General features: G+C 69.3%; 47 protein-coding genes and 1 pseudogene (1 of these 48 running past the window's edge). 30 read left to right on the top strand and 18 right to left on the bottom strand.

The annotated features are described in order from the left end of the window. The 3 genes from ACYVDG_RS17325 to ACYVDG_RS17315 all read right to left on the bottom strand — a co-directional run. Positions 1–160, bottom strand: the start of a protein-coding gene (locus ACYVDG_RS17325; protein ID WP_460753356.1) for a TetR/AcrR family transcriptional regulator. It extends 509 nt beyond the left edge of the window; 160 of the gene's 669 nt are visible here — the first part of the coding sequence; the start codon lies at positions 158–160; its stop codon lies off the left edge, out of view. Positions 161–163: 3 nt separating this feature from the next. Further along, complete coding sequence (locus tag ACYVDG_RS17320; protein WP_460753351.1) at positions 164–1,537, bottom strand: amidohydrolase family protein; 1,374 nt, start codon at positions 1,535–1,537, stop codon at positions 164–166. 106 nt (positions 1,538–1,643) lie between these two features. Continuing rightward, a complete protein-coding gene (locus tag ACYVDG_RS17315) occupies positions 1,644–2,498 on the bottom strand; it encodes an alpha/beta hydrolase (protein WP_460753348.1) in 855 nt (284 codons plus the stop codon). A 145-nt stretch (positions 2,499–2,643) separates the two neighbouring features. Between ACYVDG_RS17315 and ACYVDG_RS17310 the strand changes: the two genes are divergently transcribed. Together ACYVDG_RS17310 and ACYVDG_RS17305 are read left to right on the top strand one after the other, a co-directional pair. Next, positions 2,644–3,273: a hypothetical protein gene (locus tag ACYVDG_RS17310; RefSeq protein ID WP_460753345.1), complete on the top strand. Its 630-nt coding sequence runs from the start codon at positions 2,644–2,646 to the stop codon at positions 3,271–3,273. A gap of 2 nt (positions 3,274–3,275) precedes the next feature. Next, entirely contained in the window at positions 3,276–3,608 is a 333-nt protein-coding gene (locus tag ACYVDG_RS17305) for a transcriptional regulator (protein ID WP_460753342.1), read from the top strand. Between the two features lie 27 nt (positions 3,609–3,635). Here ACYVDG_RS17305 and ACYVDG_RS17300 read toward each other — a convergent pair whose 3' ends face one another. From ACYVDG_RS17300 to ACYVDG_RS17290, 3 genes are read right to left on the bottom strand one after another with little or no spacing between them, the layout of a single operon-like run. Then, entirely contained in the window at positions 3,636–5,234 is a 1,599-nt protein-coding gene (locus ACYVDG_RS17300; RefSeq protein WP_460753338.1) for an ABC transporter permease, read from the bottom strand. Next, positions 5,231–6,151: an ABC transporter ATP-binding protein gene (locus ACYVDG_RS17295; RefSeq protein WP_460753333.1), complete on the bottom strand. Its 921-nt coding sequence runs from the start codon at positions 6,149–6,151 to the stop codon at positions 5,231–5,233. The genes ACYVDG_RS17300 and ACYVDG_RS17295 overlap by 4 nt, the downstream gene beginning before the upstream one ends. A 31-nt stretch (positions 6,152–6,182) precedes the next feature. Further along, positions 6,183–6,872, bottom strand: coding sequence for a TetR family transcriptional regulator (locus ACYVDG_RS17290; protein WP_460753330.1), 690 nt, complete (start codon positions 6,870–6,872; stop codon positions 6,183–6,185). Between the two features lie 135 nt (positions 6,873–7,007). On the opposite strand from ACYVDG_RS17290, the gene ACYVDG_RS17285 reads away from it, so the two are divergent. Beyond that, the gene (locus tag ACYVDG_RS17285) at positions 7,008–7,820 is read left to right on the top strand and encodes a carbon-nitrogen hydrolase family protein (protein ID WP_460753326.1); all 813 of its coding nucleotides are present in this window, start codon (positions 7,008–7,010) and stop codon (positions 7,818–7,820) included. A 240-nt stretch (positions 7,821–8,060) separates the two neighbouring features. Beyond that, entirely contained in the window at positions 8,061–8,303 is a 243-nt protein-coding gene (locus ACYVDG_RS17280; RefSeq protein WP_460753321.1) for a hypothetical protein, read from the top strand. 459 nt (positions 8,304–8,762) lie between these two features. On the opposite strand, the gene ACYVDG_RS17275 is transcribed toward ACYVDG_RS17280, so the two are convergent. Both ACYVDG_RS17275 and ACYVDG_RS17270 read right to left on the bottom strand, forming a co-directional pair. Continuing rightward, on the bottom strand, positions 8,763–10,271 hold the full coding sequence (locus ACYVDG_RS17275; protein ID WP_460753316.1) for a CoA-acylating methylmalonate-semialdehyde dehydrogenase: 1,509 nt from the start codon (positions 10,269–10,271) through the stop codon (positions 8,763–8,765). Between the two features lie 36 nt (positions 10,272–10,307). After that, positions 10,308–11,594: an aspartate aminotransferase family protein gene (locus ACYVDG_RS17270; protein WP_460753311.1), complete on the bottom strand. Its 1,287-nt coding sequence runs from the start codon at positions 11,592–11,594 to the stop codon at positions 10,308–10,310. A 184-nt stretch (positions 11,595–11,778) separates the two neighbouring features. On the opposite strand from ACYVDG_RS17270, the gene ACYVDG_RS17265 reads away from it, so the two are divergent. Together ACYVDG_RS17265 and ACYVDG_RS17260 are read left to right on the top strand one after the other, a co-directional pair. Further along, complete coding sequence (locus tag ACYVDG_RS17265; RefSeq protein WP_460753306.1) at positions 11,779–13,383, top strand: PucR family transcriptional regulator; 1,605 nt, start codon at positions 11,779–11,781, stop codon at positions 13,381–13,383. Positions 13,384–13,488: 105 nt separating this feature from the next. Further along, the gene (locus tag ACYVDG_RS17260; protein WP_460753301.1) at positions 13,489–13,977 is read left to right on the top strand and encodes an Lrp/AsnC family transcriptional regulator; all 489 of its coding nucleotides are present in this window, start codon (positions 13,489–13,491) and stop codon (positions 13,975–13,977) included. 28 nt (positions 13,978–14,005) lie between these two features. Here ACYVDG_RS17260 and gabT read toward each other — a convergent pair whose 3' ends face one another. Beyond that, complete coding sequence (gene gabT, locus ACYVDG_RS17255; protein ID WP_460753296.1) at positions 14,006–15,343, bottom strand: 4-aminobutyrate--2-oxoglutarate transaminase; 1,338 nt, start codon at positions 15,341–15,343, stop codon at positions 14,006–14,008. A gap of 149 nt (positions 15,344–15,492) precedes the next feature. Between gabT and ACYVDG_RS17250 the strand changes: the two genes are divergently transcribed. The 15 genes from ACYVDG_RS17250 to ACYVDG_RS17180 all read left to right on the top strand — a co-directional run bounded on the left by ACYVDG_RS17250 (position 15,493) and on the right by ACYVDG_RS17180 (position 37,812). After that, entirely contained in the window at positions 15,493–16,947 is a 1,455-nt protein-coding gene (locus ACYVDG_RS17250) for a PucR family transcriptional regulator (RefSeq protein ID WP_460753290.1), read from the top strand. A 176-nt stretch (positions 16,948–17,123) separates the two neighbouring features. Further along, positions 17,124–18,089: a phosphate/phosphite/phosphonate ABC transporter substrate-binding protein gene (locus tag ACYVDG_RS17245; protein WP_460753285.1), complete on the top strand. Its 966-nt coding sequence runs from the start codon at positions 17,124–17,126 to the stop codon at positions 18,087–18,089. A gap of 207 nt (positions 18,090–18,296) precedes the next feature. Further along, positions 18,297–19,085 (top strand): phosphonate ABC transporter ATP-binding protein, encoded by a 789-nt coding sequence (phnC, locus tag ACYVDG_RS17240; RefSeq protein WP_460753282.1) that lies wholly within the window; start codon positions 18,297–18,299, stop codon positions 19,083–19,085. A gap of 12 nt (positions 19,086–19,097) precedes the next feature. Continuing rightward, positions 19,098–20,873, top strand: a complete 1,776-nt coding sequence (gene phnE, locus ACYVDG_RS17235; protein ID WP_460753279.1) for a phosphonate ABC transporter, permease protein PhnE — start codon at positions 19,098–19,100, stop codon at positions 20,871–20,873. Between the two features lie 140 nt (positions 20,874–21,013). Further along, complete coding sequence (locus ACYVDG_RS17230; RefSeq protein ID WP_460753276.1) at positions 21,014–24,115, top strand: DNA helicase; 3,102 nt, start codon at positions 21,014–21,016, stop codon at positions 24,113–24,115. 63 nt (positions 24,116–24,178) lie between these two features. Further along, entirely contained in the window at positions 24,179–25,063 is an 885-nt protein-coding gene (locus ACYVDG_RS17225) for an Fpg/Nei family DNA glycosylase (RefSeq protein ID WP_460753273.1), read from the top strand. Between the two features lie 749 nt (positions 25,064–25,812). Next, positions 25,813–27,246: an HNH endonuclease signature motif containing protein gene (locus ACYVDG_RS17220; RefSeq protein ID WP_460753269.1), complete on the top strand. Its 1,434-nt coding sequence runs from the start codon at positions 25,813–25,815 to the stop codon at positions 27,244–27,246. Between the two features lie 698 nt (positions 27,247–27,944). Beyond that, positions 27,945–28,988: a LacI family DNA-binding transcriptional regulator gene (locus ACYVDG_RS17215; protein ID WP_460753265.1), complete on the top strand. Its 1,044-nt coding sequence runs from the start codon at positions 27,945–27,947 to the stop codon at positions 28,986–28,988. A 171-nt stretch (positions 28,989–29,159) separates the two neighbouring features. Continuing rightward, on the top strand, positions 29,160–30,863 hold the full coding sequence (locus ACYVDG_RS17210; protein ID WP_460753261.1) for an ABC transporter substrate-binding protein: 1,704 nt from the start codon (positions 29,160–29,162) through the stop codon (positions 30,861–30,863). A gap of 118 nt (positions 30,864–30,981) precedes the next feature. Then, complete coding sequence (locus tag ACYVDG_RS17205; RefSeq protein WP_460753255.1) at positions 30,982–31,977, top strand: ABC transporter permease; 996 nt, start codon at positions 30,982–30,984, stop codon at positions 31,975–31,977. Further along, entirely contained in the window at positions 31,974–32,885 is a 912-nt protein-coding gene (locus tag ACYVDG_RS17200) for an ABC transporter permease (protein WP_460753252.1), read from the top strand. Before ACYVDG_RS17205 ends, ACYVDG_RS17200 begins: the two co-directional genes overlap by 4 nt. Next, positions 32,885–33,835 (top strand): ABC transporter ATP-binding protein, encoded by a 951-nt coding sequence (locus ACYVDG_RS17195; protein ID WP_460753247.1) that lies wholly within the window; start codon positions 32,885–32,887, stop codon positions 33,833–33,835. The genes ACYVDG_RS17200 and ACYVDG_RS17195 overlap by 1 nt, the downstream gene beginning before the upstream one ends. 4 nt (positions 33,836–33,839) lie before the next feature. Beyond that, positions 33,840–34,751 (top strand): ABC transporter ATP-binding protein, encoded by a 912-nt coding sequence (locus ACYVDG_RS17190; RefSeq protein ID WP_460753244.1) that lies wholly within the window; start codon positions 33,840–33,842, stop codon positions 34,749–34,751. A 68-nt stretch (positions 34,752–34,819) separates the two neighbouring features. After that, the gene (locus ACYVDG_RS17185; RefSeq protein ID WP_460753525.1) at positions 34,820–37,330 is read left to right on the top strand and encodes a glycoside hydrolase family 2 protein; all 2,511 of its coding nucleotides are present in this window, start codon (positions 34,820–34,822) and stop codon (positions 37,328–37,330) included. 278 nt (positions 37,331–37,608) lie between these two features. After that, positions 37,609–37,812 carry a cold-shock protein gene (locus ACYVDG_RS17180; RefSeq protein ID WP_460753241.1) on the top strand — a complete coding sequence of 68 codons (204 nt, stop codon included), beginning with the start codon at positions 37,609–37,611 and terminating at the stop codon, positions 37,810–37,812. A gap of 116 nt (positions 37,813–37,928) precedes the next feature. Here ACYVDG_RS17180 and ACYVDG_RS17175 read toward each other — a convergent pair whose 3' ends face one another. The 7 genes from ACYVDG_RS17175 to ACYVDG_RS17145 all read right to left on the bottom strand — a co-directional run bounded on the left by ACYVDG_RS17175 (position 37,929) and on the right by ACYVDG_RS17145 (position 45,563). Then, entirely contained in the window at positions 37,929–39,497 is a 1,569-nt protein-coding gene (locus tag ACYVDG_RS17175) for a glycerol-3-phosphate dehydrogenase/oxidase (RefSeq protein WP_460753238.1), read from the bottom strand. Positions 39,498–39,807: 310 nt separating this feature from the next. Beyond that, positions 39,808–40,557 carry an MIP/aquaporin family protein gene (locus tag ACYVDG_RS17170; protein WP_460753235.1) on the bottom strand — a complete coding sequence of 250 codons (750 nt, stop codon included), beginning with the start codon at positions 40,555–40,557 and terminating at the stop codon, positions 39,808–39,810. Between the two features lie 164 nt (positions 40,558–40,721). Next, positions 40,722–42,233 carry a glycerol kinase GlpK gene (gene glpK, locus ACYVDG_RS17165; protein ID WP_460753232.1) on the bottom strand — a complete coding sequence of 504 codons (1,512 nt, stop codon included), beginning with the start codon at positions 42,231–42,233 and terminating at the stop codon, positions 40,722–40,724. 252 nt (positions 42,234–42,485) lie between these two features. Continuing rightward, complete coding sequence (locus ACYVDG_RS17160; protein WP_460753229.1) at positions 42,486–43,274, bottom strand: IclR family transcriptional regulator; 789 nt, start codon at positions 43,272–43,274, stop codon at positions 42,486–42,488. 145 nt (positions 43,275–43,419) lie between these two features. Continuing rightward, entirely contained in the window at positions 43,420–44,424 is a 1,005-nt protein-coding gene (locus ACYVDG_RS17155) for a threonine aldolase family protein (RefSeq protein ID WP_460753226.1), read from the bottom strand. Next, the gene (locus ACYVDG_RS17150; protein ID WP_460753223.1) at positions 44,421–44,927 is read right to left on the bottom strand and encodes a MarR family winged helix-turn-helix transcriptional regulator; all 507 of its coding nucleotides are present in this window, start codon (positions 44,925–44,927) and stop codon (positions 44,421–44,423) included. The genes ACYVDG_RS17155 and ACYVDG_RS17150 overlap by 4 nt, the downstream gene beginning before the upstream one ends. Before the next feature lie 3 nt (positions 44,928–44,930). Then, positions 44,931–45,563: a DJ-1/PfpI family protein gene (locus ACYVDG_RS17145; protein ID WP_460753220.1), complete on the bottom strand. Its 633-nt coding sequence runs from the start codon at positions 45,561–45,563 to the stop codon at positions 44,931–44,933. 217 nt (positions 45,564–45,780) lie between these two features. Here ACYVDG_RS17145 and ACYVDG_RS17140 point away from each other — a divergent pair, with 217 nt between their 5' ends. Then, positions 45,781–47,157: a GntP family permease gene (locus tag ACYVDG_RS17140; protein WP_460753217.1), complete on the top strand. Its 1,377-nt coding sequence runs from the start codon at positions 45,781–45,783 to the stop codon at positions 47,155–47,157. A gap of 13 nt (positions 47,158–47,170) precedes the next feature. On the opposite strand, the gene ACYVDG_RS17135 is transcribed toward ACYVDG_RS17140, so the two are convergent. Then, the gene (locus ACYVDG_RS17135) at positions 47,171–47,884 is read right to left on the bottom strand and encodes a FadR/GntR family transcriptional regulator (RefSeq protein ID WP_460753214.1); all 714 of its coding nucleotides are present in this window, start codon (positions 47,882–47,884) and stop codon (positions 47,171–47,173) included. Positions 47,885–48,022: 138 nt separating this feature from the next. Between ACYVDG_RS17135 and ACYVDG_RS17130 the strand changes: the two genes are divergently transcribed. After that, positions 48,023–48,538 (top strand): gluconokinase, encoded by a 516-nt coding sequence (locus tag ACYVDG_RS17130; protein ID WP_460753210.1) that lies wholly within the window; start codon positions 48,023–48,025, stop codon positions 48,536–48,538. Positions 48,539–48,639: 101 nt separating this feature from the next. Then, complete coding sequence (locus tag ACYVDG_RS17125; RefSeq protein ID WP_460753205.1) at positions 48,640–49,134, top strand: hypothetical protein; 495 nt, start codon at positions 48,640–48,642, stop codon at positions 49,132–49,134. Between the two features lie 18 nt (positions 49,135–49,152). Here ACYVDG_RS17125 and ACYVDG_RS17120 read toward each other — a convergent pair whose 3' ends face one another. Beyond that, a complete protein-coding gene (locus ACYVDG_RS17120) occupies positions 49,153–49,560 on the bottom strand; it encodes a hypothetical protein (RefSeq protein WP_460753202.1) in 408 nt (135 codons plus the stop codon). Between the two features lie 334 nt (positions 49,561–49,894). On the opposite strand from ACYVDG_RS17120, the gene ACYVDG_RS17115 reads away from it, so the two are divergent. From ACYVDG_RS17115 to ACYVDG_RS17090, 6 genes and pseudogenes are all read left to right on the top strand, one after another. Next, on the top strand, positions 49,895–51,559 hold the full coding sequence (locus ACYVDG_RS17115; protein WP_460753198.1) for an ABC transporter substrate-binding protein: 1,665 nt from the start codon (positions 49,895–49,897) through the stop codon (positions 51,557–51,559). A gap of 328 nt (positions 51,560–51,887) precedes the next feature. Further along, on the top strand, positions 51,888–52,892 hold the full coding sequence (locus ACYVDG_RS17110) for an ABC transporter permease (RefSeq protein ID WP_460753192.1): 1,005 nt from the start codon (positions 51,888–51,890) through the stop codon (positions 52,890–52,892). Beyond that, positions 52,892–53,893, top strand: a complete 1,002-nt coding sequence (locus tag ACYVDG_RS17105) for an ABC transporter permease (protein WP_460753189.1) — start codon at positions 52,892–52,894, stop codon at positions 53,891–53,893. Before ACYVDG_RS17110 ends, ACYVDG_RS17105 begins: the two co-directional genes overlap by 1 nt. A gap of 2 nt (positions 53,894–53,895) precedes the next feature. Further along, on the top strand, positions 53,896–54,981 hold the full coding sequence (locus ACYVDG_RS17100) for an ABC transporter ATP-binding protein (protein WP_460753186.1): 1,086 nt from the start codon (positions 53,896–53,898) through the stop codon (positions 54,979–54,981). Then, complete coding sequence (locus ACYVDG_RS17095; protein ID WP_460753181.1) at positions 54,978–56,087, top strand: ABC transporter ATP-binding protein; 1,110 nt, start codon at positions 54,978–54,980, stop codon at positions 56,085–56,087. Before ACYVDG_RS17100 ends, ACYVDG_RS17095 begins: the two co-directional genes overlap by 4 nt. A 794-nt stretch (positions 56,088–56,881) precedes the next feature. Next, positions 56,882–57,671: pseudogene (locus ACYVDG_RS17090) on the top strand (HNH endonuclease signature motif containing protein); the annotation flags it as partial.

The following is a 57,671-nucleotide window of genomic DNA, read 5'->3' as shown; positions in this document are numbered from 1 at the left end:
TCGGGAAGTAGTGGAACAGGGCGCCCGAACTGACCCCGGCGGCTCTGCGGATCTCGGCGGTCGAGGTCCCGTCGAGGCCCCGGGACGCGAACAACGGTGCCGCCGCGTCCATGATGCCGCGGCGTTTGGCCTGGTACTGGATGGGATCGACCTTGCGCACGACTCACCTTTGTACCACCGGGCGGCCGTCGCGGAAGACCGCTACGACTTCCCGGATGGCGGTGATATCGGCCAGCGGGTCTCCGGCGACGGCGATCAGGTCAGCTGCCCGCCCCTCGGCGATCGCACCGATCCGGTCGGTGCCCAGGACCTGGGCGGCCTCCGCGGTCGCGGCCCGCAGTGCCGCGTGCGGCCCCATGCCGCTGTCGGCCAGGAGCTCCAGTTCCCGGTGCAGGCCGGCGCCGAACGAGACACCGGGCACTGCCGCGTCGCTTCCGGCGACGATCCGGCCGCCGGTGTCGTGCAACTCGGCCAGGCGCTCCCGGAGCTTCCGGTGCTCGTCCGGGTCGGTGGCCACCTCGGTGACGGCCAGGGTCGGCGTGATCGGGATGCCGCGCCCGACCAGCTCGTCCAGGAGATTCTCGGGCCACCCGTCCAGGACGCCCCGGACCTCCATGTGCTCGACCCCGTCCACTCCGGCGGCCAGGGCCTCGGCGAGGTCCGGTTCGGAGCCCCAGTGCGCGGTGACGGAGAGGCCGTGTTCGTGCGCCTCGGACACGATGGCCTCGAGGACCTCCGCGGGAAGGGGGTCCAGCTCCAGGTTCGCGGGATCCCCCCGTTCCTGTACCACCTTGACGAGGTCCACCGGGTCGTCACCGGCGGCGAGTGCGCGCACGTCGCTCCGGGCCTCCTCGGCGGTGGCCGGCAGGCGGACCGTGTCGGAGTCGGCCTCCACACCGAAGGTGACGACGGGGTGCCCTCCGGGGGTGGTGAACAGGGGACCCGACGTGTACAGGCGCGGTCCCTCCAGCTCGCCCTCGCGGAGCATCCGGCGCATCTCCATGATCCAAGAGTGGTCGTCACCCAGACCGCGCACCGTCGTCACCCCGTGCTCGAGCAGAGCGCGGCGGGCCGAAGGCGCGTAGCGCATCATCTCGTAGAACACGCCCGGGATGTCGGTCGGCCCGAGCTCCTCATCGGGTTCCTGCTGCGGGAAGCCCAGGTGCACGTGGAGGTCGATCAGGCCCGGCAGGAGCGTATGACCGCTCAGGTCCACGATCTCGGTGTCCTCCGTCAGTACCACGTCGTCGTCGGCGGCGACCTCAGCGATAACACCGTCCTCGACGACCACCGTCGTGCCCTCGCGGGGTTCCAGGTCCTCCCCGGTGAGTACTGTGGCGCCGGTCAGGGCGAACCGGCCCCGCTGCGGGTCCTCCCGCGGTCGGTACATCGTGGCGAGGAAGTGGCCCACACCCCCGGCGCCGACGAGGACCCCCAGGCCGCCCAGCACCAGCAGCCCGCGCAGGAACCGCCGCCGCGTACTCCTCTTCCCCCGGCCGCCCTGGCCCTGCTCCGTCGTGCCGTCCGTTCGGCTCATGGACCTTCCCCGAACCCGTTCATTAATAGACCGATTGATCTGTTTATATCAGCAGCCACAACCTCCCAGGGATGTGCGGGTGGACGGTTCGGGGTTCCTGCCGGAGTCAGATCGCTTCGTCGGCCAGGCGGTCCACGGCAGCGACGACCTCGGAGCCGTGGATGGTGTCGGGGTCGTTGTGGCCCCCGCCGGGCAGGTCGATCGTCTCGAACAGGTTCGCGCTGGCCTCGGCCACCGCCTGGCTCTGGTCAGGGGGAACAACGGTGTCGGCGTCGCCGACGACCACGCTGGTGGGCCGGTCGATCTCGGCGACCCGATCGGCCACCGGGTACTCGTCCCGGAGGATCAGGCGCACGGGGACGATCGGGTAGTGGTAGCTGCCCATGTCCGCCAGGGAGCTGAACGGGGAGCGCAGGAACAGCGCGCCGGGCGGCCGTTCCGCCGCGAGGTTGGCGGCCACGCCCGCGCCCAGGCTCTCGCCGAAGTACACGGTGTCCTCCGCCTCGAACCCCCGCTCGGCCAGGGCGTCCGAAGCGGCGCGCGCGTCGGCTGTCAGGCCTTCTTCGGAGGGGCTTCCTGGGTTTCCGCCGTAGCTCCGGTAGTCGAAGACCAGCACCGAGAAACCCTCCGCGGCCAAGGCGCGCGCCAAGGGGGCGCGGCTCTCCCGGTTGCCCGCGTTGCCGTTGGTCACCAGGACGGCGGTCTCCCGGTCCTCGCCTTCGGCGGGGACGAACCAGGCGCCGAGATCCAGGCCGTCGTCGGTGTGCAGGCGCACGTCCTCGGCGCCTTGGATGACTTCTTCGGCGGGCGGCGGCTCGCCGCCCATGGGCAGGTAGATGACCGACCTCTGCAAGGCCCACAAGAGTCCCATCAGCACCACGAGTACGAGGGCGACGACGGCGGCCACGGTCAGGACGCGCCGGGTCCGGCGCGGCCGGGTGCGGCCCTCCGCCACGGACATGGGTTCCCCTTTCGTGTCGACTGGAGATCGGGTTCCCGTGCGGGCTACCCGATCCCGGGTAGAACATCCTTCTGGTTTGCATTGCAAACCGAAACCTCGGCGCCTACGGTGGAGAAAAGGTTTGCACTACAAACCGGAGGTTCGGATGACCACCCCCCAGGACTTGGAGCGGCTCGAACGGATCCGCCACGTCACCGCCAACTACCGCGACTACCAGGGGCTCCAACAGATCCCGGCGGCGCTCTTCGTGCTGGGCCTGCTGCTCGTCCGCGACGGGGAGGCGGGATGGCTGTTGATCAGTCTGCCCGCCTTCATGGTCCTGAGCGCCCTGGTCCGCGGGTACTACCGCCGACGGTTCGGCCGCGTCCAAGCGCTCTTCAGCCCCGGCCGGACCGCCGTGTACATGTTCGTGCCCGTAGGTTTCATCGTGTTCATCCTGGTCGCGGCCAACCTGAGCGCCGCCTACGGCTGGAGCTACGGACCACTGGGGGTTGCTGGCCTCGTGTTCGCGATCTCCTTCGTCGCGCTCGCCTACACCCACTGGCGGATGCGGGCGCACTACCTGGTCGCGGGGGCCGTCATCGGCCTGGCGAGCCTGCTGCCCCTGGGGATGCTCATGCCCTCGGGTGTCCACCCGCTCAGCTTCGCCGCCACCGAGTCGCTCCTGGTCACTTTCGCTGCCGTACTCTGCATCGGGGGACTGCTCGACCACCGCACACTGGTGCGCACCCTCCCGCCGGTGACGGAGACGGCGCAACAGAACGGAACGGACTGAGCATGGGCACGCCCTTCGAGGACATGGCGGAGATCGACCGCCTGGTCCACGATCCCTCGCGGCTGGCGATCTCCAGCGCCCTCCTCTCCTGTGAGAGCGCGGACTTCCTCTTCCTCCAGCGTCTCACCGGGCTGTCCAAGGGCAACCTGTCCAGCCACCTGTCCAAACTGGAGCGGGGCGGGGTCGTCCGGGTCGAGAAGACCTCGGGCGGTCGGCCCAGGACCGTTGTCAGCCTCACCGACGCGGGCCGCAACACGGTGTCCGAGCACTGGGACCGGCTCGTGCGGCTGCGCAACGCCGCCGAACAGTGGACCAACCCCGAGCCCCCTGGGTAGGGGCCTGGGGCGGTCCGCCCGCTGCGCTCAGGCCGTGGTGAGGTCGCGTCGGCGGAACCCGATGAGGGCCACCGCCGCCGCCACCAGGACCGCACCCGCGTAGACCAGGAACGGGACGGCCTCGAAATCGTCCATCGGCGGTGCCGCCAGGATCTCGAACGCGCTCGCGTCCATCGCCTGGTCGGGCAGCCCGACCAGGGCACCCAGTACCGTCGCCAGGATGCTGTACCCCAGCCACGCCCAGACCAGCGGGACCGCCCTGGGAACGGCCCCCGACAGGAGCGCGGCCAGCGCGCCGAAAGCCAGGGCGGCCGGGATCTGGGTCAGAGAGGCCTCGACCATGGTGCCCGCCCAGGACGCGTCGTCCAGGGACGCCGCGGCGGCCAGGCCCAAGCCCGCACCGCCGACCACCACGATCAAGGTCGTGGCCAAGGCGGCGACCAGAAGGGCCGAACCGAACCAGCGGGTCCGGCCCACGGCGGTGGCCAGGACCGCCTCCGCACGCCCGGAGGTCTCCTCGGTACGGGCCCGCAGCACCGACAGCGCACCGTAGGCCGCCCCCACCATGGTGACGTAGACGCCCATGGTGCCCAGGAACCCGCCTACGAGGTCGTCCGCGTCGTCGCCGATGACGGCCGCGAGCTCCGGGTTGGTGTCGATCATCGCCTCGACTTCGGTGGCCAGGCTGCCGAAGGACAGGGCGAAGAGGAACACGGCCGCCGTCCAGGCGAGCACGGCCCCGCGCTGCTGGTGCAGGTGCAGGGCGAACGTTCCCGAGAGCAGACGGCCCGCGTCGGCCGGTCCGGGCCGGGTGGCCACGAGTCCGGCGCCCAGGTCGCGGCGGGCCGCCAGAGCGAAGGCCACCGTGAACAGCACCGCGACCACCGCCGGGTAGAGGGCCAGCGGCGCCCACGAGAGTTGGTCGAAGGGCCGGGCCTGCTGGACCCAGGCGAACGGCGAAAGCCAGGAGAGCGCATTGCCGCCCGGCTCGGAGATGTCGCCCACCACCCGGCACATGAAGAGCACTCCCACCGCGAGGAAGGCCAAGCCGGCGGCGGAGCGTCCGTGCTCGGACACCTGGGCACCTACTGCGGCCAGCGCCCCGAAGGTGATCCCGGCCAGCGCCAGCCCCAAGCCGTAGGCGAGGGAGTCGGCCGCGGGCAGATCGAAGGCGGTCATCGACAGCGCGATGAGGGCGCCGATCGCCAGGTTGGCCAGGGCGACCGTGACCAGTGCCGCGGCCATCTGGGCACCGGACCCCAGGACGCTGGCGCGCAGGAGCTCCGAGCGGCCGCTCTCCTCCTCGGCCCGGGTGTGCCGGACCACGTGCAGGACGCTCATCACCGCCAAAGCGATGAGTAAGGTCATGGTCAGCTCGTTGACCAGCATCGGGCCGAGCGTGTAGTCGTCGAGCCCGTATCCGGGGCCCCCGAAGACGATGCCGGTCGGGGAGTCCATGAGGGCGGCTCTGCCCTGGCGCTCGGCTTCCGTGGCGAACATGTCGTCCAGGGCCGGGACGCTCGCCGCGGTGAGCCCGGCCAGGGCGAGGACCCACAGTGACAGCCGCAGGCGGTCTCGGAGCAGGACGAAGCGGATAAGCGCCCTGGTGCCGGTGAACACGCTCATGACGACCCGCCTCCTTCGGAAGCGACCAGCTCCTCGCCGTAGTGGCGCATGAACAGCTCCTCCAACGACGGCGGGTTGCTGATCAGGGAGCGCACACCAAGCGCGGTGACCTCACTCATCACCGGGCCCAACCGGGCGTTGTCCACGGAGAAAGCCACTCGGCCGCCGTCGACCTCGAGGTCGTGCACGCCCGCCAAACGAGCCAAGGTCTGGGGATCACCGTCGACCGTGGCGTGCACCGCCGAACGCGTGAGGTGGCGTAGGTCGGCCAGAGTGCCGGACTCCACGGTGCGGCCCTGGCGGATGATGGTGACGGTGTCGCACAGCTTCTCGACCTCGGACAGGATGTGGCTGGACAGCAGTACCGTCCGGCCCGCGTCCTTGGCCTCTTGGACGCACTCGGTGAAGACCGCCTCCATGAGAGGGTCCAGCCCAGAGGTGGGTTCGTCGAGGATGAGCAGTTCGGCGGTGGAGGCCAGCGCCGCCACCAAGGCCACCTTCTGCCGGTTGCCCTTCGAGTAGGTGCGCGCCCTCTTGGTGGGATCGAGCTCGAAGCGCTCCAGGAACTCCCGCTTCCGCGCGGTGTCGATCCCGCCGCGCAGCCGCCCGAGCAGGTCGATGGCCTGGCCGCCGGTCAGGTTGGGCCACAGGGTGACGTCCCCGGGCACGTAGGCCAGGCGCCGGTGCAGGGCGACCGCGTCCTTCCACGGGTCGCCGCCGAGCAGCTGAGCCATGCCTCGGTCGGCGCGCAGGAGGCCGAGCAGGACCCGGATGGTCGTCGACTTGCCCGACCCGTTGGGGCCGAGGAATCCCGCCACCTGCCCGGTCTTCACGGTCAGTTCGAGGCGGTCGAGGGCCTTGAAGCGGCCGAAGGACTTGTCGAGGCCTCGGACCTCGATTGCTGGTGACGGGGACATCGGAATCTCCTCGCGGTGTTCGGAACGGGACTCAGGTGTCTGTCGAGGTGTCCGGGGCTGGAGGGGCGCCAGGGGCGGACGGGTCTGTGCTGGGGGTTTCCAGGTGTTCGAGGTAGCCCTCGAAGATCGAGCGGTCGGCGAGGAGGGGCTCGCTGTACATCTCCAGGGCCGGGAGCATGTAGGCCGCCGTCCACTCCCGGAACACCGCGCCGAAGTCGATGTCGGGCCCCCGGTGGTGGAGGTTGACGTGCAGCAGGAGTGAGCCGAGCGCGGTCGAGGTGGCGAAGCGGGCCCGCGCGGCGGGGTCCCGGCTGGGGTTCATGGTGCCCGCCTCCACCCCGAGGGCGAGGTAGCGCTCCGCGTCCTCTGCCAGGTCGTCGAAGAAGGCGGAGGCCAGAGGGCCGCCCGCTCGGAGGGCGTTCAGCAGGTAACCGAGCAGGGGGGCGTACCGGTCGATCTCGGCGAGCTGGCGCAGGAAGAGCTGGGAGTCCGCGTTCAGCGCCGACTCACTCTTGATCTCCGTGATCACCTGCCGGACGTGCTCGTCGCAGACCTCGCGCAGCCGCTCCTTGGACCCGAAGTGGTGGATCACCAGACCGGGGGAGACCCCGGCGTACTCGGCGATGACGCGTACGGAGACATCGAATCCGCGCTGTCCGAAGCATGTGACGGCGGCGTCCCGGATGCGGGCACGTGCGGTCAGATCCGAAGCTGAACTCATGTTCAATAGATTAAACACATGTTTAGTCCTTGGCAAGGGGCTTGCGGGCCCGGGCATACACTCGGGGCACGTTTTGGGACGCCGGGACGGGGTGCCGGAAGCGGCGCCGATCCGATGTCAAGAGGGGGAAGTTCGATGGTGCAGGTCGCGGTAGCCCAGTTCGCGCCGGGCCAGGACAAGGCCGAGAACCAGCGCTCGGTGGCGGAGCTGACCGCCCGGGCAGCAGCCGAGGGGGCGCGGGTCGTCCTGCTGCCCGAGTACACGATGTTCACGGCGCCGCGCACGGACCACCGCTATGTCGAGGCCGCCGAGCCGTTGGACGGCCCCTTCCTGGCCGACGCCGCGGACACCGCCCGCCGTGAGGGTGTGTACCTCGTGCTCGGGGTGAACGAGTCCGAGGGCGAGGGCGCCACCCACTTCACGAACACCCTGGTCGCGCTCTCCCCGGAGGGCAAGCGGGTCGCGCTCTACCGCAAGATCCACCTCTACGACGCCTTCGGGGTGAAGGAGTCGGACGTGGTCGCCCCAGGGCCGATCGAAGTGCCGGAGACCTTCACCGTCGACGACGTCGTGTTCGGCCTGCAGACCTGTTATGACCTGCGCTTCCCCGAGGTGACCCGGCGTATCGCCGATGCGGGCGCGCACGTGCTGCTCCTCGCCGCGCAGTGGGTCCCCGGCCCGCTGAAGGAGGACCACTGGCGCACCCTCGCCCGGGCGCGCGCCATCGAGAACACGGTCTACGTGGCTGCCGCCGGGCAGTCGGCGCCCACGGGGGCGGGCAACAGCATGGTGGTCGACCCGATGGGAACGGCGCTCGCGTCGCTGGGGGAGCAGACCTTCGAGGTCGCCTCGGCCCGGGTTTCGGCCGAGCGGGTCGACGCGGTCCGGGTCACCAATCCCGCACTGTCACTGCGCCGTTTCGGGGTCTCCGCGCCAGCCGAGGACTGAGTCCCGGCCGCGCTCTGGCTCGTATATATCCGGCGCTTCGCATGAAAATCCGGCCAGGGGCCGGGGTCTTCCCAGGGTTGGTCACTTAGGGTTATGATTTCCCTGCACGGAGTGATTTAGATCGGTCCGGGCCCTTCCAGGCGCCGAGAGCTTCTGATTCAATTAAGAGCCGGTAACTATCGGCCCGCCAGACTGTCCTAAACCACGGGGGGAGCAGGGACATTGCGCGGAACGAGCACGATGTGCAAACCAGACACGACGCCTGACGCGACATCCGAGATCTACGTCTACGAACCGACCTGGCTGAGCGGGGCGCAGCGCATGGGGGATGCCTGCGTCGTCTGCCACGCCAAGTGGCCCCGGCCCCGCCGGACCCTGGGGGAACTGCCGGACGGAAGTCACGTGTACGGATGTGACGAGTGCGCGGGGATCATCGGCCAGGCTCCGGTTTCCGACGGTGAGCCGCTGATCGCGGCGCGCTAGGGCGTGTTCGGTGGATGCTGCCCGTCGCGAGCGGTGCATCCAGTGGTGCTGGCACAAGGCCGAAGAAGGAGTCAGCCCGGGTTTGGCTGTCGACTGATGAGAACGCAGTGACAGTGCCGCTGGGGCGACGCGCAGCAGGGTATGTGTCCGCCGAGCATGCCCTAGGCGCTAGATGGTGGATGGGGGTTCTTTTGGAGCCCCATCCACCATGTGGCCGCTGTCGGTCGAACGGTCGCGCTCCGGGTCCGGGGGGAGTCATCGGACCCGGAGCGCTTCCGCTGACGCGCCCGCTTCCATGGGGAGGAGGGGAAATGAGCGCGTCTTTCCAGGATGGTCTCTCACGACATACGTGGCCTGCGGCCACACCCGGTAAGGGGTGTCGATGAACAACGATACTCCGTGTTGCCCGCTGTAGACCGTCAGTGAGAGACATTCGTCCGTTATTTCGGTGAACTCCCGTTAGCCGTTGGTCGGGAAACCCAGGTTGACGCCGCCCTCGGGGCGCCTGCTCGGGTCGGTCCAACGGGCGGTGACCGCCTTCGTCCGGGTGTAGAAGTGAACACCCTCCGTGCCGTGGGCGTGCGAGTCACCGAACAGGGACTGCTTCCACCCACCGAACGAGTAGTAGGCCATAGGTACCGGAATGGGCACGTTGATGCCCACCATGCCCACCTCGATCTCGTTCTGGAAGCGCCGTGCCGCGCCGCCGTCGTTGGTGAAGATCGCGGTCCCGTTGCCGTACGGGTTGTCGTTGACGAGCTTCACGGCCTCGTCGTAGTCGCCGACGCGGACCACGCTCAGCACCGGGCCGAAGATCTCCTCGCGGTAGCAGGACATGTCCGGGCCGACGTGGTCCAGCACGGAGGGGCCCAACCAGAAACCGTCCGAGGTGCCGCCCAGAACCGGGTGGACCCGACCGTCGATCGCCAGGGTGGCCCCCTCGCGTACCCCGGACTCCAAGTACGAGGCGACCTTGTCCCGGTGCTCGCGGGTGACGAGCGGACCCATCTCGCTGCGGTCGTCGTCACCGGGGCCGACCTTCAGCCGCGCCACGCGCTCGCCGATGCGCTCCATGAGGTCGTCGGCGACCGAGTCCACGACCGCGACCGCCGAGATGGCCATGCACCGCTCGCCCGCGGACCCGAACCCCGCGGAGACCGCGGAGTCCGCGGCCAGGTCCAGGTCGGCGTCGGGCAGGACCACCATGTGGTTCTTGGCTCCGCCCAGCGCCTGCACGCGCTTACCGTGCTCGGCCGCGGTCCGGTAGATGTACCGCGCGATCGGTGTGGAGCCCACGAAACTGACCCCGGACACGTCCGGGTGCTCCAGGATGGCGTCCACCGCGGCCTTGTCACCGTGCACCACGTTGAAGACGCCGTCGGGCAGCCCGGCCTCGGCCCACAGCTCGGCCAAGAGCACCGCCGCGGAGGGGTCCTTCTCGCTGGGCTTCAGCACGAACGTGTTGCCGCAGGCGATCGCCACCGGGAACATCCACATCGGGACCATCGCCGGAAAATTGAACGGTGTGATGCCGCTGACCACGCCCAACGGCTGCAGGATCGAGTAGGAGTCCACCCCTGTGGACACGTTCTCGGAGAAGCCGCCCTTGAGCAGGTGGGGGATGCCGCAGGCGAAGTCCACGACCTCCAGGCCCCGGGCCACCTCGCCCTGGGCGTCGGAGAAGACCTTGCCGTGCTCGGCGCTGACCAGCGCAGCCAGACGGTCGCTGTTGGCGCGCAGGAGCTCACGGAACCGGAACAGCGTCTGCACGCGCTTGGACAGCGGGGTGTCCCGCCAGCCCGGGAAAGCCTCTCTGGCGGCGGCCACCGCGGCGTCGACCTCCTCCGCCCCCGCGAGGTCCACCGTGCCGGAGACCTGGCCTGACGCCGGGTTGAAGATGTCCCCGCTCCGTTTGGCGGGGCCTTCGTGGGCGCCGCCGCCGATCCAGTGTTTGACGTGCTTGCTCATAACTTCCTCTTCCTCGTCTAGACCGTCACAGAGTGCTCAGGCCTCAGCGGCGATCGCGCGCACCGCGTCCAGCAGCACATCGCGGCCCTCAGCGGCCTCGTCGGTGGACAGCGTCAAGGGAGGGGCCATCCGAAGCACGTTGCCGTGCACGCCGCCCTTGCCCACCAGCAGGCCGCGCTCACGGGTCGCCTCCAGGACCTTTCCGGCCAGCGGCGAAGAGGGCGCGCCGGTCTCCGGGTCGACCATCTCGATCGCGAACATCAGGCCCTTGCCGCGGACGTCGTTCACGCACGGCAGCTCGCGCAGCGCACGCAGCCCCTCGATGATCGTGCCGCCCTGGCGCAGCGCGTTGCCCTGGAGGTCGTGCTCCAACACGTAGTCGAGGGTCGCCCCGGCCGCGGCCATAGACACGGGGTTGCCGCCGAACGTGGCCACCCCCAGGGCCTTCAGCCCGTCCATCAGGTCACCGCGGGCCACCACACCGCCCACCGCGAAGCCGTTGCCGAGGCCCTTCGCGAAGGTCAGTGCGTCGGGGGTCACCCCGTGGTTGCCGATCCCGAAGAAGCTCGTCCCGGTGCGGCCCCACCCGGTCTGTACCTCGTCCGTGATGAACAGGATCCCGTGCTCGTCGAGAACGTCCTTGTACGCCGCGTAAAGGCCGTCCGGCGGCATGGCGAACCCCCCCACGCCCTGGACCGGCTCGGCGATCAGGCATGCCACGTTGGGCGCGGTGGTGTCGAGCACGTCGCGCAGATCGGCCACGCAGGCGTCGATGTACTCCTGCTCGCTCATGCTCCGGAAGGCAGGGGCCGCATGGTCGGTCCCGTGGAGGTAGTGCACGTTGAGCGGCGACAGCGAGGAGTTCTTCCACGACCTGTTGCCGGTCACGGCCACGGTGCCGAAGGAGCGGCCGTGATAGCTGCCGCGCACCGCCAGGACCTCGTCGCTGCCGCGCGCGTGCGTGGCGAGCAGCAGCGCGGTCTCGTTGGCCTCGGTCCCGGAGTTGGTGAAGAACACCTTGGCGTCGGGGATGCCGGACAGGCGGGCGATCTTCTCGGCCAGCTCCACTTGGGAACGGATGAGGTACAGCGTGGAGGTGTGCACGACGCCCTTGGCGATCTGGCGCTCCACCGCCTCACGGACCTCGGCGACGTCGTAGCCGAGCATGTTGGTCACGATGCCGGTGAAGAAGTCCAGATAGGTGCGGCCTTCGGCGTCCGTGACCCGGGCGCCCTTCCCGCTGACGATCTCCATCGGTGACTCGTAGTACAGGGGCAACCAGGAGGGCATGACCGCGCGATGGCGCGAGAGAAGTTCCGACATGACCCCAGTCTCCCCAGGGGCGGGAAGCTTGGCCAGGACCACCATGTTGACAACATGCTGGCTCGCTTTACGAAATGTAAAGCACGTGACGGAGGTGCGGACCGAGTGCTCAGCGGACGGAGCCGTCCTGCACTCTGTAAAGCGGAACGCCCGCCTTCCTGACAGAACGTCCTAGACTGTCGGTGTGCTTCCCACCCTTGCCGAGGTCCTCCAACTCCCCGCCCTCCAGAAGGCCAGGCCCCGCGTGGTAGCGGGAGCCCAGTACCTGGACGTGGCCGTCCGCTGGGTCCACATCGCCGAGGTCACCGACCTCGCCCACCTCCTGCGCGGGGGCGAACTGGTGCTCAGCACCGGTATCGCCATGCCCGACGACCCCGAAGCCCTCCGCCGCTACATCGAGGACATCGCCGACGCCGGGGTCAGCGGCATCGCGGTCGAGCTCGGCCGCAAGTACCACGCCGAACTCCCCAAGGCCTTCCTCGACGCGGCCACCGACGCCCGGATCCCGGTCATCCTGCTGGATCGCGAGGCCCGTTTCGTCGAGATCACCGAGGCGGTCCACATCCGGGTGGTCAACGAGCAGCTGGAGGAGCTGCGCGAGTCCGAGAAACTCCACTCGGTCTTCACCCAGCTGTCCGTCGAGGGCGCCGACGCCGAACAGATCCTGCGGGAGGTCGCCCAGCTCTCCGGATGCCCGGTCGTCCTGGAGAACCTCACCCACCAAGTCCTCGGCTGCGACCTCAACGGTGAGGACCCCGGGACCCTGTTGACCTCCTGGGAGAGCCGATCGCGCGCGATCCGCACCGGCACCCGGACCGTCCACGCGCCCGCCACCGGCTGGCTGGTCACCACGGTCGGAGCCCGCGGTCAGGACTGGGGGCGCCTCATCCTCATCGTGGGCGCCACGCCCAGCGCGCGCCAGACCATGCTCATCGAGCGGGCGGCCACCACGCTCGCCCTTGGGCGCCTGCTGGAACGCCACCAGGAGAGCTTGGAGCGCCAGACCCACCGGACCATCATCGCGGGCATCATCGACCGGGCCTACTCCGATCCCGAGGAAGCCCTGGTGCGGGCCCGCGCCGTCGGGGTGCCGCTCAACGGGAGGGAACTGGTCGGGATCGTCCTGCGCCTGCGCGAGAGCGGCACCGGCCTGGCGGCCCAAGCCCGCCTCTCCGACACCGCGGAGGGGGCCGCCCGGGCCTGCCGCGAACTCCGCCTGCCCGCCCTGGTGGGTTCCCTGGACGACCTGCGGGTGGGCATCCTCCTGGCCCTGCCGAACCGGCAGCGCCTCGACGCCACTCTGCACCTGCTTGCGGACCGAGTGCGGAACACCGTCGGCGACGCGGCCGTGCTCGCGGTCGGTTCCTCCGGGGACGGCGTGCGCGAGGTGCGCCGCTCCTTCCTCGAGGCCCGCCAAGTAGGCGACGTGGCCATCAAACAGAGCGACCGGCGGCCCTTCTACCGGCTTCCCGACCTGCACCTGCGCGGGCTCCTGCACCTCTTCCGCGACGACGAGCGCCTGCAGACCTACGTGGAGCGCGAACTCGGCCCGCTCCTGGACCACGACGCCCGGCACGGCGGCGACCTCACGGACATGCTGCGCCACTACCTCGGGGCGGGGCGCAACAAGGCGCTGGCCGCGAGCCTGGCCCACCTGTCCCGGCCCGCCTTCTACGAGCGGCTCCGCAAGATCGCCAACGTGCTGGACGCCGACCTGGAGTCGGTGGAGACGTGCCTCTCCCTCCACGTGGCACTGCTGTCACTGGACTCGGTCCGCGAAAAACGCTGAGGGCCGGACGGTGATACCCGGGCGCCGAACCCGTGCAGTACTTTGGAATCCGTTGTGCGCGCCAATGGCAACAATGGATTCCTGCTTCGACTCGCGGAGGGCCCTGTGACCGAACAGCTCGAGCCCGGACCCGTGCGCCGGGTCAACGGTGTGGCGTTGGACGAGACCGCCAAGCGCATCATCGAGGTCCTCCAGGAGGACGGACGCCGGTCCTATGCGGCCATCGGCAAGACCGTGGGCCTGTCCGAGGCCGCCGTACGCCAACGAGTCCAGCGCCTGCTGGAGGCCGGGGTGGTCCAGGTCGTGGGGGTCACCGACCCCATGACCCTGGGATTCAACCGCCAGGCGATGATCGGCGTGCGCACCAACGGAGACCTCAACGCCGCCGCCGACGCGATCGCCGACCTCCCCGGCGTCGAGTACTTGGTGATCACGGCGGGCTCCTTCGACCTCCTGGTCGAGGTCGTCGCCGAAGACGACACCCGCCTCCTGGAGGTCCTTGCCGACATCCGGACCGTGGAGACCGTCGAGAGCACCGAGACCTTCCTCTACCTCAAGCTCCGCAAGCAGACCTACGCCTGGGGAACCCGGTAACGGACGGCCCCGGTGCCGTCCCGACCGCTTACAGGCCGGCGAGGGCCTCCTCGAGGATGTCCAGGCCCTCGGTGAGCAGGTCGTCGCCGATGACCAGCGGCGGCAGCATACGGATCACGTTGCCGTACGTGCCGGCGCTCAGCAGGACCAGGCCCCTGGCGTGGCAGTGGGCCAGGACCTGGGCGACGGCCTCCGGGTTCGGCTCCTTGCCGCCCTCGTGGACCAGTTCGATCGCGATCATCGCGCCCCGGCCGCGCACGTCGCCCACCACACCGAACTTGTCGGCGAAGGCGCGCAGGCGGCGGAGCATCAGCTCGCCGATCTCGCGGGCACGGCCCGCCAGGTCCTCTGCCTCGATCTTCTCGAGCGTGGCCAGCGCGGCCGCGCACGCGGCGGGGTTGCCGCCGTAGGTACCGCCCAGACCGCCCCCGTGCACGGCGTCCATGAGCTCGGCACGGCCGGTTGCCGCGGCCAGGGGCAGGCCGCCCGCGATTCCCTTGGCGGTGGCGATCAGGTCCGGAACGACACCCTCGTGCTCACTGGCGAACATCTGCCCGGTCCGTGCGAAGCCCGTCTGCACCTCGTCGGCGACGAACACGATCCCGTTGGCGCGGCAGAACTCCGCCAGCGCTGGCAGGAAGCCGGGAGCGGGCTCGATGAACCCGCCCTCGCCCTGGATCGGCTCGATCACCAGGGCGGCCACGTTCTCGGCGCCGACCTGCTTGGAGATCTGCTCGATCGCCGCGTCCGCAGCCTCCGGGCCGCAGTTCTGCGGGCCCGTGGGCCAGCGGAAGGGGTAGGCCATCGGCAGCCGGTGGATCTCACCGGCGAACGGGCCGAAGCCGTGCTTGTACGGCATGTTCTTCGAGGTCAGGCCCATGGTGAGGTTGGTGCGGCCGTGGTATGCGTGGTCGAACACCACGACGGCCTGCCGCCCGGTGGCACTGCGGGCGACCTTGACCGCGTTCTCCACGGCTTCGGCGCCCGAGTTCAGCAGGATGGACCGCTTCTCGTGGTCGCCCGGGGTGACGCGGTTGAGCGCCTCGCAGACCTCCACATAGGCCTCGTACGGGTTGACCATGAAGCAGGTGTGCGTGAAGCGCTCGAGCTGCTCGGTGGCGCGCTCCACCACGCGCGGGTCCGCGTTGCCGACGTTGGTCACCGCGATACCCGAGCCGAAGTCGATCAGGGAGTTGCCGTCGACGTCCTCGACGATGCCGCCACCCGCGCGCTCCACGTAGACGGGCAGCACACTGCCCACGCCTTGGGCGACGGCGGAGGATCGGCGCTCCTGGATCGCACGGGACTTCGGGCCGGGGATCTCGGTGACGATCCGGCGGGACTGTACGACCTCGGTCGCGGTCATGCGGCTGCCTCCTTGTGGGGGTGCTGGTGCAGGGGTGCGGACTCGCAAGACACTAGGCCGCGCGGAAGCGGGCACACATGGACACAGTGGATAATTGCGAGGAAGGCCTGTGCCATTGCGGCAGGGTTCGGAGACGAGGGGAGACGTCGATGCCGCCGACACTGGGCGCGCTGCTGCGCACACCGCGCCTGCACCTTCGCCTGCTCACCGGACAGGACCGGCTGCACCGCGAGGTGGAGTGGGTGGCGGTCAGCGAACTCAGCGACCCCACGCCCTACCTCGCCGGGGGCGAACTGGTGCTGACCACCGGGGTGCGGTGGGTCGACAGACTGCCCGACCTCCGTGGATACGTACGCCGCCTGGCGGAGCGCGACATCGCCGGCCTCGGCTTCGGCGCCGCCGTCAACTTCGACGAGACACCCGAGGAGCTGCGCGATGCCGCGGCGGAATTCGGGGTGACCCTGGTGGAGGTGGCCCGGGAGACGCCTTTCATTGCGATCGGCAAGGAGGTCTCCCGGCTGCTGGCCAAGGAGGAGTACGAGGGCCTGAGCCGGGCCTTCACCGCCCAGCGCGAGCTCACCCGGGCCGCACTCAGCGGGGCACCCGCCGTCGTGGACCGGCTCGCCCGAGAGCTCGGCGGATGGGTTCTGCTGCTGGGGCCGGACGGTTCGGTTCAGCACGCCGCCCCGGCGTCCGCCGCCGACCGCGCGCCCGGGCTTGCCGCCGAGCTGTCCCGGCTCCGAAGCGCGGGTCTGCGCTCCAGCGTCTCGGTGACCTCGGGCGGTGACCGGGTGTCCATCCAACCCCTTTCCACGGGCCGTCGGATCCGCGGCTTCCTCGCGGTGGGCGCACTGGAGGCCTTCGGCTCCGACGACCGCACCCTGGTCAACGCGGCCGTCTCACTGCTGTCCCTCGAACTCGAACGGCCTTCCGCCGGCCGAGGGGCGCGGGTGCGCTCGGGTGTCCTCTCGGCGCTGCTCGGCGGGGCACTCGACCCGCGGCACCCGGGCGCGGCCGAACTGCGGGACGTCCTGCCCGCCGAACCGGTGGTCGTGGCCGCCGCGGAGGGGCCAGCTCCCGAAGGCCCGCTGCCGGATGGCGTCCTTGTGGCCGCGGACGGGGACCGCACGCTCCTGCTGGCCGCCGCGAACAGGGGCGCCGGAGCGGTCGCTGAGGCCCTGGACGGCCCGGTCGGGCTGAGCGATCCCGTGGGCTACGCGGACCTGGCCGCAGCCCGGTCCCAAGCTGAACAGGCACTGTCGGCCGCGTCGGAGGAGGGGCACGCGCTGGTCCGCTTCGAGGAGCTGCCCGGGGGCCTGCTGGGCCTCCTGGACAACCCCGCGGGGGCCCGTATGGCCGACGACCTGCTCGCCCCGCTCGACGAACAGCGCACCGGCCCAGAACTGCTCGCCTCACTGCGGGCCTACCTCGCCGCGTCCGGTCGGTGGGACTCCGCCGCCGAACAGCTGGGCGTGCACCGGCACACCCTGCGCTACCGGATGAAACGGATCCGGGAACTGCTCCCCGGCGACCTCGACGACCCCGACCACCGCACCGAGCTGTGGATCGCGCTCCGTGTCCGTGAGGGACGTCCCCTTCGGTGACAGCCCGGTGACCCCTCGGTCGCGTCCTGTGGAGGCTCTCCGACAAATGCCTCTTGCTGTTCGACGCGCGGACATCTTGCCGTCGGCTCCCGACAGCAGTGGCTCTGCAGAGTGGAGACGACCCTTGGAGTGACACGTCCGCCTTGGGCGGACCACGTGGAGGAGTCCCCCGAACCATGCAGACCAGATTCGGCCGCAGTACCGGTGCCTTCGCCGCCGCGGCCTCAGCCCTCGCCCTCCTGGCCGCCTGCGGGCCGAGCGCGGAAGAAACGATCGACGCCGCCGACAACGGGGGAGAGGAGATCTCCCCGGACACCCTGATCATCGGTGCCGTACCGGCCGAGGAGGCCACCGGGCTGGAGAACAGCTACGAGCCGGTCATCGCCATGCTCGAGGACGAGACCGGACTGGACGTGGAGTTCCAGACCGCGACCGACTACGCGGCGGTCATCGAGGGCCAGCGCAGCGGCCAGATCCACATCGCCCAGTACGGCCCCTTCTCCTACTACATCGCCGAAGAGACGGGCTCGGACATCTCCGTCGCCGGCGCCATGGTGCAGGAGAAGGAGGAACCGCCCGGCTACGTCGCCTACGGCGTCGTGCCCGAGGACTCGGACATCGAGAGCATCGAGGACTTCGCCGGCCGCCACCTGTGCTTCGTCGACCCCAACTCCGCCTCCGGTTACCTCTACCCGCTGGCCGGACTGCTCGACGCCGGAATCGAGGAGGACGACTGGGAGGAGACCTTCGCCGGCGGCCACGACGCCTCCGCTATCGCCGTGGCGGCCGGGGAGTGCGAGGCCGGATTCGCCTTCGACACGATGGTGGACGAGACGCTCGTCGAGAACGGCTCCATCGAAGAGGGCGAACTCGACGTGGTCTGGGAGTCGGAGACCATCACCAGCGCCCCGATCACCGTCTACAACGGCCTCGAGGAGGAGCTGTTCGACACGGTGATGAGCGCCCTGCAGGAGAAGGGGAACCAGGACTACCTGGTCGCCAACGACTACTGCGAAGAGGGCGACTGCGACCTCACCGACGAGCGCATCTGGGGCTGGGAAGCCGTTCCGGACGACTTCTACGACCCGCTCGAAGTCGTCTGCGAGGCAACCCAGTCCCCGCAGTGCACCGAGGAAGGTTAGGGCATGTCCGGCGGACACTTACCCTGCTGCGCGTCGCCCCAGCGGCACTGTCACTGCGTTCTCATCAGTCGACAGCCAAACCCGGGCTGACTCCTTCTTCGGCCTTGTGCCAGCACCACTGGATACGCCGCTCGCGACGGGCAGCATCCACCGAACACGCCCTAGCCCCCCACGCCCCGATCCCCTCCGCCGACCTCGAGGAGTCTCGTGGACACCACGACCCAACCCCCGCCCGCCGTCCGCTTCGAGGACGTGACCAAACGCTTCGGAGACACCACCGCCCTGGACGGGGTGTCGGTGAGCGCGCGCACCGGTGAGGTGCTCGTTCTGCTAGGGCTCTCCGGCTCGGGCAAGTCCACTCTGCTCCGCCACGTCGACGGCCTCCAGATGCCGACCAGCGGCTGCGTCCGGGTCCTGGGCACCGACGTCCCCGCCGCCCGAGGACGGGAGCTGCGCGCGCTGCGGCGCCGGATCGGCTTCATCTTCCAGCAGTTCCACCTGGTGGGCTCGCTGACGGTGCTGGAGAACGTGTGCACGGGTGCGCTCGGCCGGCTGCGCGGGCCTCGCCTGGGCCTGCCGACGTACCCGCGCACGGTCCGGGAGGAGGCCCTGGCCCAGCTCGACCGCGTCGGCCTGGCCGACCGCGCCTTCCAGCGTGCGGACACGCTCTCCGGCGGCCAGCAGCAGCGGGTCGCCATCGCCAGGGCCATGCTGCAGAGCCCAGAGGTCCTCCTCGCCGACGAACCGGTCGCTTCCCTCGACCCCGAGTCGGCGCACCAGGTCATGGAGCTGATCCGGGACGTGGCCACGGAGGAGGACCTCACCGTTCTGTGCAGCCTTCACCAGGTCGACCTGGCGCTCTCCTGGGGCGACCGGGTCGTCGGCCTGCGCTCGGGGAGGGTGGTCATGGACAGTCCGGTCGCCGACCTCGAGCGGGACGAGGCGATGGCGGTCTACGGAAGGGTCGGCGCCCCCGACCCCGTGACCGTAGGTTAGGAGCGAACGCACGTGCTCACCAGCCCCGTCAAGCCGACCACCCCGCCCCCGGACCAGACCCCGACCCCGCCCGAACGGACACTGAACCCGCCCCGTCCGAGCGGGGTCGCAGCAGCGCTGACCGTGCTCACCCTGATCGGGATCGGCGTCTGGTCCCTGATCGACCTGCGGATCAACGTCGCCACCCTCATCGCCAGCGCTCGGAACGCGTCCGACTTCCTCGCCCGGACGCTCCCGCTGGACTTCCCCGACCCCGCCGAACTGCTCGGCCCCCTGGCGGTCACCCTCGCCATCGTCATCTCCGCCACCCTGCTGTCCGTGGCGCTGAGCACCCCCCTGGCGATCTGGGCGGCGGGCAACACCACCCCCGGCACCCCGGCCCGGTACGCGTCCCGCGCCGTGATCGTCGTCGCCCGCGCCATCCCGGACGTGGTGCTGGCGATCCTGTTCTTCCGGCTCTTCGGCTTCGGTGCCGTCACCGGTGTCCTGGCGATGGGGCTGCACTCGGTCGGCATGGTCGGCAAGCTCTACGCCGACGCCATCGAGCAGATCGACGAAGGGCCGCGCCAAGCGCTGCGGGCTGCGGGGGCGAGCCGCCTCCAGGAGCTCACCGGCGGTGTGCTGCCCCAGGTGCTGCCCGCCTTCGTCGCGACCGCGATGCACCGGCTCGACATCAACCTGCGGATCTCGGTGATCCTCGGGTTCGTGGGGGTGGCCGGCATCGGGCAGGAACTCGCCCACGCCCTGGGCCGCCTCGACTACCAGCGGGGTATGGCCCTGGCGCTCATCGTGCTCGTGCTGTGCGTGGCGATCGAGCTGCTGTCGGTCGGCGTCCGCCGGTCCCTGCTCCCGCACACCGAGCAGCGGTCGACCGGTGTCACCGGGTTGGTGTCGCGGTTGCGCACCCGCGCCGCGGAGGCGCGGTCGGGCGACGGCCCCCGAGGCGCACGGACCGAAGCGGACCCGAGGGCGGCCTCGGCCGAGGCCCTGGCCTCCGGCCGGATGCTCCCGCCGTGGACCCCGGCCCGGCTGCGCCGCTCCTTCTACGCACTGGTCACCGTCGCGGTCCTCGCCGCTTCGGTCGGATACTCGCTCATCGACTTCAACGGACTCATCGACTCCAGCCAGGGCCCGCTGGGCGTGCTGGCGATGTTCTGGCCGCCGGAAGCCGGGGGCATCGGTGAACGGCTCGTCCAAGGCCTGATCGTCACGGTGCAGATCGCCTTCGCCGCCACACTGCTCGGCATGGTGCTGGCACTGCCGGTGGGCGCACTCGCCGCCCGCAACGTGGCCCCGCACCACAGGGTCGGCCAGGCCTGCCGGATGTTCATCGTGCTGGTCCGGGCCATCCCCGAACTCATCCTGGCGATCATCTTCGTGGTCATGATCGGGCTCGGGCCCGTGGCGGGCACGCTCGCCCTGGCCATCGGGGCGGTGGGCCTTCTCGGCAAGCTGGTCGCCGACTCGGTCGAAGAAGTCGATCCCGGGCCCGAACGGGCACTCCGGGCCACCGGCGCGACCCGGCCCCAGGTGTTCTTCGGCGCGACCCTGCCACAGGCGATGCCCGCGTTCGTCGGTCACAGCATGTACCAGCTGGACGTCAACATCCGGGCGGCGACCATCCTCGGCATCGTCGGCGCCGGCGGTATCGGCTACGAGCTGCTCAACGCCGCCCAGGTCCTGGAGTTCGGAGTGGTCACCCTCATCACCCTGATGGTCTTCGGTGTCGTCATGGCCCTGGAGCTCATCGCGGTGTGGCTACGCGGAGTCGTCGGCAGCCGCGGCTGACCCGGACCGAGTGACCGAGAGTGATAGTGCTGACGGGTTCCGGCGTTCCCCGGGTGTGCGCGTGAAAAATGCACCACAATGGACCCTCATAGCACGGAGTAATCGCCTGGTCACTTGAAGGTCGGGCGTCAGGGGGCGTCGTGAGGTCACTACGGGACGACGAGCAGATCGGCCACACCGGCCCGTTCCCGCCCTTGGGTGGACAGCGTGTCGGCGACGGGTCCGGGCCGGGCGGTAGGACAGGGGTCGGTGCGGCCGCCCTCCGGTGGCAACCGCCGGTGGACCGGGACGAGGTCCGTTCCTTCCTCGCCTACCTCAGGGCCTGCCTGCGCCGCGAAGCCGTGCACAACCACACCGTGCGCGCGGAACACCTCGCCTCCGACACCTGCGCCTGCCTGCCGGCCGGCCCCGAGCTGCTGTTCAGCGGGGCCAGGGACACACTTCCGCTGCACCCGGAGAGCGCCCGCGTCCTCCGGCTGGCCGGGCGGCACGGGCAGGCACTGCGCTACGGCTACCCCCTCGTCGTCCTCGGCGAGGGCGAGGACCGCGAAGTACTTCCGCTGCTCACGGTGGACGTCCGGGTCGTGGACGAGCGGGAGGAACGACACCCGGGAGACCCGGGCGGCGCACCGCTGGTCCGCGCAGTGGGACCACCGGACGTCAACACCGCGCTCCTCTCCCGGCTCGGCATCACCGATCCGGAGGACCTTTTCGAACTGCGCACCCGGCTCCGCGCCGAGGCACCCGACACCTTGCACCGTCCCGCTGCCGTCGCCGACCTCGCCGTCAAGGTCCGCACGCTGCTGACCCGGCTCGAGATCGACCGGGTCGACGACATCGCGCCCCTGGGCACCCGGGGCCGACCCGGTGCGGTCCACACCGGAGCGCACAACACCGCCGTGCTCCTCCGGGCGGGCCCCGGAGGCAGCGGCGACGGCGACGAGACCGAACCCGGCAGCACCGACCAAGTCCTCGCCGACCTGGACCCCACTGACCGGGACGGGCTCGACCCGGACGCCGTCCCCGGCACCTCCCTGGAGTCCCTGCTCGGCGACCCCCCGAACGGCCGACGCGCCAAGCTCGCAGCGCAGCAGACCGTACTTGGACGCCGACGCAAGGGATCCCGAGCACAGCGCAGGGTCGCCGAGGAACAGGACCACAACCCCGTTCCCACCCCGGTGTCGACCACCGCCCTCAGCCAGGCCCAGTACACCGTCCTCCACGCCGCCATGCGGGAACAGCTCACCGTGGTGGCCGCACCGCCCGGTTGCGGCACCCACGACCTCGTCGACGCCCTGGTCCGCACCGCCGTCACCAACGGCCAGCGGGTCCTGGTGTGCGGCCGCACCGAGGCCGACCTCGCGGAGGTCCTCGCCCGTGCCGACACCGCACCCGGACACCCCGTCATCCGAGTGGGCGGCCCCCGGCAGCGCGCCAGGGAGGTCCGCCTCCTCACCCGACTGCTCGCCCAGCACACTGGTGCCCTTCCCGCGGGGAGCTCCGCACCCAACGGCGAGGACGGCACCTCGCACCGGAGCGACCTGAACAGCGCCTGGAACCGGGTCCAAGAGGTGTGGTCGGCCATGGACACCATGGCCTCCGGAGGTCACGTCCTCGCCCACCTGGCCGAGGAACGCGGACGCAGCATCGCCCGCGGATGGGACCCGGACAGCCTGTTCACCCCCGAGCGCGGCGGCCCCGAGTACTGGCTGCACCGCGCCGAGCGAGGCGCCGCCGGAGGCCTCGGCGGTATGCAGCACCGGGCCGCGGTCCGCCGCGAACTGGGAGTGACCACCGACCCCGGAGGGCTGAGCCAGCTGTGCGCCGTCGCCCGCCTGGAGAGCGAGTGGCGCGAGGCGGTGGACCGCAGGACACGGTGCGCGCCCCTCGGAGAGCTCACCAGCGAGCTCTCCGAAGCCCTCGCCGACCACCGAAGGGCCAGCTCCGCCTGTCTCACCGCGGTCGCCGAACCCCGGCTGTGGCGCGGGCGCACGGCCATCGAGAACCGCCTCGAATCACTCAACTGGAACCACGGCGGCGGGTGGCCCGGCCTGTCCAGCCTCCTCGACACCCTCCCCGCCTGGGTGTGCCGCACCGACCAGGCCCGGGCCCTGCCACCCCAGGCCGGGCTGTACGACCTCGTGGTCGTGGTCGGAGCCGACCAGACCCGTGTCAGCGAGCTCCTGCCGGTGCTGTACCGAGCCAGCCGCGCCGTCGTGGTCGGCGACCCCGCGCACCCCGGCCCGGCGACCATGCTGGAACCGGAGGAGGAACGGCGGGCCCTGGCGACCGCCGGACTGGCCGCGGACCAGCTGGACGGCCGCGCGCTCCGGCACGGTGCGGGATCGGCCCTGCGAGCGGCTTACAAGGCCGCCCCGCCGATGCTCTGGCTCGACGAGCACGACGGTGCACCCGCGGTGCTGGCCGACACCGCGTCCCGGCACTGCTACGGCGGACGGGTCGGCGTGCTGAGCACACCCGACCCCGCCGGTACGGCCGCGTTCGAGTGGCGCGACGTCGGCGGGACCTGCGAGGCGGCCCCGGGATCGTCCTACATCAACCGCGACGAGGCCTACCGGGTCGCCGTGGTCGTGGACGAACTCGACCAGGAACTGCCCGAGGGGCACACGCTCGTGGTCGTCGCCCCCATGCAGCCGCAGGTGGCCCTGATCCGCCGCCTCCTGCGCCAGCGGGCCCTGCGCCGCCCGGTACGGGTCGGCGGTCCTGAACTGCTGGAATCCGACACGGACGCCGCCGACGTCACCGTACTCTCCCCGATGCTCGCGGAGGGGGCCCCGGCCATCGCCGAAAGGCGGGTGCGGCGGATGAGCCACCTCTGGTCCTCCGTCCTCACCCGCACCAGGAGCCGACTCGTCGTGGTCGGCGACCGCGCGCACTGGGACGGTAGCGACGGCCCGCTCGGCGATCTGCTCAGCGAGCACACCCGGATCGGCGGCGACCCCGCGAGTACCGCCCTCGTCGACGCCCTGCGCGCGGCTGGCACCGGTGTGGCCGTCGGTCAGCGCATCCGCGGGTGGGCCGCGGACCTGGTGGTCAGTTACGGGGCCAGGCGCGTCGTACTCCTGCTCGACCGGGAACCGGACGGCCCGGCCCTGCGGCGGCTGATGACAAGGGGAGAGGCACTCAACCAAGCCACCGACGACCTCGTCGTGGTGGTCCCGGCCTGGCGCTGCCTGGCCGACCCCCGAGGTCTGGTCGAGGAGATCCTCGCCGCCTGCTGACCCGCACTACCCTGAGGGACAACGCGCGGATGCCCGACATGGGCGGGCGAAAGGGGAATACGGGTGCCTGAGGGCCATACGCTGCACCGGTTGGCGGCGCACTTCGACAAGACCTTCGGCGGCGGCACGGTAAAGGCCTCCAGCCCGCAAGGACGGTTCGCCGAGGGCGCTGCCCGGCTCAACGGCCGGGCCCTCACCGAGAGCGAAGCCCACGGCAAGCACCTCTTCCTCGGCTTCGACTCCGGCGAGTGGCTCCGCATCCACCTCGGCCTCTACGGGGCCTGGACGTTCGGCGACGCCGACGGCGAACGCCACCTGGGCGCACCCCGCGCCGAAGGCGCCGACCGGATCGACCTCGAGCGCGACCCCGAAGGCTTCGTCGTCCCGCCCGCCCCCGTAGGCGCCGTCCGCGTCCGCCTCGTCAACTCCTCCGGCTGGGCCGACCTGCGCGGCGCCTCCGCCTGCGAGGTCATCACCCAACCCGAGAAGCAGGCCGTCCAAGAACGTCTCGGACCGGACCCGCTGCGCGCCGACGCCGACCCCGACCGCGCCTGGCACACCATCAGCCGGTCCCGCAGCAGCCTCGCCGTGCTCCTCATGCGCCAAGACGTGATCGCGGGCATCGGCAACATCTACCGCGCCGAGTCACTGTTCCGCGCCCAGCTCGACCCCCGCACCCCCGGCCGCGAGCTCACCAAACCCAAGTGGAACGCCCTCTGGGACGACCTCGCCCAGCTCCTCCGCGACGGCGTGCGCGACGGCTACATCATCACCACCCGCCCCGAGGACCGCCCCGACCCCGCAGCCCACCCGGTACCCCGACCAGACACCCTCTACGTCTGCTACCGGACCGGTGACCCCTGCCGCCTCTGCTCCTCTCCGATCGCCGCCACCGAACTCTCCGGCCGAACCCTCTACTGGTGCCCCGGATGCCAGAAATCCGACTAGGTAGTTCCCCATAACTCCCGAGGGGCGCAAAACCACAAAGGATTAAACTACAAGGTTTTCCCTTAGGTTGAGGTCCCTCCGTTGGCCGGGGAGTTCGTTTGGTGGAGGTTTCCTGTTGGGTGCGGGCTCCCTCCTTTCCCGCCGCCCGATTGTGGCCGTCTCCGCTACGCGCGTCAAGGTCGTCGCCATCGAGCGCTCCGCGCATCAACGGCGCTCCACCTTGACACGCTTCGCTGCGACGGCGGGTTGGCGTCTATGGGAAAGAGGGGGCGCGTGGTTGAGGTCCGAGCCATTTCGGGCTTCGCCCGAAAACTGATTCTGTCGGCCTGGCGGCCGATGCCTGCCCCTGCGCCGGAGCGTTGACGCCTGGCGGTGTCGCGGCCGGTCAAGGTGTGCGGAGGACCACGAACAGCACGGCCTAGCGGCCGGGTGGGCCACTCCGCCGGAGCGTTGACGGGTCGGGTGTCGCGGCCGGTCAATGCGGGAGGCGAACCCCTCCGTTCGGGCCATTCCCCGATGATCTTGCCCCTGTCTCCACCCTCGGCCGTCGAGAGTGGAGACAGGGGCAAGATCATCACCATTCTGGTGTACATATGCCCGCTTTGCCCAAGAATGCGCACAGGGGGTCGCTTCCCTTTCCCTGGAAGGCTTCTCGTTGGGGGATAGAAAGGCGGGTCAGGGTGGCCGGGTAAGGGTTTTATCACCCCCAGGATAGGTCCTTTCTGAGCCCTTCTTGATATGCTTGAGTCATGACTTCTTCTTTTGGGCAGTGCGGGAACACGGCGGGCAATACCCCCGCCGTTTCCGCCATGGGTGCTGCCCGGGGAAAGATCGCTTCGGAAATGGGCGAGGTGCCTCCGGCGGGTGCGGCTGGTGAGGTGCTGGATGTGATCTCGCAGGTGTGCGAGGACATGGAACAGGCCCAGCTGGCGATGCTGCTGCGCCTGGCCCAGCTGGAAGCGGCCGGCACCCTGTTGGAGGCCGGTGGGCAGAGGTCGGTGCAGAACTGGCTGATCCACTCGGTGGGGATGGTCCCCGTTGAGGCCAACGGGCGCGCCGAGCTGGCCCGCCGGCTCTTCGCCCGGGAGCTGCCCGCCACCCGCCAGGGCTTGGACTCTGGGTTGTTGTCGATCGGGGAGGCGGTGGCGGTGTGCCGGGCCGCTGAGCGGGCGGTGGGGGCGCGCAACACCGGCCGCCACCCCGATGCCGGGGAGTTTCGGCAGATGATGGAGGCCGGGATCGTGGCCGCCAAGGCCAAGGAGCCGGCGATGTCGACCTCCCACATCGCCCGGCTGGGCCGGGAGCTGTTGGCCCAGCACAACCCCGCCGTGGTGGAAGAGCAGTACCAGGCCGCCTTCGACGCCCGGGGTGCGCGCCTGGTGCGCACCTTTGATGCGACCTTCATGGTCGAGCTGTGGGGTCCGAGTGAGCACGCCGAGGAGATCCAGCGTGAGCTCAAGGCCCACGAGGTGGACTATGACCCCGAGAGGCTGCACGTATCGGCCTCCGAGCGGATGTATGACGCGTTCATGAACCTGGTCCGCTCCGCCTCCCACCCCACCAACCCCACCGGGGACGCTGAGGGCGCCGAGGCCGGCACCGGGGAGGGCAAGGGCGGCAAGGGCGGCAAGGGCGGCACGGGTCGCAAGCGTGCTGCGGTGGCGATGATCAACATCATGGTGCCCCTGCCCACCTTCCTCGGCCTCCAGAACCAGGAAGAGGGCGCGGGTCCGGCGAAGACGCAGGACGGGCAGGTGGTCTCCATGGCCGCGATCCGTGCCCTGGCCCCCAACAGTGTGCTGCGTCGGATGATCACCTCCCCCAAGGGGGAGACGGTGTTGGACGTGGGCCGTACCCAGCGCAACGCCACGGGCGCCCTGCGGGACGCGGGGATGTTCGGTCACACCACCTGCGCCTGGTACCAGGGGTGCAACACCCCGGCCAGCGACTCAGAGGCCGACCACAAGAGGAGCTTCTCGGCCGGCGGGTCCACGAGCGCGGACAATATTCAGCCGCTGTGCTCGGACCACAACCGGTTGAAGTACCGCAGGGAGACCAACCCCGGGCAGTCCGTCTGGCAGGGCCGCCCCTCCCACCGCAACCGGAACAACAACAAGGGGGAGAACTCGGACGCCGACCCCGACCCAGCCTCCACACCCACCCCCACACCCGAGGAGCGCTAACCCCGCCCGCCAAGGCCCTACCGCCCCACGCCCCCACGCCCCCACACCCTGATGCCCTGGATCCCTCCCGAGGGGTTCGCCGCACACCATGACCAGCCGCGACACCCGACCCGTCAACGCTCCGGTGGAGTGGCAGGTATCGGCCGTCAGGCCGATCGGGGTTGCCCGGCCGCCAGGCCGGGGCCGCTCGGACCTCGACCACCCGTCCCCCTTTCCTGATAGCCGCCAACCTGCCGTCGTAGCGGAGCGGGTCAAGGTGGAGCGCCAATGACGCGCGAAGCGCTCGATGGCGACGACCTTGAGGCGCGTAGCGGAGACGGCCACAATCGGGCGGCGGGAAAGGAGGGAACCCTGAACCATAGGAGGAACCCCAGTCCAGAGAGCGAACTCCAGTCCAGGGAGCGAACTCCAGTCCAGGGAGCGAACTCCAGTCCAGAGAGCGAACTCCAGTCCAGAGAGCGAACTCCAGTCCAGAGAGCGAACTCCAGTCCAGAGAGCGAACTCCAGTCCAGAGAGCGAACTCCAGTCCAGAGAGCGAACCCCAGCCCAGAGAGCGAACCCCAGCCCAGATCTCCCCACACGTCACACTGACTCTGGCGGGGGACGTCTGGAGTACAATCCCCTCCCGTCTGCTTAACCGGTTCAGCACGACGTGGTTCATCGAGGCTTATGTTGAGGAGAATTCTGTGGGGGCTCTGATGCGGCGTCCGACCATCATGGACATCGCCAAAGCAGCGGGGGTGTCCAAGGGGGCGGTCTCATACGCGCTCAACGGACGCCCGGGGGTTTCCGAACAGACCCGGAAGCGGATCCTGGGCATCGCCCATGACCTCGGCTGGGCACCCAGTAACCCGGCCCGGGCCTTGTCGCCTGGCGGGAGGGTCGGCGCGATCGGTCTGGTGGTGGACCGGCCCGCGCGTTCACTCGGGATCGAACCGTTCTTCATGCAGCTGGTCTCCGGCATCGAGACGGAGCTCGCCGCAGCGGGAGTGGACCTGTTGCTCCAGGTCACCGAAGACACCGACGCCGAGATCGCGGTCTACCGCCGCTGGTCCGCGGAGCGCCGGGTGGACGGGGTGATCATGGTCGACCTGTGCGTTGACGACCCCCGTCCGGCGGTCGCCCGGGAACTGGGTCTGCCCGCCGTCTTCCTGGGCGGCCCGGACGCCGGCGGGTTGCCGTGTCTGTACACCGACGACGCCTCCTCGGTTCGTGAGGTGGTCCACTACCTCGCGGCGCTCGGCCACCGGAGGATCGTGCGGGTCTCGGGGCCGAAGGAGTTCGTCCACACGGGGGAGCGCGCCCAGGCCTTCCAACGGGCGGCCGACGAAGTGGGCCTGGACAGCGCCTATTCGGTGCACGCCGACTACACGGGTGAGGCGGGGGCCCGCACGACCCGGCGCCTGCTCGCTTCGGGTGACCGGCCCACTGCGCTGGTCTACGACAACGACCTGATGGCCGTGGCTGGTCTCGGGGTGGCGTCGGAGATGGGCATCGACGTGCCCGGCCAGCTGTCGATCGTCGCCTGGGACGACTCGGCCCTCTGCCGTCTGGTGCGCCCCGCACTGACGGCGATCAGTCGCGATGTCGTCGCCCACGGCCGCCAAGTGGCCGCGATGCTCGGCCGACTGCTGTCGGGTGAGTGGGTGGAGAGCCGGGAGTCCTCGGCCGGTGAGATGCAGCCGCGGGGCAGCACCGGGCCACACGCCCCCGCGCCCGTAACTGCAGTTACAAGCGAATAACAGCGAAGTGTCGGGGATTGACGCGGTTCATCGGTCCGTGTTGTTGTTAACCTCACTTACCCGGTTCAGCAACGGTCCCTCGCGCTCGCTATTGGGAGCGCTCCCAGATTTCCGACACAGAAATCCGCTTCCCCCCATCTGAGGGCCGACCGGGTGGAAGGAGGAGTCGACATGAGATCTCTGAGGCTTCCCGCTGTCCTTGCGGCGTTGGCGCTGGTCGCCACCGCCTGCACGGACGAAGGCGGCGAGACGGGCGACGGTGGTTACCCGCGAGGCGAGACGCTGTACACCACGGGCACCGCGTGGGACCCGCCGACCAGCTGGAACCCCATGATGCGGGGCGGCTACGCCGTGGGAACGATCGGCTTGGTGTACGAGTCCCTCTTCCACTACGACCCGGAAGAGGGGGAGTACGATCCCTGGCTCGCAGAGAGCGACGACTGGCCGGACGAGAGCACCCACGTCATCAACCTGCGTGAAGGCGTCACGTGGAGCGACGGAGAGCCCCTCGTCGCGCAGGACGTCGTCACCACCCTCGAACTGGCCGAGGTGGACGGCGTCCCCTACAGCCACGTCTGGGACTACGTCGAGACCGCCGAGGCCACCGACGACCACACCGTCACGGTGACCTTCTCGGAGAACCGTCCGCAGCAGTGGATGAACTGGGCCTACGGCAACCCGATCCTCCCGGACCACATCTGGTCCGAGATGGACGACACCCAGGTCACCGAAAGCCCCAACGAGGAGCCGGTCGGCACGGGCTCCTACGTCTACGAGTCCCACGACGACGAGCGCATGGTCTGGGAGCGCAACGACGACTGGTGGGGCGTGGAGGAGCTCGACCTCTCCATGGACGCCCGCTACATCGTCGACATCGTCAACGCCTCCAACGAAGTCACCATGGGCATGCTCACCCAGCACGAGGTGGACCTGTCCAACAACTTCCTGCCGGGCATCGACCAGGTGTTGGACGGCGACGAGGAGATCACCAGCTACTACGACGGCCCGCCCTACATGCGCAGCGCCAACACCGCGTGGCTGGTCCCCAACCACGAGGTGGAACCGCTCGACGACCCCGAGTTCCGCCGGGCGCTGGCCCACGCGATCGACCTCGAGCAGATCGTCGACGGTCCCTACTCCAACCTCGTCGAGCCAGCCAACCCCACCGGCCTGATGCCCGAGTGGGACGAGTTCGTCGACCACGATCTGGTCGAGAGCGAGGGCTTCACGCACAACATGGACGAGGCCGTGGCCATCCTGGAGGAAGCGGGCTACGTCGATGAGGACGGCGACGGTTACGTCGAGACCCCTGACGGCGACCCCATCGAGCTGACCCTGGAGGTTCCCTCGGGCTGGACCGACTGGATGGAGGCCGCCCGGCTCATCGCCGAGCACGCCCAGGATGTCGGTATCAACATCACCGACGAGACCCCTGACGACGAACTGGTCAACTCCAACCGCAACTCCGGTGAGTACGACCTGGTCATCAACAACGACATGCAGCTGAGCAACACGCCGTGGACGTACTACAACTACATCTTCCAGCTGCCGGTCCAGGAGGAGCAGACCACGGCCAACTTCCACCGGTACGAGAACGAGGAGGCTTGGGCGCTCACCGAGCAGCTCGCAGCGGTTCCCGCAGAGGACACCGAGGGAATCGCCGCCGCCACCTCCGACCTCCAGGAGGTCTTCTTGGAGGACCTGCCGGTCATCCCGCTCTGGTACAACGGCCAATGGGCGCAGACCAGCACCGCCAACTGGACCAACTGGCCCAGTGAGGAAGACGACGCGCCCAGTACGCCCAACGTCCTCTGGGACGGCTGGTACGAGATGGGCTTCATCCACACGCTCGCGGAGATCGAGCCGGTCGAGTAGGGACTCGGGAGCGCTGCCACCACGGGAACGCTCCAGAGCCCCCTCAGCCCCGGTGGGGCACCGGTCCGGTGCCCCACCGGGGATCCCGACCGCCCGACGCCATCACATGGAGGAACGCGTGTGGCGCTACATCGGACGTAAGTCCTTCATCTACCTGCTGACGTTCATCGTCGCGGTCACCATCAACTGGATGATCCCCCGGTTCATGCCGGGCGACCCGGTGCGGAGCATGCTCACCCGCGCGGCCATCGACGACCCGGACGCGATGGCCCGGATGACCACGTACTACAACGAGCTCTTCGGCCTCGACCGGCCCCTGTACGAGCAGTACCTGAGCTTCTGGGCCGGACTGTTCCGGGGAGACATGGGCATCAGCGTGCTCTTCTACCCGCAGGAGGTCACCGACGTCGTCCTGCGGCACGTGCCCTACACGCTGGCGCTGCTGCTCCCCGCCATCGTCCTCAGCTGGATCGTCGGCAACCGCTTCGGCGCCTTCGCCGCCCGCAACAAGGTCCTGGACAACTCGCTCCTGCCGCTCGGCTACATCCTGACCGCCACGCCCTACATGTGGCTGGCGCTGCTCCTGGCCTGGAGCATGGGAATCGTGGCCGGGATCTTCCCGACATCGGGCGGGTACAGCATGGCGTTGCGGCCCGACTTCACCTGGGAGTTCATCTCCAGCCTGATCACCCACTGGTTCCTACCGTTCCTCTCCATGTTCATCGTGGCTCTGGGCGGCTGGGCGATCGGCATGCGGAACCTGATCATCTACGAGCTGGAAGCGGACTACTCCAACTACCTCAAGGCACTGGGCGCGCCCCAACGGCTGATCCGCCGCTACGCCTTCCGGAACGCGATGCTCCCGCAGATCACCGGCTTGGCCGTGCAGCTGGGCACCATCATCACCGGTTCGCTGCTCACCGAGATCGTCTTCAACTACCCCGGTCTCGGAACCCTGGTCCTCAACTCCCTGAACAACCGCGACTTCTTCCTGTTGCAGGGGATCTTCCTCTTCGTGGTCATCGGCGTGCTGATCGCCAACTTCATCATCGACATCATCTACGTCCTGGTCGACCCGCGTACGCGCGTGCAGATGACGGGAGGCGCGTCATGACCAACGTCCCCGCAGCGCCGGGAGCCGCCGACGCTGACGCAGCCACCGAACCGACAGGCGAGCGCAAGGTCCACGAGACCCTGCACTTCGCCCGGCGCAACCCCAAGCTCCTCATCGGGCTGAGCATCGTCACCGGTTTCCTGCTTCTCGGCATCTTCGGCCCGATGTTCGTCGACCACGGCCCCAACGAGTACGTCGGCCCGCAGATGCAGCCGCCCAGCGGCGAGCACTGGCTCGGCACCACCACGTTCGGCCAGGACGTGTGGGCCCAGTTCGTCTACGGGGTGCGTGCCACGTTCCTGATCGGTGCACTCGGCGGTGGTATCGCCTTCGTCATCGGCACCGCCGTCGGGTTCGTCGCCGGGTACAAGGGCGGGATCATCGACGAGGTCCTCAACATGATCACCAACGTCGTGCTGGTCCTGCCCGCACTGGTCGTGCTGATCATCGCGGTCGCCTACCTGGAGGTGCGCGGCATCTTCGTGCAGGGTCTCTTCATCGGCCTGACCTCCTGGCCCTGGGCGGCCCGAGCGGTCCGTTCCCAGACCCTGTCCCTGGCCACCCGCGACTTCGTGGACCTGGCACGCCTGAGCGGCCGGCGCACCTGGCGGATCATCACGTTCGAGGTCGCCCCGAACATGAGCTCCTACCTCATGATGTCGTTCATCCTGCTGTTCGGCGGCGCCGTCCTCATCGCAGCCGGGCTCGACTTCATCGGCCTGGGCCCGTCCGGAGGGACCTCCCTCGGCCTGATGTTGGAGAGCGCCGTCCAGTGGAGTGCCCTGCAGCTCGGCATGTGGTGGTGGTTCATCCCGCCCGGCGCGGGGATCACCGCGATCGTCGGCTTCATGTACATCCTCAACGTCGGGTTGGACGAGATCTTCAACCCCAAGCTGCGGGAGCTCTAATGACCCTGCGCGTCAACGACCTGAAGGTCTATTACCAGACCCTGCGCGGGGACGTCCACGCCATCGACGGCGTGAGCTTCGACCTCGCCGACGGGGAGATCATGGGCCTGGCCGGGGAGTCCGGCTGCGGCAAGACCACCCTAGGCAAGAGCCTGATCCGCCTGGACAACCGGATGCGGCACGTGGAGGGCACCGTCGAGCTGGGCGGCGACAAGCTGCCCATCGCCGACGACGACGCCATGAACCGGTACCGGTACCACGAGATCTCGCTCATCCCCCAGTACGCGATGAGCGCCCTCAACCCCACCCGCAAGATCGGACGGATGATCAAGGAGCTGCTGCGCTCCCGCGGGGTGCGGCCGTCCACTATCGCCGACGAGCTGAACCGCAGGCTGGAGCTGGTCGGCCTGGACCCCGAAGTACTCGACCGGTTCCCGATCGAGCTTTCCGGCGGTATGAAGCAGCGCGTGGTCATGGTGATGTCCACCCTTCTCGACCCCGCCCTGCTCATCGCGGACGAGGCGACCTCGGCGCTGGACGTGTCCACCCAGCGGTCGGTGGTGGAGTCCATGGTGGAGTTCCGGGACCGCGGATACGTCAAGAGCATGATCTTCGTGACCCACGACATCTCGCTGGTCTACCAGATGGCCGACACGGTCATGGTGATGTACGCCGGCCGCGTCGCGGAGAAGGCGCCCGCCAGCAAGATCATCAACGACCCGCAGCATCCCTACTCCAAGATGCTCATCGGTGCCCTGCCGGAGGTGGGGACCACGGCCGAAACCCGTCTGGAGGGTATCCCGGGCACCCCGCCCGGCCTGCTCAATCCGCCCAGCGGCTGCCGGTTCAAGGACCGGTGCCCCATCGCTTCGGACGAGTGCTCGGAGACACCGCCGCTGGTGGAGATCGATCCCGGCCACTGGGCCGCCTGCTGGAAGACGGGGAGGTAGCGCCGTGCTGGAACTGAGCCATGTGCACAAGGTGTACCGGGTGGGCGCGTTCGGCGGCGGGAAACTGCGCGCGGTGCGGGACGTGAACCTGGTGGTGGAGCCCGGTGAGGTGGTGTCGCTGATCGGGGAGTCCGGCAGCGGGAAGAGCACCATCGGCAAGATGGTGCTCGGCCTGACTAAGCCCACCGCCGGAAGCATCGTCTTCGAGGGCCAGGACGTATCCCGGGTGCGGGGCTTCAAAGCCAAGAAGGAGTACTACCGCCATGTCCAGGGTGTCTTCCAGGACCCCTTCAGCTCCTTCAACCCCATCTTCAAGGCGGACCGGGTTTTCGAGATGATCCGCTCCTCCTACTTCCCGGGGGTGTCCGACGCCGACTGGAAGCAGAAGGTGCTGGACGTGATCGGAACGGTCCGCCTGGACCCCGACAACGTCCTCAACAAGTACCCGCACCAGCTGAGCGGCGGACAGCTGCAGCGGCTGCTCATCGCCCGAGCGCTGCTGCTCGACATCCGCCTCCTGGTGGCTGACGAGATCATCAGCATGCTGGACGCCTCCACCCGCATCGACGTGCTCAACCTGCTCGCCGACCTCAAGGAGCGCGGTCTCGGCATCCTCTTCGTCACGCACGACCTCTCGTTGGGCAACTACGTGAGCGACCGGTCGGTGATCCTGCACAGGGGAGCCATCGCGGAGATGGGCCCCACCGCCCGCGTGTTCGAGAACCCGCTCCACCCCTACAGCCGCCACCTGCTCTCCTGCGTACCCCAGCTGAACCGCGCCTGGGCCGAGGTGGACGCGGAACTGGCGGCCAACCCGCCGGACGACGTCGAGTTGCCGGAGGCCGTCGAGGGAGACGTCTCCGCACCGCTCATCGAGGCCGAAAAGGGACACTTCGTCGGCATCGACCAGAGCTGAGCAGGCCCTCGGAGACCCCTCCGGAGTACCCCCCGGACCAACAGACCCCCATGAGAAAGCGAGCACGCATGACCGCCTGGTTCGACCTGCACGACGGCTGGAACCTGGCCGCGGTGCCCCACGAGGGCGCCCTCCCGGACCCCGCCGCCGCTGTGCGAGAGGTCCGTGCCTCCGTGCCGGGCTGCGTCCACACCGACCTGCTCGACCGGGGCCTGATCGAGGACCCCTACCTCGACGACAACGAGAACCTGCTGGGCTGGATCGGGAGGACGGACTGGAGGTACACGCGGTCACTGGCCCAAGAGGCCGCGGCGCTGGGCGCCCGGGACGGTGCCGGAGCTGAGCGCGTGGACCTGGTCTGCGAGGGCCTGGACACCGTAGCGGAGGTCCGGGTCGGCGGCCGCGAAGTGGGCCGGTCGGCCAACATGCACCGCTCCTACCGCTTCGACGTCACTGAGGCGCTCAGAGAGGGCGGTGAAGACCCCGCCCTAGAGGTGCAGTTCGCCTCGCCCTACCGGTACGCCGAGGCGAACAAGGAGAGCCTGGGCGCGCTCCCCGGCGCCTACGACGAGCCGTACCAGTACATCCGCAAGATGGCGTGCAACTTCGGCTGGGACTGGGGGCCGACCGTGGTCACCTCGGGAATCTGGCGGCCGATCCGGTTGCACGCGTGGTCGACGGCGCGGCTGTCCTCGGTCCGGCCACTGGTGGAGGTGTCCGAGGGCGGCGCGCTGGCCAAGGTCAGCCTGCGGGTGGAGCTGGAGCGGACCGGGGGAGGGGCGCACACCGCCCTGACCCTGGCCGCTTCGGTTGCCGGCGCCGCCACCACCGCCACCGTGGCGTCGGGAGAGACGCACGCGGACCTGGAGATCGTGGTCGCCGACCCCGAGCTGTGGTGGCCACGCGGCCACGGAGACCAACCCCTCCACGACGTGGACGTGGAGTTGTCCGCGGCAGGAAGCACGCTCGACACCTGGCGGCGCCGGATCGGCTTCCGCAGCGTGGCGGTGCACAGTGAGCCGGATGAGAGCGGGGCCGCCTTCGCGCTCCGGGTCAACGGCCGGGACATCCTGGTGAAGGGCGCCAACTGGATCCCCGACGACACCTTCCCGAGCAGGGTGGGCCGGGATCGCTACCGCGAACGCATCGACCAGGCGTGTGACGCGGGGATGAACCTTCTGCGCGTCTGGGGCGGGGGGATCTACGAGTCAGAGGACTTCTACGAGCTCTGCTCCGAGCGGGGGGTCCTCGTCTGGCAGGACTTCCTCTTCGCCTGCGCCGCCTACCCCGAGGAAGAGCCCTTGGCATCGGAGGTCGAGGCCGAGGCGCGCGAGGCGGTCGTACGGCTCGCCCCGCACGCTTCGCTCGCGGTGTGGTGCGGGAACAACGAGAACATCTGGGGACACGAGGACTGGGGCTGGAAGCCGGAGCTCGGCGACCGGACCTGGGGCGCCGGATACTACCTGGACGTGCTGCCGCGCGTGGTCTCGGAGCTCGACCCCACCCGTCCCTACTGGCCTGGAAGTCCGTACTCGGAGGGGGAGGGGATCCACCCCAACGACGCGGCACACGGCACCATGCACCTCTGGGACGTGTGGAACGAGGTCGACTACACGGTCTACCGGGAGCACAGGCCCCGGTTCGCCGCCGAGTTCGGGTACCAGGCACCGCCCACCCACGCCACGCTGCGCGGTTCGGTGTCGGATGATCCGCTGACCCCGACCTCGCCGGGCGTGCTGCACCACCAGAAGGCGATCGACGGCAACGGCAAGCTCGCGCGCGGGCTCGCCGCGCACTTCGGCGACCGCGAGTGGGGGTACGAAGACTGGCACTACCTCACCCAGGTGAACCAGGCGCGGGCGCTCAGCGTGGGTATCGAGCACTTCCGCTCCACGTGGCCTTACTGCACGGGCACGGTGATGTGGCAGATCAACGACTGCTGGCCGGTCACGTCGTGGGCGGCCGTGGACGGAGCGGGCAGGCCCAAGCCCCTGTGGTACGCGCTGCGCCGCGTCTACGCCGACCGGGTGGCGACCGTTCAGCCCACCGCCGGCGGCGGGCTCACGGTGGTCCTGGGCAACGACACGGACGAGGAGTGGACGGCGGAGGTGACGGTGGCCCGCCGGGACACGGTCACGGGGCGTGCGCTGTCCGCTTCGTCACACCCGGTTCAGGTGCCCCCTCGCGGGGCGCTGCGGGTCCCGGTGCCTCCGGGGGTCGCCCGGCCCGGGGTCGCCGCCCGTGAGGTGCTGACGGTCGACGGCGCGGGAGAGCGGGCTTGGTGGTTCTTCTCCCGGGACCGGGACATGGACTACCAAAAACCGGAATTTGTCGGGGAAACAGCCACGGAAGGTGCCGATTTGCGGGTGAAGGTTCAAGCCCGCGTCCTGTTGCGGGATCTGGTCCTGAACGTCGACAGGCTCGATCCCCAAGCACGTGTGGACAGCGCTCTGGTGACGCTGTTGCCCGGTGAGTCCCACACGTTCACCGTGCGCGGCGGTGCCCGGCTGGATCCGGGGGCGGTCACGGCGCCACCCGTGCTGAAGTGCGTCAACGATGCACTGTTGGCCTCAGCGTGATCGTGTCGTAACACTCCGGTGTTCGACACGCGAGTTTCAGGCGTTCCCCGCCCGGCCCGCCGGTATTCCGTGGCGGGCCGTGCGGGTTGCCACACTGATAGCCCTCGCCAGCGGGCCTGCCTGTGATACGTTCAGGGTGATTGTTAGTCGTTGAATTTCGCAGTTGGTGTCTTGCCCGCGGAGTTTGTGACCGGCGGGCGGTTTCTCTTGGAGTCGGCTCGCGGCAATTTTCGGGCGTGTGAGTATGCGTCCGTGTACACCGAGCTGAAGGAGAAAACATGGCTCAGGGAACTGTGAAGTGGTTCAACGGCGAGAAGGGCTTCGGCTTCATCTCCCCCGACGACGGTGGCCCCGACGCCTTCGTTCACTACAGCGCCATCCAGGGCACGGGCTTCCGTAACCTGGAGGAGAACCAGCGCGTGGAGTTCGAGATCGTCGCTGGCACCCGCGGCCCGCAGGCCGAGAACGTCGTCGGTATCTAAGACCGCTAAGACGTAGCGTCGCCACCCCTTGCAGGCGTGGACCACGCTGAACGCCCCCGGAGGGTTCCACCTTCCGGGGGCGTTCGTGTGTCTGGGGGCTTACGCGCCCATGCTGATCAGGCTTCCAACAGGGCCCGGGTGCGCTCGCGGACCTCGGAGGTGTCCAGCCCGCGCACGGTGACGGTGGTCCGGCGCCGCAGAGCGTCGTCGACGGTCACCGCCCACTCGCGGTCGCGGGCGAACAGCACCTGCGCCCAGATGTCAGGGCCGTCGGGGTGGATCCGCTCACCGAGCGAGGGCTCGGCGCGGACCATGCCGGCGATGTCCATGGCCAGGCTTCCGTAGTGCGAGGCCAGGTGGCGGGCGACCAGCGGGTCCAGCCGGGTGCCGGGCTCCCGGTCGATGATGAGGCGCTGGGTGACCGCGTCCGGGCTGGCCAGACCGGGCAGGGGGACGGTCTGGAGGGGGTCCGCCATGTCCTCGGACAGCGGGACCGCGGACACCTTCCGGAGCTCCTCCAGGACGGTCCGGCCGATGTGCCGGTAGGTCGTCCACTTGCCGCCGGCCACCGAGAGCATCCCGCCGCGGCCCTGGGAGACGACGGTCTCCCGCTTGGCAGAGCTCGTTCCGCCCGGCCCGCCGGGGAGGACACGCAGCCCGGCGAACGAGTAGGTCATGTTGTCGCGGTCCAGGTAGGACGGGTCGATGCCCATCGCCGCCTCACCCAGGATCTGGTCGACGTCGGAGGACAGCACACCCACATCGGCCGGGTCGCCCTCGTAGGCCTCGTCCGTGGTGCCCAGGAGCAGCTGGCCCTCCCACGGGATGGCGAAGGAGACGCGGTACTTGTCCACCGGGATGGTGAGTGCGGCCCGCCACGGCTCCGGAGTGCGCATGACCAGGTGGGCGCCCTTGGACAGGCGCACGCTGGGCGCGGCCCCCGGGTCCTCCAGCCGGCGCAGGTGGTCCACCCAAGGACCGGTCGCGTTGAGGACCAGTCGCGCGTCGATCCCGAATTCGCCCCCGTCCACGCGGTCGTGCAGGTCCGCGCCGGTCACCCGTCCCCGCGTGGTGCGCAGCCCCTGGACCTCGGCGTGGTTGAGTACTACGGCGCCGGCGTCGGCCGCGGCGCGCACCGTCATGACCGCCATGCGGCTGTCGTTCATCTGGTGGTCGCTGTAGGCGGCGACGGACTTCAGGCCGTCGGTGCGCAGGCCGGGGGCCAGGCGCTTGGCCTGGCGGGGTGAGAGCAGGCGGCCCATCCCGTCGCCGAAGGCGGACAGCGCCGAGTACAGGAAGACCCCCGCGCCCATCTTCGCGGCGCCGTGCGGCCCGCCGGAGTAGATCGGCACGAGGAAGGGTCGGTGGTTGACCAGGTGCGGGGCCACGTCGGAGGCGAGCGAACGCCGCTCCTTGTGGTTCTCCGCGACCAAGCGCACGTTGCCGGTCTGGAGGTAGCGCAGGCCTCCGTGTACAAGCTTGGAGGAGGCGCTGGACGTGGCGCCCGCGAAGTCGCCCGCGTCGACCATGGCCACCCGAAGGCCGGCCTGGGTAGCGGTCCAGGCGACGGACGTGCCGAGGATCCCGCCGCCGATCACGAGGAGGTCGAAGGTGCCCCGGGTGAGTTCCTCACGCGTATGCGCGCGGGAGGTGGAAGCGTCACTGCGGTGGGCGCTGGCGGTCATGGCTGGTGCTCCGTCCGTTGGGGAGGGATGGCGTTCGTCGCGCGTACCCGCTCCACATTTCGGGTGGCTGTCGTACGCATAATACGACAATGCCGAACGTTGGTGAAGATCCCCGTCCTGATGGAGGCAGTAGTACCACGTATGGAGGGAGGGAAGCGGGGAGAGATTGACTCGGTGTTACGTACAGGTGTGGGAGTATGTCGTGTTGTAGTTGAGGTGCGGCATTGTCGCACGAGAGTCGCAACGAGAAAGGCGCCCTCCACATCCCTTCGGGGAGTGGCGGGCGCCCTCAGGCCGGCCAGGGGCCGGGTCAGCCTCCGAACCCGGACAGGTTCCAGATCCAGGCGCCGATCACACCGCCCAGGATGGGGCCGACCACGGGGATCCACGCGTAGCCCCAGTCGGACGTGCCCTTGCCGGGGATGGGCAGCAGCGCGTGTGCGATGCGCGGTCCCAGGTCGCGGGCCGGGTTGATGGCGTACCCGGTGGGACCACCGAGGGACATACCGATCGCGAACACCAGCAGACCCACCATCAGCGGGGCGATGCCGTTCGCGAACAGGGCGGACAGGTCGGCGTCACCGGCCGAGACCGAACCCTCGTTGGCGCCGATGCCGAGGATCCCCAGCAGCAGCATCGCGGTACCGATGACCTCCGTGACGAGGTTGGCGACGGGGTGGCGGACCGCGGGTGCGGTACTGAAGACGCCGAGTTTGCTGGCCGGGTCCTCAGTGTGCTTCCAGTGCGCGAAGTAGGCCAGGTAGACGAGGCAGGCGCCGGTGAAGGCGCCGGCCATCTGCGCTCCGATGTAACCGGGCACCAGCGGCCACTCGAACTCGCCGATGCTGGCCAGGCCCAGCGTCACCGCGGGGTTGATGTGGGCGCCGCTGGTGGTACCGACGACGTAGACGGCCATGGCGACCGCCATACCCCAGCCGAACGTCACCACGATCCAGCCCGCTTGGAAGGCCTTGGACCGGGCGAGGGAGACACCGGCGACGACACCGCCGCCGAGGAGGACGAGGATCGCCGTACCGACGAACTCTGCCAGATAGACCATGGGAACCTCCGCCCCGAGGGGCAGCTAGGTCACGGGCATAATTGGGACACGCCCGTCACAGCGAATGATGGGGAGGGGCACCGTGGTGTCCCGGGAGCCGAACCCCAGGGGTCCCAGGTGGCACTAGTGCCCCTGGGGTTCGGTTGTTGGCGAGGCGAGCCCGCCTATTTGTCGTCTACGTGGTCGTCTTCGTGCTCGACCCAGTCGAGGGTGCGCTGCACGGCCTTGTTCCAGTTGTGGTACTCGCGCTCGCGGACCGAGGGCTCCATCTTCGGGTTCCACTCGGCGGCCTTGTGCCAGTTGGCGCGCAGCGTCTCGATGTCGGGCCAGTAGCCCACGGCGAGGCCCGCCGCGTAGGCGGCGCCCAGGCACGTCGTCTCGGCGACCATCGGCCGGACGACCTCGGCGTCGAGGACGTCGGACAGGATCTGCATGAGCAGGTTGTCCGCCGTCATGCCGCCGTCGACCTTCAGTGTGGTCAGGTCGATCTGGGAGTCGGCGTTCATGGCGTCGACGACCTCACGGGTCTGCCATGCCGTGGCCTCCAGGACGGCGCGGGCGATGTGGCCCTTGTTCACGTAGCCCGTCAGCCCGGCCATGACGCCGCGGGCGTCGCTGCGCCAGTGCGGGGCGAACAGGCCGGAGAAGGCGGGAACGATGTAGCAGCCGCCGTTGTCCTCGACGGTCCTGGCCAGGGTTTCGATCTCCGGTGCGCTCGAGATCAGGCCGATGTTGTCGCGCAGCCACTGCACCAGGGATCCGGTGACCGCGATGGCACCCTCGAGCGCGTACACGGCGGGGGCGTCGCCGATCTTGTAGCCCAGGGTGGTGAGCAGCCCGTTGTGCGAGGTCACGGGCTCCGTTCCGGTGTTCATCACCAGGAAGGTGCCGGTCCCGTACGTACCCTTGACGTCACCCGGGTCGAAGCAGGTCTGGCCGAACAGGGCGGCGTGCTGGTCGCCCAGGGAGGACGCCACGGGGGTCCCGGCGAGGTAGCCGCGGGCCTCGCCGTACACCTCGGAGGAGGACCGGATCTCGGGAAGGAGGTTCGCCGGGATGTCCATGGCCTCGAGGATCTCGGGGTCCCACTCCAGAGTGGCCAGGTTCATCAGCATGGTGCGGCTGGCGTTGGTCACGTCGGTGACGTGGCGTCCGGTCAGCTGCCAGATGATCCACGTGTCCATGGTGCCGAACAGCAGCTCGCCGCGCTCGGCGCGCTCGCGCACCCCTTCGACGTTGTCGAGCAGCCAGCGGATCTTGGGCCCGGCGAAGTAGGTGGCCAGCGGCAGGCCGCACTTCTCCCGGAAGCGGTCCTGTCCCTCGGTCGCGCCGAGCTCGCGTACGAGGTCGTCGGTGCGGGTGTCCTGCCAGACGATGGCGTTGTGGACGGGCTCACCGGTCTCGCGGTCCCACAGCACGGTGGTCTCGCGCTGGTTGGTGATGCCGACGGCGGCGACCTGGTCCGGGGTGATGTCGCTCTTCTGCAGGCACTCCTGGACGACCGCCTCGACGTTGGTCCAGACCTCCAGGGCGTCGTGCTCCACCCACCCCGGCTGCGGGAAGATCTGTCGGTGCTCTCGTTGGTCGACCGAGACGATGCGCCCGTCCTGGTCGAAGAGGATGCAGCGGCTCGACGTGGTGCCTTGGTCGATCGCGGCGATGTACTGCTGACTCATCGGTGCTCGCCTTCAGGTGGACGGCTGTGGGACGGGGTCGAAATCACGTGCATCGGCGGTTGACTCCGCACGGTGTACGACAATGACGTATGATTAGGCGATAGTTTCGACTGCATTTCCTTCCCATGTCAAGGCGGCGTGACGCAATCGTGTTGCGTGGATCACGTTACGCCGACCAGCCCAAGACACAAGGGAAGCTGAACACGCGGGAAGCAGCGCCCCACGGAAGGACGCGCGGCGGTGGGCGAACCGTCAGTAGGGGGTGACGCCCAGTTCGCGGGAGATGGCCCTGGCGGCGTCGCGCACGTAGGAGACCTGCTCCATGTCGGGCTTGCCCTCGTCGCTGCGGAGGCGCTCGACGGCGCCGCGCACCCCGATGGCGCCGACGGTGACCCCGCGCCGGTCGCGGATGGGCGCCGCGATGGACACCTCGCCGTCGACCAGTTCCTCGGCCTCCCAGCCCCACCCGTTGTCCCGGATGTCGGTCATCTGGCCTTCGAGGGTCGCCATGGACGTGACGGTGTGCCTGGTGAAGGAGGTCAGTTCGACGGGTGCGTCCGTCTCCACCGACGCCACCTCCTCCGGGGCGGCCAGGGGATCGAAAGCCATCAGGACCTTGCCGAGGGCGGTCGCGTGCAGCGGCAGCAGAGTGCCCACGTCCAAGGTCTGGCGGCTGGAGTCCGGACGGAAGACGTGGTGCACGACCAGGACCTGGTGCTTGTGCAGCGTGCCTATGCGTACGCTCTCGCCGCTGCGTGAGGCGAGGGTGTCCGACCAGTTCAGCGCGCGGGTGCGCAGTTCGTTGCCGTCGAGGTACCGGGTTCCCAGGCTCAGCATGCCGCCGCCCAGGCGGTAGCGGCCCGATTCGGGGTCCTGTTCCACGAACCCGACGTGCTGCAGTGTGCGGAGGATGCCCAAGGCGGTGCCCTTCGGGAGCTCCAGTGAGCGGGAGATCTCCGCCAGGCTCAGCCCTCGGGCGCCACTGGCCAGGAGCCGGAGAATCGCGGCGGCGCGTTCGATGGACTGGATTCTTCCCGGCATTGCGGTGCTACCACTCTCTAGTACGACAATGTCATACGCCCGATGCTACTACGCGATGTGACGCGCAACACCTACCGGCCCCTCGGCTCGCGCGGTCGGCCAAGTGTACCGACGGGCCATCCCTCTGACCTGCGAACCGATCCCGTCACACCCGCGACACGGCCCGAGCAATCGCCTTGGCCGCCTCCTCCACGTCGCCGTCGGTGACCTCCAGGCGCATGACCAGCCGGATCCGTGAACCGCCGCCCAGGACCCGGACCCCCTCCGCGGCGAAGGCCTCCGCGTACCTCGCGGCCTCACCCTCAGGGGTGTCCACGAGCACCATGTTGGTCTGGGACCGGGCGGACAGTCCCGGAAGGCCGTCCACTTGATCGGCCAACCGGGCCGCGCGTGCGTGGTCCTCCACGACTCGCTCGCGGTGGTGGCGCAGGGCGTGCAGGGCGCCCGCGGCGATGATCCCGGCTTGGCGCATGCCCGCACCCAGCAGCTTCCGGCCTCGCCGGGACCGCCGGATCGTTTCGGCGTCCCCGGCAAGGGCGGAACCCACCGGTGCCCCGAGGCCCTTGGAGAAGCACACCGAAACCGTGTCGAAGCCCTCGGCGACCTCGGCCGGGGAGGCCCGTAGGTGGGCGGCGGCGTTCCACAACCGGGCCCCGTCCAAGTGGGCGCGCAGGCCGTGGGCGTGCGCGAAACCGGTGACCCGCCGCTGTTCGGCCAGGGGCACCACCCGGCCGGTGAAGGTGTTCTCCAGCCACAGCAGCGCGGGATCGGCCCTGTGCACGTTGCCGAGCCCGGTGATCCAGGACTCCAGCAGGTCCTGAGGAGGGAAGGGGTCCCCCGAGTACAGGCGGGGGAGTACCCGGGAGAGCACCACTGCGGCACCCTGCTCGTCCCCGATCAGGTGGTGGTGTTCGTGGGCCCACACCTCCTCGCCGCTGCGGGTGGACACGTACAGCCCGAGCTGGTTGGCCATGTGGCCGGAGGGGACGTAGAGCGCGGCCTCGCGGCCCAGCAGGGCGGCGGTCTCCTCTTCCAGCGCGCGCACGGTCGGGTCCTCGCCGAACACGTCGTCGCCCACTTCGGCCTCGGCCATGGCCCGACGCATGTCGGGGGTCGGCTGGGTCAGGGTGTCCGAGCGCAGGTCGATCACGGCTGCTCCTCAGTGGCTGTGGTCTCCGTGGCTGTGGTGCCCGCACGACGATACTGGGCGCGGTCAGCGCCGGGGCGGGGCAGGGCTTGGGAGAGGGTGTTCAGGGCCTCCAGGATCCGCTCCGTCTCCTTCTCCCCGAGCTGGCCGACCAGGATGCCCGAGAGCCGGTCGTGCCCGGTCCTGACCTCGTCGAGGGCCGCGCGGCCCTGCTCCGTCGCGGCGAGCAGCTTGGCCCGGCTGTGCTCGGGGTTGGGGAGGTACTCGGCCATGCCTTGGGACACGAGTTGGTCCGCGATGCGCTGCACGCTCTGCCGGGTGGTCCCCAGGCCACGGGCCACCTGGGACACGGCCCCGGGCTCTGGGTGTACCGCGTCGAGGACCTGCCACCGGGAGGCGGTCAGGCCGGCGGCGAGGGTCAGCGCCTCGGTGTGGGACCGGAGTCGGCCGTGCAGCCGGTCGGCTGTGTGCGCCGCTCTCGTGAACGCTCTGTCGCCGGGTTCCACCGCCTAGGCCTCCTCCAAGAGAGTGAGATAGGCGTCCGTGTCGTGGAGCGCGTGGAGCCGGTACCAGGCTTCCAGCGCCCGCGGGCTGAAGGCGTCCAGCCTGCCGAAGGCCTCCCGGGCGAATTCGACGGCGGCGGTGGGCCCCGCCGTGACGAGGTCCTCATCGGTGACCGCCAGTGCGGACCGGTACCGGTGCCCGCCCTGGTAGCCGGTGCCCAGGAGGTATTCGGGGGCGGCACTGGTGTGGTCCCGGAAGTCGAGCAGCCCTTCGCGGGCCAGCCCCGCTGTGGCCCCCGAGATCGCGGCCACGGGGGTCCCGGAGTCGAGGAAGATCCCGGCCGCCGACGCCATGGGCGCCATGGCCTCCGGCGAGGTGTCCCACGCGGGGGAGCCCGGGAGGACGAGCATGGCGCTGCTGGAGGGCTGGAGCTGGGGGAGTGTGATGTCGGGCAGGACGGTCACGCCGCCCAGGGTGGTGACGGGCGCTCCGGTCAGCCCCACGGTCACCACGTCGTGCCCGCTGGAGCCCTGGCCGTCGAGGCCCGCGCGGATGTGGGCGACCGCGTGCCCCACCTCCCAGTCGGCCAGCTGGTCGTAGACGGCGAGGTGGACGGTCTTGCGCGGCTCAGCGTTCATGGCACGAGGCTGAACCGTTGACAACACGTTGTCAATGACGGGGTCCGGCCATGGGATTTTCTTGGGCCTGTGACCTGCGTCTCCATCACAGAAGCTCACTGTCGCGTTCACAGGACCTCACAAATGGTATTACCATTCTCTGAGTCCGGTCCAAGACCAGGTCAAGGGCGTGTTTCGACACGGCCAAGCACTACCCCGTCCACTGGAAGGCTCCGTCGTGGAGAACTTCGAACCCGTCTACGGCACGGGTCCCCTGCTCGGGATCGCGGCGGGCGCCATCGCCCTCCTGCTGTTCCTGATCATCCGCTTCAAGATGCACGCGTTCATCGCGCTCGTCCTGGTCAGCGTGCTGACCGCGCTCGTTTCCGGAATCCCGGTCGACGGGGTGGTCCCCACCCTCCTCGACGGGTTCGGCGGCACGCTCGCCAACGTGGCCCTCCTCGTGGGCCTGGGTGTGATGATCGGCCGCATGCTGGAGGTCACCGGCGGTGCCGCGGTCCTCGCCAGCGCACTCATCAAGCTGTTCGGGGAGAAGCGCGCCCCGATGGCTCTCGGTGTGGCCTCACTGATCTTCGGCTTCCCGATCTTCTTCGACGTCGGCCTCATCGTGATGCTCCCGATCGTCTTCAGCGTGGCCCGCCGCGTGGGCGGATCCGTGCTGCTGTACGCCTTGCCGACGGCGGGCGCGTTCGCGGTCATGCACGCCTTCGTGCCGCCGCACCCCGGCCCGGTCACCGCCGCCGTCGAGATCGGTGCGGACATGGGCCTGACCCTGCTGGTCGGCACCGTCCTGGCCATCCCCACCTGGTACCTGGCCAGCTACCTGTTCGGTCTGTGGGCCGGCAAGCGTCTGGAGATCCCCGTCCCGGACGACATCATGTCCAACGGCGAGGTCAAGCACGAGAACCCGCCGCACCTGGCCACGGTCGTCAGCATCCTGGTGCTGCCGGTGCTGCTCATCTTCGCCAACACCGGCACGAGCACCCTCGTCGAGACCGGCACCGTGTCCGGGGAGACCGTCTGGGCGCAGTCGCTCCAGCTCGTCGGTGACGCGCCCATCGCTCTGCTCATCACCGTTCTCTACGCGATGGTCGTGCTCAGCCAGGGGCGGTTCACCCGGCAACGGGTCGAGGAGATCGTCGGCGGCGCGCTCGGCCCCGTCTGCGGCATCATCCTCATCACCGGCGCCGGCGGCATGTTCGGCGGGGTTCTGCAGGCCAGCGGGATCGGTGATGCGCTCGCCGACAGCCTGAACTCCACCGGTATGCCGGTCATCGTCGCGGCGTTCATCATCGCCCTCGGCCTGCGCGTCGCCCAGGGTTCGGCCACGGTCGCCATCACCACGGCGGCCGGCCTGATCGCCCCCGCGGTTCAGGCCAGCTCGGGCCTGAGCTCGATCGACCTGGCCCTGATCGTGATCGCCATCGCCTCCGGTGCCACGGCGCTCTCGCACGTCAACGACTCCGGCTTCTGGCTGGTCGGCCGCTTCCTCGGGATGGACGTCAAGACCACGCTCATGACCTGGACCGTCATGGAGACACTGATCGGGTTCATCGGCTTCGGGTTCGCCTTCGGCCTCTACCTGATCCTGTAGCGCCCCGGCCGAGTCAGTGGGAGGGCGCGGACTCGTCGCCTCTCAGGGCGTCGGCGACCTCGGTGACGATCGCCCGCATCGCCGCCTCGGCCACGTCCGGCAGCCCGTCCCGGATGGCCTGCGCCACTGCCGTGTGCAGGCGCAGGGCCTCCGGGCGGGGGTTGTGCGGCATCAGGTCGTAGGAGGTGCGGCCGACCAGGACCTCGGTCACCACCTCTGCCAGGCCGGACAGCATCTCGTTGCCGGAAAGCTCCAGGATGCGGCGGTGGAAGGTGACGTCGAGCTCGAGGAAGGTCTCCAGCTCGCCGGCCCGCCCGGTCAGCGTCATCTGTTCGGCCACGACCACCAGTTGGGCCCGCTCGTCCGCGGGGCCGCGCTCGGCCGCCAACGCGGCGGCGCCGGGCTCCACGGCGGCCCGGAGTTCATTGAGGGAGCGCAGTTGTTCCATGCGGCCAGCACCGGCCAGGCGCCAGCGGATCAGCTGGGGGTCGAAGACGCTCCAGTCGCGCTGCGGCCTGACCCGGATACCGGTTCTGGGGCGGCTGACCGCCAGGCCCATCGACTCGAGGACCCGCACGGCCTCGCGGGCGACGGTACGGGAGACGCCGAACTCCTGTTCCAGACCTTGGAGCGTGAAGGTGTGACCGGTCGTGTACTCGCCGCCGGCGATAGCGGGACCGAGCACCGCCAGCACTCGGTTGTGCAGCGTGCGGTGCGTGGGGGCCATCGTCTTCCCTCGAGCTTCCCGGGTTCTCGTGCTACGGCCGGATCCGGCCGGGGGTCAGGCTGAATCCTAGCTGGAATGATTGATACCACTATTGGTGGCGGCGTCGCGGTCGGCGGCGGGCCACGACACGGAGAGACCATGCACTTTGTCTTCATGGGCGTATCTGGCAGCGGCAAGACCAGTGTGGCCGAACGGATCGCCGACCAGCTCGAGCTCCCCTTCGCGGAGGCGGACGCCTTTCACCCCGAGGCCAATATCGCGAAGATGTCGGCCGGTGTGCCCCTGACCGACGGCGACCGATGGCCGTGGCTGCGCGAACTGGCCGACTGGACCGCCGAACACGAGGCCTCGGGTACTTCGACGGTGATGGCCTGTTCCGCACTCAAACGCACCTACCGCGACGTGTTGCGCACCGGGGCGCCCGGTGTGCACTTCCTCCACATGCACGGTTCCGCCGAGGTGATCTGGGAGCGGATCGGTGCCCGGGAGGACCACTTCATGCCTCCCGCGCTCCTGAATTCGCAGCTGGAGACCCTGCAGCAGCTCGGCCCCGACGAGGAGGGGAGGGAGTTCGACGTCCGTGAGGACTTGGAAACCCTCGCCGCCGCGGCCCTGGGGTACGTGGGTGAGCGCGTGCGTCCGATGGGTGTCTGAGAAAGGGCAATCGGTGATCCTTTGTGCGCATGTGGCGACTGTGCGTATAGGTGCCGATGCTCCACTTGTGTAGTGCGCCCGAGCACGCAACCCTGTTCGTCATGCAAGACACCCAAACATCCCCTACCGCCTCTGCCGCCCGGCCCTTCAGCGTGGTGCCCGCGCCGAGGCAGAGCCTTCTCGCCACGCGCCGACCGGGGGTGCGGCCCCCGCGTGACGTGCGGCAGGCCTTCACCCTGATGTTCGTCGCAGCGGCCGCCTACGCGCTGTTGGCCTACCAGGTATGGGCGCTGCTGGACGCGGGTGCCCCCGGCCCCGTCGTGACCGAACTCTGGTTCCTGCTGGTCGTGGCCGCGCTGGTCGCCATTGGCCTCATCGCCTCGGCGGTGCCCATCCGCCGAGGGGGCTACGTGCTGTGGCGCGCCTCCCAGTTCGGCGGGCTGGTCGCCCTGGGGGTGGCCCTGGGCGCGCTCCGCATGGCCGCCAAGCTGGCCAACACCCCGATGCTGCTGGTGGGGTTGCTGGCCGCGCTCTTCGCCATCGTCGTGAACATCGCGCTGTGGAGCAGCAACGTGCGCAGGTGGTGCGAACTTTAGCCCGAGGGGCCGGAGCCGCTACTGCTCTTCCTCCTCGCCGTCGGCGAGGAAGTGCAGTCGGGCGAGGTGCTCGCCGCCGTCTTCCCCGTGGCGGGTCGTATAGACCTCGCGCGCCTCGTCGGCGACGTCACCGACCTCGTCGTCGAAGCCGTAGTCGATGAGGTCGTCCAGCAGGTCGATGGCCCGGTGTAGGAAGTCCTCATCGTCGGGGTTCTCCGCGGCGTCCTCGGGGGAGTGCGCCGTGACCCGCGAGAGCACGACGGCACGGGCCTCCTCCACCGCGCTCTCGGCTCCGGCGGCGGCGCTGAGGCGGATGCGGGTGACGGGGTCCTCGTCGGCCGCGAGCATCAGCTGCTCGGCCAGCCAGGCGCTCTCCTGGCTTTCGAGGAACGCGGTGAGGTCCGCGTCGGCAATGGGAGTGTTCATCCGAAGATCATAGGACGGGGGCGCACCCTGCGTAGTCCCGGAGTCCAGCCAAGCGGGATGTCCGGCCCGAACCAGAAATTCATCCCATGGCAGGATGTTATCGTGAACATTATGCATATGTGAATACACATTATTGTCGACGGTCCCCGTATGGCTGTGTTATGCCTGGTGCGTTTGACACCTGTGCACGAAAATCCGACCTATGGATCACGCCACAGATATGAAACAGTTGTATTAATACCCAGTCGTCTATCTTCCCAGGCGGTCGCGGATCGGCTTATGGTCCCAACATCGTTCAGGGCCTCAAAGCCGCCCCCCCACACTGAGGTGGACCATGTTCACGAAGTCATCCCGAAAGCCGCTCGGTCTCGTGGCCGTCGCGGCTTCGCTCACGCTGGTGGCCACAGCGTGCGCGGAGAGCGACCGAGAGGGCGCGGCCGACGGTAGCGAGCCGTTCGTCTTCGCCGCCGCGGGCGACATCGCCGCACTCGACCCGTTCCTCGCTAGCGACGGCGAGACGTTCCGTTACAGCCGCCAGGTATTCGAGCCCCTCCTCGACCACGAGTCCGGTGGCTCCGACATCGTCGGCGGGCTCGCCGAGGACTGGGACCAGTCCGAAGACGGCACCGTCTGGACCTTCCACCTTCAGGACGACGTCACGTTCCACGACGGCGACGAACTGAGCGCGGAAGTCGTCTGCGCCAACTTCGACCGCTGGCACAATCTGACCGGCGGATACCAGAGTTCCAACAACTCCTACTACTGGCAGACGATCTTCGGCGGATTCGCCGAGAACGAAGACGACTCCATCGGTGACTCGCGCTACGTCTCCTGCGAGGCCGAGGACGAGAACACCGCCGTCATCGAGATCTCCGAGTACTCCTCGATCTTCCCCGGCGGGTTCAGCCTCGCCGCCTTCGGCATCATGAGCCCCACCACCCTGGAGGCCATGGAGGGCCAGGAGATCACCGGCGAGGAAGGCAGCTTCACCCTCCCCGAGTACTCCCAGACCGTGGGCGAGGTGGCCGGAACGGGCCCGTTCACCGTCGAGGAGTGGAACCAGGACCAGGGCGAGGTCACCCTGGACCGGTTCGACGACTACTGGGGCGAGCCGGCCGGCTTCGAGACGATGATCCTCCGGTCGATCCCGGACGAGACCGCCCGCCGCCAGGCCTTGGAAGCCGGTGACATCCACGGGTACGACCTGGTCGCCCCGGCCGACGTGGAGCCGCTGGAGGAGGCGGGCTTCGAGGTGCCCACCCGTGACGTGTTCAACGTCCTCTACCTCGCCTACCAGCAGGACTACGAGGGTCTCGAGGAGCTGGAGGTCCGCGAGGCCCTCTCCCACGCGGTGGACCGCCAGCGCATCGTCGACACCATCCTTCCGGAGGGCGGCGAGGTCGCCACCCAGTTCCACCCGGACACCCTCGACGGCTGGTCCTCGGACGTGCGCACCTTCGAGCACGACCCGGAGCTGGCCGAGGAGATGCTCGCCGACGCCGGCCACGAGGACCTCGAACTCGAGTTCTGCTACCCGACCGAGGTCACCCGTCCCTACATGCCCGCGCCCCAGGACATCTTCGACGTCATCACCGAAGACCTGCAGGACGTCGGCGTGACCGTCGAGGCCACGACCTACGAGTGGGACGAGTACATCAACCAGACCGACAGCGGCAACTGCTCGCTCTACCTGCTCGGCTGGACCGGTGACTACAACGACGCCTACAACTTCTTCGGCACCTGGTTCTCCGGCCCCATGGGCGCGTGGGGACTGGACGACGAGGAGCTGTTCGACCGCATGGCCGAGGTGAGCACCAACCCGGACGAGGAGGAGCGCGTCGCCGGCTACGAGGAGCTCAACGAGATGGTGATGGAGGTCCTCCCGGGGCTGCCCATCTCCAGCTCCCCGCCCTCCATCGCGTTCTCCCCGGACGTCGACCCGCCCAACGTCAGCCCGCTGACGCAGGAGATCTTCGCTGAGGCCTCCTGGGAGGAGTAGCACCCTAGGGAGTGTTCCGCGGATGCTTTCGGCTGGTCGGCGCTTGCGCCGATCACTGCGAGCGGCCGTCCAGTCAATCTCTCGCCAGACGATGAGCGAGGTCAGCCCGGGGTTGGCTGTCCGAGCGACATCGGCGCAGCGAGAGGCAGCCTGGTGGTCGCGAGCCCGAAATGATCCAAGGAACACGACCTAGGACCCCGCTCTCCCCGACCCGGGAGGCGTGTTCTCCGGGCCCGGCCAGTGGATCCACCGGCCGGGCCCGCCGCGCGGCGGGCCGCGCGTCCCTCCGGGAGATCCCCGAAACCACCACTGGCGAAAGGCGGCGAAGGTGCTGCGATTCATCGTCAGGCGACTCCTGCAGCTGATCCCTACCTTGGGCGGCCTGTCGGTCCTGCTGTTCGTCTGGCTCCAACGGCTGCCGGGCGGACCGGAGTTCGCCCTCCTGCCCGAAGACGCGACCGCGGAACAGCGCGAGGCGCTGCGGCGGTCGCTCGGACTGGACGAACCGCTCACGGTTCAGTACCTGTCCTTCCTCCGCCGTATCTTCCAAGGCGACCTGGGCACCTCCCTCCAGACCGGGCGGCCGGTCATGGAGGAGTTCCTCACGCGTTTCCCGGCCACGTTCGAACTCGCCGTGACCGCGATGGTCATCGCCGTCGCGGTCGGGCTGCCCCTGGGCTACCTGGCGGCGCGCAAACGGGGCTCCGCCCTGGACTTCGCCGCTGTCGGCGGCTCCCTCCTGGGCATCTGCACCCCGGTCTTCTTCCTGGCCTTCATCCTCAAGGTGGTCTTCGCCGAGGGCCTCGGACTGTTCCCGTCGGCGTTCCGCCTGTCCCCGGGGATCAACCGCACCGACATCACCGGGTTCGTCCTCCTCGACGGCATGATGACCAGGGAGTGGGACGTCGTCTGGGACGCCTTCGCGCACCTGGCGCTACCGGGCCTGGCGCTGGCTTCCATCCCGCTCGCCGTCATCACCCGGATGACCCGCGCCAGCGTCCTGGAGGTCATGGGCGAGGACTACGTCCGTACCGCCAACGCCAAGGGCCTGCACCGCACCACGGTGCGCACCCGTCACGTGCTCCGCAACGCCCTGCTGCCCGTGGTGACGGCCATGGGCCTGCTGGCCGGCAGCCTCTTCGCCGGAGCGGTCCTCACCGAGAGCGTCTTCGCCTTCCCGGGGATCGGATCCTTCGTCTACGCGGCCACGCAGTCCCGCGACTACCCGGTCCTCACCGGGTTCATCCTGCTCATCGCCACCATGTACGTGTTCATCAACCTCCTGGTCGACATCTCGTACAGCCTCCTCGACCCGAGAGTGCGGGCCCAGTGATGCCTACGACACCGAGCTCCCAGAACTTGTCCGAGGTCCCCTTCCACAAGCGCAAAGCGGCCAAGGCCGACCGGCTAGCCGAACTCATGGGCGACCGGGGCGACGACGGCCACGGCGCCGGGATCTGGCGGGAGGCCTTCCAACGGATGCGCCGCAGCCCCATGGCTATCACCGGGGCGGTCATCGTCTCGGTGTTCGTCCTCGTGGCGCTGTTCTCCCCGCTCATCGCGCCCTACAGCGCCACCGCGCAGAGCTGGGGCAGCGAGGTCTTCCCCAACCGCAACGAGTTCGTCGGCCCGCGCGCCGAGAACCTGCTCGGCCTGGACCACCTCGGGCGGGACATGTTCTCGCGGATGGTGATCGGTGCCCGGCAGACCCTCATGGTCGGAGTGGTCGCCACCCTCGTCGGCTTCCTCTTCGGCGCGCTCCTCGGCGGTACCGCGGGGGCCTGTTCCGCGCTCGGCGGACGCTGGGGCCGCCAGGTCGACAACGTCATCATGCGGGTCATCGACATGATGCTCGCCCTGCCCACCCTGCTGCTCGCCGTCACCGTCGCCGCCCTGGTCGGGCCCAGCCTCACGACCGTCATGCTCGCGGTGGGTATCGCCCAGATCCCGATCTTCGCCCGCCTGCTGCGCGGGGCGATGATCTCGCAGGGCAACCGCGAGTACGTGCTGGCCGCGGAGGCGCTGGGCGTACGCAAGCGCAAGATCGCCGTTTCGCACATCCTGCCCAACTCGATGGGCCCGGTCATCGTGCAGTCCACGCTCACCCTGGCGACCGCCATCATCGACGCGGCGGCCCTGTCCTACCTGGGACTGGGCAACCCGGACGCCAACTTCCCCGAGTGGGGAACGATGCTGTCCGAAGCCCAGCGGTTCCTGTCCAGCGCGCCGTCCCTGGCCGTCTACCCGGCCCTGGGCATCATCATCACCGCGCTCGGCTTCACCCTTCTGGGCGAGTCCCTGCGCGAAGCGCTCGACCCGAAGTTGAGGAAGTGACCATGAGTACCAGCAAGCCGCTGCTGGCGGTGGACGACCTGTCCGTGGTGTTCAGCGGGCGCGGGGCCGGCAGCGAGGTGCGTGCCGTCGACGGGGTCTCCTTCTCCTTGGACGAGGGCCGTGTCACCGCACTGGTCGGCGAGTCCGGTTGCGGTAAGAGCGTCACCTCACTGGCCCTCATGGGGTTGCTGCCCGACCGGGGGGTGGACGTCGGCGGCAGCGCCGTCATGCAGCTGCCCGGCGGCGAGGAAGACCTCCTGCGGGCGTCCCAGCGCCGGATGCGCGACCTGCGCGGGTCCCAGCTGGCAATGATCTTCCAGGACCCGCTGAGCTCCCTCAACCCGGTGGTCCCCATCGGCGTCCAAGTCACCGAGATCCTCAAACGGCACCGGGGGATGCGTGGCACCCCGGCCCGCAAGGAGGCCGCCGACCTCCTGTACCGCGTGGGTATCCCGGACCCGACCCGCCGGCTCAGCGAGTACCCGCACCAGCTGTCCGGAGGGATGCGCCAGCGCGCGCTCATCGCGATGGCGGTGGCCTGCCGACCGCGCCTGATGATCGCCGACGAACCGACGACCGCCCTGGACGTCACCATCCAGGCGCAGATCCTGGAACTGCTCAAGGACCTGGTCACCGAGGAGGGCACCGCCCTGCTCATGATCACCCACGACCTGGGCGTGGTTGCCGGGCTGTGCGACGACATCAACGTCCTCTACGCGGGCCGGGCAGTGGAGAGCGCCCCGCGCGAACCGCTGTTCGCCGACCCGACCCACCCCTACACGGTGGGCCTGCTCGGCTCCATCCCCCGGCTGGACGCTCCGCGCGGCGAGCCGCTCACCCCGGTGCGCGGCTCCGTCAACGACAACATCGCGTGGTCGGACGGGTGCGCGTTCGCGCCCCGCTGCGACCACTACACGATGGAGTGCCTCCAGGGCCCGCCCGAGCTGGTCCGGATGTCGGAGGGCAAGAACGGCGACCTGGACCACGTCCACCGCTGTGTGAACCCCATCAGCCGCGCCGATGTGGCGGACCGGACCGTGCTCGACAGCCCGGCCGTGGTGGGCGACGACGAGGAGGAGCGGGGATGAGCCTGCTGGAGATCAAGGACCTCAAGGTCCACTTCCCGATCAAGCGCGGGGTGATCGTCGACCGCACCGTCGGCCACGTGCGCGCCGTGGACGGGGTCTCGCTGAGCATCGAGCCCGGGCAGACCTACGGTCTGGTGGGTGAGTCCGGCTGCGGAAAGACCACCCTGGGGCGGGCGGTCCTGCGCCTGAACCAGGTCACCGAAGGAGAGGTGTGGTTCGGCGGCCGGGACCTGGCCAGCCTCGATCCCGAGTCGATGCGCCGCGAGCGCAAGAACCTGCAGATGGTCTTCCAGGACCCTCTCGGCAGCCTGAATCCGCGGCAGAACATCGGATCGATCCTCGTGGAGGGCCTGCAGACCCACGGGATCGGGGGGCCCACCGAGGAGGAAGCGGCCGGCCTGAGCCGGTCCGAGCGGCGCCGCTTGACCGAGGAGGACCAGCGCCGCCGCGTGGTGGACGCCCTGGAGCGGGTGGGCCTGTCCGGCAAGGTGCTCAAGCGCTACCCGCACGAGTTCTCCGGGGGGCAGCGCCAGCGCATCGGCATCGCCCGCGCCCTCGTGCTGGAGCCGGACCTGATCATCTGCGACGAGCCGGTATCCGCGCTGGACGTGTCCATCCAGGCGCAGGTGCTCAACCTCCTGGAGGAGCTCCAAGAGGAGATGGGCCTGACCTACCTGGTCATCGCGCACGACCTTGCGGTCGTCCGCCACGTCAGCGACGTGGTCGGGGTGATGTACCTGGGTTCCCTGGTGGAGGAGGCCACTAGTGACGAGCTGTACGAGACCCCGGTGCACCCCTACACCCGTTCGCTGATGTCCGCGGTGCCGGTCCCGGACCCGGAGGTGGAGGACAACCGTGAGCGCATCCTGCTCGCCGGTGACCTCCCCTCGCCCGCGAACCCTCCCACGGGCTGCCGTTTCCATACCCGCTGCCCGTGGCGCCAGGAGGAGCTCTGCGACACCGAGCGCCCCGAACTGCGCCTGCTGCACGGAGACCAAGGCACTGGTACCCACCGGGTGGCCTGCCACTACGCCGAGCAGATCCTGTCCGGTGAGCTCCAGCCGAGCGAAGAGAAGGCCGAGCGCATCGTCCACGGCGCCAGCTGAACCGAGTGAGGGCTGAACCAAACGGGGTGAATCGCGAGCGGGTGTCCAGGGCGCCCGCTCGCGGTGGTTCGTGCGGTCGGGCGGCCCTCCGGTTGAACCGGCGGCTTTGATGCCCTCCACGTACACGTGCAGGTGGTGGTCGGGTTCACTGAACCCCAGCGCCCGACACCGCAACCACATTTCCTCGCCAGCCGAACGATAGGGGCGAATGGGGCAGTCTGGTCACCTTCAGCGATGGCATTGGGGATTCCTTTTGCTGGGTTTCCTGCCTTACTCGGGTTCCCTCCTTTCCCGCCGCCCGATTGTGGCCGTCTCCGCTACGCGCGTCAAGGTCGTCGCCATCGAGCGCTTCGCGCGTCAACGGCGCTCCACCTTGACCCGCTTCGCTACGACGGCGGGTTGGCGTCTATGGGAAAGAGGGGCTGGGTGGTTGAGGTCCGAGCCATTTCGGGCTTCGCCCGAAAACTGATTCTGTCGGCCTGGCGGCCGATGCCTTCCCCAGCGCCGGAGCGTTGACGGGTCGGGTGTCGCGGCCGGTCAAGGCGTGCGGCGAAAACCCCGATGATCTTGCCCCTGGCTCCACCCCCGACCGCCGAAAGTGGATCCAGGAGCAAGATCACCACCATTCGGGCGCACATATGTCCGCTTTGCCAAAGAATGCGGCCAGGGGGTCTGGCCCCTTTTTTCTGGAAGGCTACTTTCCGGGGTAGGAAAGGCGGGTCAGGGTGGCCGGGTAAGGGTTGTATCACCCCCAGGATAGGTCCTTTCTGCGCCCTTCTTGATATCCTTAGGGCATGACTTCTTCTTTCGGGCAGTGCGGGAACACGGCGGGCAATACCCCCGCCGCGACCGCCATGAGTGCTGCCCGGAAGAACATCGCCTCGGAAATGGGCGAGGTGCCCCCGACCGGTGCGGCCGGTGAGGTGCTGGATGTGATCTCGCAGGTGTGCGAGGACATGGAACAGGCCCAGCTGGCGATGCTGCTGCGCCTGGCCCAGCTGGAAGCGGCCGGCACCCTGTTGGAGGCCGGTGGGCAGAGGTCGGTGCAGAACTGGCTGATCCACTCGGTGGGGATGGTCCCCGTTGAGGCCAACGGGCGCGCCGAGCTGGCCCGCCGGCTCTTCGCCCGGGAGCTGCCCGCCACCCGCCAGGGCTTGGACTCTGGGTTGTTGTCGATCGGGGAGGCGGTGGCGGTGTGCCGGGCCGCTGAGCGGGCGGTGGGGGCGCGCAACACCGGCCGCCACCCGGATGCGGGCATCTTCCGGCAGATGATGGAGGCCGGGATCGTGGCCGCCAAGGCCAAGGAGCCGGCGATGTCGACCTCCCACATCGCCCGGCTGGGCCGGGAGCTGCTGGCCCAGTACAACCCGGCTGTGGTGGAAGAGCAGTACCAGGCTGCCTTCGATGCGCGTGGTGCGCGTTTGGTGCGGACCTTTGATGCGTCCTTCCTGTTCGATCTCTGGGGTCCGAGTGAGCACGCCGAGGAGATCCAGCGTGAGCTCAAGGCCCACGAGGTGGACTATGACCCCGAGAGGCTGCACGTGTCGGCTTCGGAGCGGATGTATGACGCGTTCATGAACCTGG

It is taken from the genome of Nocardiopsis oceani, from assembly GCF_054777395.1.
Note: the sequence above shows the minus strand (reverse complement) of the source record. Positions and strands in the feature narration are given on the sequence as shown.

What these genes read in the sequence shown, in the direction of transcription:
- ACYVDG_RS17105 (WP_460753189.1), top strand. Translation starts at nt 52,892, where the DNA reads ATGCCTACGACACCGAGCTCCCAGAACTTGTCCGAGGTCCCCTTCCAC.
- ACYVDG_RS17130 (WP_460753210.1), top strand. Translation starts at nt 48,023, where the DNA reads ATGCACTTTGTCTTCATGGGCGTATCTGGCAGCGGCAAGACCAGTGTG.
- gabT (WP_460753296.1), bottom strand. Translation starts at nt 15,343, where the DNA reads ATGACCGCGACCGAGGTCGTACAGTCCCGCCGGATCGTCACCGAGATC.
- ACYVDG_RS17180 (WP_460753241.1), top strand. Translation starts at nt 37,609, where the DNA reads ATGGCTCAGGGAACTGTGAAGTGGTTCAACGGCGAGAAGGGCTTCGGC.
- ACYVDG_RS17315 (WP_460753348.1), bottom strand. Translation starts at nt 2,498, where the DNA reads ATGTCCGTGGCGGAGGGCCGCACCCGGCCGCGCCGGACCCGGCGCGTC.
- ACYVDG_RS17275 (WP_460753316.1), bottom strand. Translation starts at nt 10,271, where the DNA reads ATGAGCAAGCACGTCAAACACTGGATCGGCGGCGGCGCCCACGAAGGC.
- ACYVDG_RS17195 (WP_460753247.1), top strand. Translation starts at nt 32,885, where the DNA reads ATGACCCTGCGCGTCAACGACCTGAAGGTCTATTACCAGACCCTGCGC.
- ACYVDG_RS17290 (WP_460753330.1), bottom strand. Translation starts at nt 6,872, where the DNA reads ATGAGTTCAGCTTCGGATCTGACCGCACGTGCCCGCATCCGGGACGCC.
- ACYVDG_RS17160 (WP_460753229.1), bottom strand. Translation starts at nt 43,274, where the DNA reads ATGCCGGGAAGAATCCAGTCCATCGAACGCGCCGCCGCGATTCTCCGG.
- ACYVDG_RS17310 (WP_460753345.1), top strand. Translation starts at nt 2,644, where the DNA reads ATGACCACCCCCCAGGACTTGGAGCGGCTCGAACGGATCCGCCACGTC.
- ACYVDG_RS17170 (WP_460753235.1), bottom strand. Translation starts at nt 40,557, where the DNA reads ATGGTCTATCTGGCAGAGTTCGTCGGTACGGCGATCCTCGTCCTCCTC.
- ACYVDG_RS17200 (WP_460753252.1), top strand. Translation starts at nt 31,974, where the DNA reads ATGACCAACGTCCCCGCAGCGCCGGGAGCCGCCGACGCTGACGCAGCC.
- ACYVDG_RS17295 (WP_460753333.1), bottom strand. Translation starts at nt 6,151, where the DNA reads ATGTCCCCGTCACCAGCAATCGAGGTCCGAGGCCTCGACAAGTCCTTC.
- ACYVDG_RS17100 (WP_460753186.1), top strand. Translation starts at nt 53,896, where the DNA reads ATGAGTACCAGCAAGCCGCTGCTGGCGGTGGACGACCTGTCCGTGGTG.
- glpK (WP_460753232.1), bottom strand. Translation starts at nt 42,233, where the DNA reads ATGAGTCAGCAGTACATCGCCGCGATCGACCAAGGCACCACGTCGAGC.
- ACYVDG_RS17280 (WP_460753321.1), top strand. Translation starts at nt 8,061, where the DNA reads ATGTGCAAACCAGACACGACGCCTGACGCGACATCCGAGATCTACGTC.
- ACYVDG_RS17270 (WP_460753311.1), bottom strand. Translation starts at nt 11,594, where the DNA reads ATGTCGGAACTTCTCTCGCGCCATCGCGCGGTCATGCCCTCCTGGTTG.
- ACYVDG_RS17245 (WP_460753285.1), top strand. Translation starts at nt 17,124, where the DNA reads ATGCAGACCAGATTCGGCCGCAGTACCGGTGCCTTCGCCGCCGCGGCC.
- ACYVDG_RS17250 (WP_460753290.1), top strand. Translation starts at nt 15,493, where the DNA reads ATGCCGCCGACACTGGGCGCGCTGCTGCGCACACCGCGCCTGCACCTT.
- ACYVDG_RS17320 (WP_460753351.1), bottom strand. Translation starts at nt 1,537, where the DNA reads ATGAGCCGAACGGACGGCACGACGGAGCAGGGCCAGGGCGGCCGGGGG.
- ACYVDG_RS17095 (WP_460753181.1), top strand. Translation starts at nt 54,978, where the DNA reads ATGAGCCTGCTGGAGATCAAGGACCTCAAGGTCCACTTCCCGATCAAG.
- ACYVDG_RS17175 (WP_460753238.1), bottom strand. Translation starts at nt 39,497, where the DNA reads ATGACCGCCAGCGCCCACCGCAGTGACGCTTCCACCTCCCGCGCGCAT.
- ACYVDG_RS17210 (WP_460753261.1), top strand. Translation starts at nt 29,160, where the DNA reads ATGAGATCTCTGAGGCTTCCCGCTGTCCTTGCGGCGTTGGCGCTGGTC.
- ACYVDG_RS17285 (WP_460753326.1), top strand. Translation starts at nt 7,008, where the DNA reads ATGGTGCAGGTCGCGGTAGCCCAGTTCGCGCCGGGCCAGGACAAGGCC.
- ACYVDG_RS17185 (WP_460753525.1), top strand. Translation starts at nt 34,820, where the DNA reads ATGACCGCCTGGTTCGACCTGCACGACGGCTGGAACCTGGCCGCGGTG.
- ACYVDG_RS17220 (WP_460753269.1), top strand. Translation starts at nt 25,813, where the DNA reads ATGACTTCTTCTTTTGGGCAGTGCGGGAACACGGCGGGCAATACCCCC.
- ACYVDG_RS17145 (WP_460753220.1), bottom strand. Translation starts at nt 45,563, where the DNA reads ATGAACGCTGAGCCGCGCAAGACCGTCCACCTCGCCGTCTACGACCAG.
- ACYVDG_RS17125 (WP_460753205.1), top strand. Translation starts at nt 48,640, where the DNA reads ATGCAAGACACCCAAACATCCCCTACCGCCTCTGCCGCCCGGCCCTTC.
- ACYVDG_RS17115 (WP_460753198.1), top strand. Translation starts at nt 49,895, where the DNA reads ATGTTCACGAAGTCATCCCGAAAGCCGCTCGGTCTCGTGGCCGTCGCG.
- ACYVDG_RS17135 (WP_460753214.1), bottom strand. Translation starts at nt 47,884, where the DNA reads ATGGCCCCCACGCACCGCACGCTGCACAACCGAGTGCTGGCGGTGCTC.
- ACYVDG_RS17300 (WP_460753338.1), bottom strand. Translation starts at nt 5,234, where the DNA reads ATGAGCGTGTTCACCGGCACCAGGGCGCTTATCCGCTTCGTCCTGCTC.
- ACYVDG_RS17120 (WP_460753202.1), bottom strand. Translation starts at nt 49,560, where the DNA reads ATGAACACTCCCATTGCCGACGCGGACCTCACCGCGTTCCTCGAAAGC.
- ACYVDG_RS17305 (WP_460753342.1), top strand. Translation starts at nt 3,276, where the DNA reads ATGGGCACGCCCTTCGAGGACATGGCGGAGATCGACCGCCTGGTCCAC.
- ACYVDG_RS17215 (WP_460753265.1), top strand. Translation starts at nt 27,945, where the DNA reads ATGCGGCGTCCGACCATCATGGACATCGCCAAAGCAGCGGGGGTGTCC.